This window comes from Methylibium sp. T29-B (assembly GCF_000576225.1).
GTDB lineage: Bacteria > Pseudomonadota > Gammaproteobacteria > Burkholderiales > Burkholderiaceae_C > Methylibium > Methylibium petroleiphilum.
This window is the reverse complement of sequence record NZ_AZSN01000015.1, coordinates 1-43,833: the sequence shown is the minus strand read 5'-3', so window position 1 is coordinate 43,833 and position 43,833 is coordinate 1. Positions and strand designations below refer to the sequence as shown.

At 67.5% G+C, this 43,833-nt stretch carries 33 protein-coding genes, 2 tRNA genes, 3 rRNA genes and 4 pseudogenes; 19 read left to right on the top strand and 23 right to left on the bottom strand.

Annotation, left to right across the window (positions count from 1 at the left end; translation table 11 throughout):
- The 3 genes from Y694_RS24680 to Y694_RS04515 form a co-directional block, all read left to right on the top strand.
- A partial coding sequence (locus Y694_RS24680; protein WP_051495562.1) for a hypothetical protein occupies positions 1 to 455 on the top strand: 455 nt, incomplete at its 5' end.
- 5 nt (positions 456 to 460) lie between these two features.
- Positions 461 to 2,080, top strand: a complete 1,620-nt coding sequence (locus Y694_RS04520) for a GMC family oxidoreductase (RefSeq protein WP_036230198.1) — start codon at positions 461 to 463, stop codon at positions 2,078 to 2,080.
- A 261-nt stretch (positions 2,081 to 2,341) separates the two neighbouring features.
- The gene (locus Y694_RS04515; protein ID WP_231497532.1) at positions 2,342 to 3,022 is read left to right on the top strand and encodes an alpha/beta fold hydrolase; all 681 of its coding nucleotides are present in this window, start codon (positions 2,342 to 2,344) and stop codon (positions 3,020 to 3,022) included.
- On the opposite strand, the gene Y694_RS04510 is transcribed toward Y694_RS04515, so the two are convergent.
- The 3 genes from Y694_RS04510 to hppD form a co-directional block, all read right to left on the bottom strand.
- The gene (locus Y694_RS04510; protein ID WP_036230195.1) at positions 2,941 to 3,804 is read right to left on the bottom strand and encodes a hypothetical protein; all 864 of its coding nucleotides are present in this window, start codon (positions 3,802 to 3,804) and stop codon (positions 2,941 to 2,943) included. The two genes, Y694_RS04515 and Y694_RS04510, sit on opposite strands and share 82 nt — an antisense overlap.
- A gap of 85 nt (positions 3,805 to 3,889) precedes the next feature.
- Positions 3,890 to 4,777 (bottom strand): phenylalanine 4-monooxygenase, encoded by an 888-nt coding sequence (phhA, locus tag Y694_RS04505; protein WP_036230193.1) that lies wholly within the window; start codon positions 4,775 to 4,777, stop codon positions 3,890 to 3,892.
- A 42-nt stretch (positions 4,778 to 4,819) separates the two neighbouring features.
- Positions 4,820 to 5,932, bottom strand: coding sequence for a 4-hydroxyphenylpyruvate dioxygenase (gene hppD / locus Y694_RS04500; protein ID WP_036230190.1), 1,113 nt, complete (start codon positions 5,930 to 5,932; stop codon positions 4,820 to 4,822).
- 121 nt (positions 5,933 to 6,053) lie between these two features.
- Here hppD and Y694_RS04495 point away from each other — a divergent pair, with 121 nt between their 5' ends.
- Entirely contained in the window at positions 6,054 to 6,536 is a 483-nt protein-coding gene (locus Y694_RS04495; protein ID WP_011827946.1) for an Lrp/AsnC family transcriptional regulator, read from the top strand.
- Positions 6,537 to 6,546: 10 nt separating this feature from the next.
- Here Y694_RS04495 and Y694_RS04490 read toward each other — a convergent pair whose 3' ends face one another.
- The 5 genes from Y694_RS04490 to Y694_RS24670 form a co-directional block, all read right to left on the bottom strand.
- Positions 6,547 to 8,235, bottom strand: a complete 1,689-nt coding sequence (locus Y694_RS04490) for an AMP-binding protein (RefSeq protein WP_036230188.1) — start codon at positions 8,233 to 8,235, stop codon at positions 6,547 to 6,549.
- Between the two features lie 13 nt (positions 8,236 to 8,248).
- The gene (locus tag Y694_RS04485) at positions 8,249 to 9,964 is read right to left on the bottom strand and encodes an AMP-binding protein (protein ID WP_036230187.1); all 1,716 of its coding nucleotides are present in this window, start codon (positions 9,962 to 9,964) and stop codon (positions 8,249 to 8,251) included.
- Between the two features lie 123 nt (positions 9,965 to 10,087).
- Positions 10,088 to 10,432: a cytochrome c gene (locus tag Y694_RS04480; protein WP_011827943.1), complete on the bottom strand. Its 345-nt coding sequence runs from the start codon at positions 10,430 to 10,432 to the stop codon at positions 10,088 to 10,090.
- Complete coding sequence (locus tag Y694_RS24675) at positions 10,432 to 11,196, bottom strand: PQQ-binding-like beta-propeller repeat protein (RefSeq protein ID WP_197028729.1); 765 nt, start codon at positions 11,194 to 11,196, stop codon at positions 10,432 to 10,434. The genes Y694_RS04480 and Y694_RS24675 overlap by 1 nt, the downstream gene beginning before the upstream one ends.
- Before the next feature lie 219 nt (positions 11,197 to 11,415).
- Positions 11,416 to 12,120, bottom strand: a complete 705-nt coding sequence (locus tag Y694_RS24670; protein WP_197028728.1) for a PQQ-binding-like beta-propeller repeat protein — start codon at positions 12,118 to 12,120, stop codon at positions 11,416 to 11,418.
- Between the two features lie 158 nt (positions 12,121 to 12,278).
- Between Y694_RS24670 and Y694_RS26640 the strand changes: the two genes are divergently transcribed.
- Positions 12,279 to 13,529, top strand: a complete 1,251-nt coding sequence (locus Y694_RS26640; protein WP_011827941.1) for a GAF domain-containing protein — start codon at positions 12,279 to 12,281, stop codon at positions 13,527 to 13,529.
- Between the two features lie 2 nt (positions 13,530 to 13,531).
- Here Y694_RS26640 and Y694_RS04465 read toward each other — a convergent pair whose 3' ends face one another.
- Positions 13,532 to 14,611 (bottom strand): substrate-binding domain-containing protein, encoded by a 1,080-nt coding sequence (locus Y694_RS04465; protein WP_036230185.1) that lies wholly within the window; start codon positions 14,609 to 14,611, stop codon positions 13,532 to 13,534.
- A gap of 123 nt (positions 14,612 to 14,734) precedes the next feature.
- Between Y694_RS04465 and Y694_RS04460 the strand changes: the two genes are divergently transcribed.
- From Y694_RS04460 to Y694_RS04440, 5 genes and pseudogenes are all read left to right on the top strand, one after another.
- Positions 14,735 to 16,456 carry an NADH-ubiquinone oxidoreductase-F iron-sulfur binding region domain-containing protein gene (locus tag Y694_RS04460; protein ID WP_036230182.1) on the top strand — a complete coding sequence of 574 codons (1,722 nt, stop codon included), beginning with the start codon at positions 14,735 to 14,737 and terminating at the stop codon, positions 16,454 to 16,456.
- On the top strand, positions 16,453 to 19,320 hold the full coding sequence (gene fdhF / locus Y694_RS04455; RefSeq protein ID WP_036230179.1) for a formate dehydrogenase subunit alpha: 2,868 nt from the start codon (positions 16,453 to 16,455) through the stop codon (positions 19,318 to 19,320). Before Y694_RS04460 ends, fdhF begins: the two co-directional genes overlap by 4 nt.
- A gap of 282 nt (positions 19,321 to 19,602) precedes the next feature.
- Positions 19,603 to 19,896, top strand: a complete 294-nt coding sequence (locus Y694_RS04450; RefSeq protein WP_155935783.1) for a hypothetical protein — start codon at positions 19,603 to 19,605, stop codon at positions 19,894 to 19,896.
- Positions 19,897 to 19,904: 8 nt separating this feature from the next.
- Positions 19,905 to 20,219 carry a hypothetical protein gene (locus Y694_RS04445; RefSeq protein WP_036230174.1) on the top strand — a complete coding sequence of 105 codons (315 nt, stop codon included), beginning with the start codon at positions 19,905 to 19,907 and terminating at the stop codon, positions 20,217 to 20,219.
- Between the two features lie 406 nt (positions 20,220 to 20,625).
- Positions 20,626 to 21,573 (top strand): annotated as a pseudogene (locus tag Y694_RS04440) (methyl-accepting chemotaxis protein); the annotation flags it as partial.
- Positions 21,574 to 21,663: 90 nt separating this feature from the next.
- Here Y694_RS04440 and Y694_RS04435 read toward each other — a convergent pair.
- A complete protein-coding gene (locus Y694_RS04435) occupies positions 21,664 to 22,509 on the bottom strand; it encodes a fumarylacetoacetate hydrolase family protein (protein WP_036230173.1) in 846 nt (281 codons plus the stop codon).
- Between the two features lie 73 nt (positions 22,510 to 22,582).
- On the opposite strand from Y694_RS04435, the gene Y694_RS04430 reads away from it, so the two are divergent.
- The 5 genes from Y694_RS04430 to Y694_RS04410 are packed head-to-tail and all read left to right on the top strand — an operon-like array spanning position 22,583 to position 26,759.
- Positions 22,583 to 23,920: a class I SAM-dependent methyltransferase gene (locus tag Y694_RS04430; RefSeq protein ID WP_081771195.1), complete on the top strand. Its 1,338-nt coding sequence runs from the start codon at positions 22,583 to 22,585 to the stop codon at positions 23,918 to 23,920.
- Positions 23,921 to 23,932: 12 nt separating this feature from the next.
- The gene (locus Y694_RS04425; protein WP_011827933.1) at positions 23,933 to 24,256 is read left to right on the top strand and encodes a DUF1840 domain-containing protein; all 324 of its coding nucleotides are present in this window, start codon (positions 23,933 to 23,935) and stop codon (positions 24,254 to 24,256) included.
- Between the two features lie 31 nt (positions 24,257 to 24,287).
- Complete coding sequence (locus Y694_RS04420; RefSeq protein WP_036230170.1) at positions 24,288 to 24,926, top strand: YbhB/YbcL family Raf kinase inhibitor-like protein; 639 nt, start codon at positions 24,288 to 24,290, stop codon at positions 24,924 to 24,926.
- A complete protein-coding gene (locus tag Y694_RS04415; RefSeq protein WP_036230164.1) occupies positions 24,926 to 25,627 on the top strand; it encodes a histidine phosphatase family protein in 702 nt (233 codons plus the stop codon). Before Y694_RS04420 ends, Y694_RS04415 begins: the two co-directional genes overlap by 1 nt.
- Before the next feature lie 13 nt (positions 25,628 to 25,640).
- Complete coding sequence (locus Y694_RS04410) at positions 25,641 to 26,759, top strand: DSD1 family PLP-dependent enzyme (protein ID WP_036230163.1); 1,119 nt, start codon at positions 25,641 to 25,643, stop codon at positions 26,757 to 26,759.
- A 22-nt stretch (positions 26,760 to 26,781) separates the two neighbouring features.
- Here the strand turns inward: Y694_RS04410 and Y694_RS04405 are convergent, their stop codons facing one another.
- The 8 genes and pseudogenes from Y694_RS04405 to ptsP all read right to left on the bottom strand — a co-directional run bounded on the left by Y694_RS04405 (position 26,782) and on the right by ptsP (position 36,659).
- On the bottom strand, positions 26,782 to 27,837 hold the full coding sequence (locus Y694_RS04405; protein ID WP_036230162.1) for a class I SAM-dependent methyltransferase: 1,056 nt from the start codon (positions 27,835 to 27,837) through the stop codon (positions 26,782 to 26,784).
- Between the two features lie 263 nt (positions 27,838 to 28,100).
- The gene (gene ruvB / locus Y694_RS04400) at positions 28,101 to 29,168 is read right to left on the bottom strand and encodes a Holliday junction branch migration DNA helicase RuvB (protein WP_011827928.1); all 1,068 of its coding nucleotides are present in this window, start codon (positions 29,166 to 29,168) and stop codon (positions 28,101 to 28,103) included.
- 135 nt (positions 29,169 to 29,303) lie between these two features.
- Positions 29,304 to 29,416: ribosomal RNA gene (gene rrf, locus Y694_RS04395) — 5S ribosomal RNA — on the bottom strand.
- A gap of 117 nt (positions 29,417 to 29,533) precedes the next feature.
- A 23S ribosomal RNA gene (locus Y694_RS04390) occupies positions 29,534 to 32,408 on the bottom strand.
- 255 nt (positions 32,409 to 32,663) lie between these two features.
- Positions 32,664 to 32,739 (bottom strand) — tRNA-Ala (locus Y694_RS04385).
- Between the two features lie 11 nt (positions 32,740 to 32,750).
- Positions 32,751 to 32,827, bottom strand: a tRNA-Ile gene (locus Y694_RS04380).
- A gap of 142 nt (positions 32,828 to 32,969) precedes the next feature.
- Positions 32,970 to 34,500: ribosomal RNA gene (locus Y694_RS04375) — 16S ribosomal RNA — on the bottom strand.
- Together the 16S, 23S and 5S rRNA genes with 2 tRNA genes alongside form the textbook arrangement of a ribosomal RNA operon.
- Before the next feature lie 381 nt (positions 34,501 to 34,881).
- Positions 34,882 to 36,659, bottom strand: a pseudogene (gene ptsP, locus Y694_RS04370) (phosphoenolpyruvate--protein phosphotransferase).
- A 161-nt stretch (positions 36,660 to 36,820) separates the two neighbouring features.
- On the opposite strand from ptsP, the gene Y694_RS04365 reads away from it, so the two are divergent.
- Positions 36,821 to 37,672, top strand: a complete 852-nt coding sequence (locus Y694_RS04365; protein ID WP_036230161.1) for a GNAT family N-acetyltransferase — start codon at positions 36,821 to 36,823, stop codon at positions 37,670 to 37,672.
- A 3-nt stretch (positions 37,673 to 37,675) separates the two neighbouring features.
- Here the strand turns inward: Y694_RS04365 and Y694_RS04360 are convergent, their stop codons facing one another.
- The 3 genes from Y694_RS04360 to Y694_RS04350 form a co-directional block, all read right to left on the bottom strand.
- Positions 37,676 to 37,945: an HPr family phosphocarrier protein gene (locus Y694_RS04360; protein ID WP_011827925.1), complete on the bottom strand. Its 270-nt coding sequence runs from the start codon at positions 37,943 to 37,945 to the stop codon at positions 37,676 to 37,678.
- Positions 37,914 to 38,384, bottom strand: coding sequence for a PTS sugar transporter subunit IIA (locus tag Y694_RS04355; RefSeq protein WP_011827924.1), 471 nt, complete (start codon positions 38,382 to 38,384; stop codon positions 37,914 to 37,916). Before Y694_RS04355 ends, Y694_RS04360 begins: the two co-directional genes overlap by 32 nt.
- A 118-nt stretch (positions 38,385 to 38,502) precedes the next feature.
- Entirely contained in the window at positions 38,503 to 39,033 is a 531-nt protein-coding gene (locus tag Y694_RS04350; protein ID WP_011827923.1) for a hypothetical protein, read from the bottom strand.
- A 45-nt stretch (positions 39,034 to 39,078) separates the two neighbouring features.
- On the opposite strand from Y694_RS04350, the pseudogene Y694_RS04345 reads away from it, so the two are divergent.
- A pseudogene (locus Y694_RS04345) lies at positions 39,079 to 40,343 on the top strand (CaiB/BaiF CoA transferase family protein).
- 133 nt (positions 40,344 to 40,476) lie between these two features.
- Positions 40,477 to 41,568 carry a hypothetical protein gene (locus tag Y694_RS04340; protein WP_148210867.1) on the top strand — a complete coding sequence of 364 codons (1,092 nt, stop codon included), beginning with the start codon at positions 40,477 to 40,479 and terminating at the stop codon, positions 41,566 to 41,568.
- A 10-nt stretch (positions 41,569 to 41,578) separates the two neighbouring features.
- Here the strand turns inward: Y694_RS04340 and Y694_RS04335 are convergent, their stop codons facing one another.
- Positions 41,579 to 42,265 carry a DUF4197 domain-containing protein gene (locus tag Y694_RS04335; RefSeq protein WP_036230160.1) on the bottom strand — a complete coding sequence of 229 codons (687 nt, stop codon included), beginning with the start codon at positions 42,263 to 42,265 and terminating at the stop codon, positions 41,579 to 41,581.
- An 11-nt stretch (positions 42,266 to 42,276) separates the two neighbouring features.
- On the opposite strand from Y694_RS04335, the gene Y694_RS04330 reads away from it, so the two are divergent.
- Positions 42,277 to 42,777, top strand: a complete 501-nt coding sequence (locus Y694_RS04330; RefSeq protein WP_011827919.1) for a TlpA disulfide reductase family protein — start codon at positions 42,277 to 42,279, stop codon at positions 42,775 to 42,777.
- A gap of 18 nt (positions 42,778 to 42,795) precedes the next feature.
- Here the strand turns inward: Y694_RS04330 and Y694_RS04325 are convergent.
- Positions 42,796 to 43,833 (bottom strand): annotated as a pseudogene (locus tag Y694_RS04325) (HPP family protein); the annotation flags it as partial.

Sequence of the window (43,833 nt, the reverse complement as noted above, 5' to 3'; positions counted from 1 at the left end):
TCGAGCGCCGCCGGCTCGGCTGGCAGGCTGCCTTCGAGCACGGCGCGCGCCACGGCGCGCCGTCGGGCCGCGCGGTGTTCCGCGCCGTGGCGCGCGCCGTGCTCGAAGGCAGCCTGCCAGCCGAGCCGGCGGCGCTCGACGCAGCACTGGAGCGCCATCTGCAGCGGCTGGACGAGACGATTGCCGGCTTTCCCACGGCGACCCAGGCGGAGATCGCGCAGTTGCTCGGCGTGCTGTCGGTGTCGGCCACGCGGCAGTGGCTGACCGGCCTGCGCAGCGACTGGGCCGACGCGAGCGTGAACGAACTCGAGGCCGCGCTGCGCCGCATGCGCACCACCGACCACGAGCTGCGCCAGCAGGCGTATCACGCGCTGCGCGACCTCACCAACGCGGCCTACTTCGCGCAGTCGGAGCACTGGTCGCTGCTGGGCTATCCCGGCCCGAGCGCGGTCTGAGCGGCATGGCCATCATCGACCCGTTCAAGGACGGACTCGGCCGCGGCTGGAAGGTGTTCGGCGGACGCCACGCGGGCGCGCAGCCGCTGCCGGAGCGGATCAGCTGCGACGTGGCGATCGTCGGGAGCGGCGCGGGCGCCGGCATCACGGCCGAACTGCTGACCCAGGCCGGCCTCGACGTGCTGCTGATCGAGGAAGGCCCGCTGAAGACCAGCAGTGACTTCCACCAGCTCGAGCGCGAGGCCTATCCGCAGCTCTACCAGGAGAGCGCCGGGCGCAAGACGGCCGACAAGGCGATCAACATCCTGCAGGGCCGCTGCGTCGGCGGATCGACCACGGTCAACTGGACCAGTTCCTTCCGCACGCCCGACGACACGCTGGCCTACTGGCAGCAGCACTTCGGCCTGAAGGACTACACGCCCGAGGCACTGGCGCCGTGGTTCGCGCAGGCCGAGCGGCGTCTCGGCATCGGCCCCTGGCTGGCGCCGCCGAACGAGAACAACGAACTGCTCAAGCGCGGCGCCGACCGGCTGGGCATCCGCGCCGCGACGATCCAGCGCAACGTGAAGGGCTGCTGGAACCTCGGCTCCTGCGGCCTGGGCTGCCCGACGAACGCGAAGCAGTCGATGCTGGTGACCACAATCCCCGCCGCGCTGGAGCGCGGCGCGCGGCTGCTGGTGGAAACGCGCGCGCAGGCCTTCGAGCACGACGGTTCGAAGGTCCGCTGGCTCGACTGCGTGCCGGTCGCGACCGACGGCAGCGCCGCGTCGGACCGCACGGTGCGCGTGAGCGCGAAGCACTACGTGGTGGCGGGCGGTGCGATCAACTCGCCCGGGTTGCTGCTGCGATCGAAGGCTCCCGATCCGCACAACCGCCTCGGGCACCGCAGCTTCCTGCATCCGGTGGTGGCGTCGGCGGCTGTCTTCGATCAGCGGGTCGAGGGCTGGGCCGGCGCGCCGCAGACGATCTACAGCGACCACTTCCTCGGCGTCGATCCGATCGACGGCCCCATCGGCTACAAGCTCGAGGCGCCACCGATCCACCCGACGGTGTTCGCGACGACGATGGCCGGCTTCGGGCTCGAGCAGACGCGGCAGCTCAAGCAGTTCCCGCACACGCATGCGCTGCTCGCGCTGCTGCGCGACGGCTTCCATCCGCAGTCGCCCGGCGGGCTCGTGCGGCTGCGCGACGATCGCACGCCGCTGCTCGACTACCCACTGACCGCGTTCGTGATGGACGGCGCGCGCCGCGCGCTGCTGAGCATGGCCGAGCTGCAGTTCGCAGCCGGTGCGCGCGAGGTGATCCCGACCCACGAGCTGGCGCGCAGCTACCGCAGCTGGGACGAGGCGAAGCGCGAGATCGCCGCCCTGCCGATGAAGCCGCAGCTCACGCGCGTGTTCAGCGCGCATGCCATGGGCGGCTGCGGCTTCGCCGGCGAGGCGAAGCTGGGCGTGGTGCAGCCGAACGGCCAGCACTGGCAGCTCGAGAACCTGTCGGTGCACGACGGCTCGCTGTTCCCCACCAGCGTGGGCGCGAACCCGCAGCTGTCGATCTACGGCATCGTCAACCGGCTCGCCAGCGGACTGACGCATCGCCTGACGGGCCGTACGGTTTCGCTGGCCTAGGACTCACCTGCCCATGCTCGCGCGCCTGCAGCGCCTCGTGATCCTGGCAGTGACGCTGGCCGCGCTGGGCTGGCTGGTAGGGTGGGCGTCGGAGGGGCGGCCGGTACTGGCCGTCGCCGGCGCGCTGGTGCTCGCCTTCGGATACGTCTTCATCCTCGCGGTCGAGTTCGTGCTGCTGGCCTGCCTGCACGGCCGCGACGAGACCCCGCGTGCCGGCCCGCTGCAGTTGCTGCGGGCCTGGCTGGGCGAGTGCGTGGTGGCATGGCAGGTGTTCGTGTGGCGCCAGCCTTCCACGCCGCGCGCTACCCCGACGTGCCGGGCCGGCCCGGCGTGCGCGGCGTGGTGTTCGTGCACGGCTACGTCTGCAATCGCGGCCTGTGGGGGCCGTGGCTTGCGCGCTGCACGGCCGAGCAACGACCGTACGTGGCCGTCGATCTGGAACCGGTGTTCAGCGACCTGGACATCTACGTGCCTCAGCTCGAGGCGGCGGTGGCGCGGCTCGAGAAGTCGACCGGCCTGCCGCCTCTGCTGGTGTGCCACAGCATGGGCGGGCTGGTGGCGCGCGCCTGGCTCGCGGCGACGCCCGGGGCCGCCACCCGCGTGCAGCATGTGATCACGATCGGCTCACCACACCGCGGCACCTGGCTGGCACGGCTGAGCCGCACGACGAACTCCCGCCACATGCGCCAGGCCAGCGAATGGATCACCGGGCTGGCCGCCCGCGAGCCGGCGCTGCACACCGGCCGCTTCACCTGCTTCTACAGCCACGCCGACAACATCGTGTTCCCGGCCTGCGCCGCCACCCTGCCAGGCGCCGACAACCGCCACCTGCCCGCCACGGCGCACGTGGCGATGGTGTTTCACCCGGAGGTGGTGAGCGAGGCGGCGCGCTGGCTTGCCGCCAGCTCCTCGTGCGTGGCCGGCGGCGCGTCGGGGCGCTGACGCAACACCCGCCAGGCGAGCCAGCCGATACAGCCCGCCAGCAGCAGGTGGTGCACGGCGTGGCCGCTGAACACCCCGCCGCTGGCCTGCCACACCCAGCCATCTGCGGCGTCGACGAACCTCGCCGCTGCGAACCACAGCAGCGCCACGATCCAGTCGCGTGGGCGCAGGCCGTCGCTGCGCAGCCCCCACACGCCGAGCGGCATCAGCAGCACCGGCAGCAACTCGAGCCACAGCAGCCAGCGCAAGTCAGGACCGTCGAGCCAGGCCGCGCTGGCTGCGCAGGCCAGACCGCCGAGCGGCCCGCTCGCGACGGCCGCCGCCAGCAGCCCGGGAGTGACCCAGCGAGGCCCCAGCCGTTCTGCAAGGTAGATCAGGGACAGCAGGACGCAAACACTGGCGGTGGCGACCTGCCTCAGCAGGAAGCCGACATCGCCCGGCGCAAGATGGTCCAGTGCGCCGACCACGGTGGTCAGCATGGCCGCGCCGAAGAACAGGCGCCACGCCAGGCGACGCGGGCCGCCAGCGCGGTGGCGGCGCAGGCCGACGGTGCCCGCCACGCTGGCCGCGAACAGGGGCAGCAGCGACAGCAGGTTCCAGCCCTGCACCAGACCGAGGACGGTGCGCGAGTCGGTGTTGCGGTCGGTCTGCGCCGGATAGCCGACCGGCCCCCAGGCGAGCAGGCCCATCAGGCTCGCGAACAGCATCGCCCCCAGCAAGGCCAGTGCGCAGCGGGTGGACAACTGGGGCGACATCGAGGGCAGCGGGGCAGTGGCGTTCACTGCCGACGAGTCTCGGTGCGCTCACCCTGTCACACATCGCTCTCGCGGGGGCCCCCGTTGGGGGAGGCCAGGCGGCGTGACGGCTTCAGCCGGCGGGCGTGAAGCAGCGCTCGCCGTCCAGCACGATGCCGGCCTCCACCAGCGGCTGCTGGCGCACTGCCGCATAGACCGGCGTGAAGTCCGGCGCGGTGGCGTCGAACAGCTGGCGGAAGCTGTCGATCACGAAGTAGCCGGCCTGGTAGCTGTCGATCTTGTAGAGCGTGCGCATCAGCCGCTGCAGATCGAAGGCAATGCGCTGCGGCTCGGGGGACAGGACCGCGTGGCGCAGCTCGCCGGCGCTCGACAGGATGCCGGCCCCGTAGGCGCGCAGGCCCTGCGGCGTGTCGATCAGCCCGAACTCCACCGTGTACCAGTACAGGCGCGCCAGCAGCTCGCAGGCGTCGAGCCGGCTGGCCTTGAGCCCGCCGGCGCCATAGGCCTGCATGTAGTCGGCGAACACCGGGTTGAACAGCAGGGGCACGTGGCCGAACAGGTCGTGGAAGACATCGGGCTCGACGACGTAGTCGAACTCCTCGGGGGTGCGGATCCAGTCGGTGACCGGGAACTTCCGTTGGGCGAGCAGCGCGAAGAAGGCCTCCTCGGGGATCAGGCCGGGCACGCCGACGATCTGCCAGCCGGTGGCCTTCGACAGCCGCGCGGAGATGTCGCTGAAGCGCGGGATGCGGTCGGGGGCACCGAGCTGCTCGACAGCGTCGATGAATGCCTGGCAGGCCAGGCGAGGCAGCTGCCGCAGCTGGCGGGCATAGAGACGGCGGTAGGTCTCGTGGTCGGCCTCGGTGTAGCGGGCCATGTCCTGCTCGCAGCTGTAGTCGGCCCGCGCGCGCGAGTAGTCGCCGCGCGGCGGCCGGTCGCCCTGCCCGTAGGTGACCGGTGCCACGCCCTTGTTCACGCCGTCATGGAAGTCGTTCTTCATGGCGGTGCGGATTCTCTGCCGGGCGGGGAGCAGCGTGGCGCGTCAGGCGCCCTGCGTCGCGGCCTCGCCGGCCAGCACGCCGCGGCGCATCTGGTCGAGCTCGATGCTCTCGAACAGGGCCTTGAAGTTGCCCTCGCCGAAGCCCTGATCGCCCTTGCGCTGGATGAACTCGAAGAAGATCGGTCCGAGCTGGTTCTCGCTGAAGATCTGCAGCAGCAGTTCGCCGGCCTTGCCATCGACCAGGATCCCGCGCGAACGCAGTGCCGCGAGGTCCTCGCCGTGACCGGGGATGCGCCGGTCGACCAACTCGTAGTAGGTGTCGGGCGTGTCGAGCAGCTTCACGCCCTGGACGCGCAGCGCGTCGACGGTGGCGTGCAGGTCGCCCGAGCCGAGCGCGACGTGCTGGATGCCCTCGCCGTGGTAGCGGTCCAGGTACTCCTGGATCTGCCCCGGGGTCTCGTTGCCCTCTTCGTTGATCGGGATGCGGATCTTGCCGCAGGGGCTGGTCATGGCCTTGCTCTTCACGCCGGTCACCTGGCCCTCGATGTCGAAGTAGCGGATCTCGCGGAAGTTGAACAGCCGCGCATAGAACTCGGCCCACTCGGCCATGCGGCCGCGGTGCACGTTGTGCGTCAGGTGGTCGACGACGGTGAGGCCGTGGCCGACGGGCGTGAGCGTAGCGCCGGGCAGCGGTTCGAAGTCGACGTCGAAGAAGCCGATGTTGCCGATGTCGCCGTCCTTCGCGCCGTTCTTGCCGCGCCAGCGGTCGACCAGGTAGATCAGCGAGTCGCCCACGCCCTTGATGGCAGGGATGTTCAGCTCGCCGGGACCGGCGTGGCCGGCATAGCCCCACGCGCCGAGCGCGACCGCCCGCTCGCTGGCGGCCTTGGCGTCCCGCACGCGGAACGCGATGGCGCAGATGCTCGGGCCGTGCAGACGCGCGAAGCGCTGCGCGAACGAGTCGGGCTCCGCATTGACGATGAAGTTGATCTCGCCTTGCCGGTACAGCGTGACCTGCTTGTGGCGGTGCTTGGCGATCGCGCGGAAGCCCATGCGCTCGAACAGCGCGCCCATCGCGGCGGGGTCCGGCGCGGCGTATTCGATGAACTCGAAGCCGTCGGTGCCCATCGGGTTGTCCCAAGGGGTGAATTGCATGCGCGGACCTCGCTGGCGTGGAGAAAGAACTGTCTCCACTGTATAGAGCATGCGGCGCAGGTTTACTGCAAACCACGCGCAAATGACCAACATCGCGCATGATTCCTGCACAATCAACCTTATGGAAGCCTCTATCGAGCTCGACATGATCGACCGACGCATCCTGCGCGTGCTGCAGGCCAACGGCCGCGCCACCTACGACCAGCTGGCCGCCGAGGTACAGCTGTCGGCCTCGGCCGCACTGCGGCGCGTGAAGCGGCTGGAGGAAGCGGGCGTGATCGCGGGCTATGCAGCGGTGGTGCCACCTGCGGGCGTGGGCCTGGGGCTCACGGCCTTCATCAGCGTGCGGCTCGAGAAGCACACCGAGACGCACAAGCGCAACCCGATGGACCTGTTCAAGGCCTCGGTGCAGGTGTGGCCCGAGGTGGTGGAATGCGTGGCGCTGACCGGCGAGACCGACTACCACCTGCGCGTGGTGGTGCAGGACATGGCGCACTACTCGCGCTTCATCATGGACACGCTGCTGAAGCACCCGAGCGTCGAGGACTGCAAGACGAGCTTCGTGATGGACCGCGTGAAGGCGACCAGCGCCACGCCGGTGTGAGACGCCGGCCTCAGGCAGTCTTCACGTCGACCAGGCCCAGCAGCTCCTTCATCTGCTCGCGCATCCTGAACTTCTGGATCTTGCCGGTCACCGTCATCGGGAAGGCGTCGACGAAGTGGATGTGGCGCGGCACCTTGTGGCGCGCGATCTCGCCGTCGCAGAACGCGCGCAGTTCGTCGGCGCCGAGCTGCTCGCCGGCCCGCACGATGACGCAGGCACACAGCTCCTCGCCGTACTTCGGGTCGGGCACGCCGATCACCTGCACGTCCTGCACCTTGGGGTGGCGGTAGAGGAATTCCTCGATCTCGCGCGGGTAGAGGTTCTCGCCGCCGCGGATGACCATGTCCTTCAGGCGGCCGACGATGTTGCAGTAGCCCTCGGCATCCAGCGTGGCGAGGTCGCCGGTGTGCATCCAGCCCGCCGCATCGATGGCCTCGCGGGTCTTCGCCGCGTCGTCCCAGTAGCCCAGCATGACCGAGTAGCCGCGCGTGCACAGCTCGCCGGGTTCGCCGCGCGGCACGATGCGGCCGGCCTCGTCGACGAGCTTCACCTCGCAATGCGGCTGGATGCGCCCGACGGTGGACACGCGCCGCTCCAGCGGGTCGTCGGTGGCGCTCTGGAAGCTGACGGGCGATGTTTCGGTCATGCCGTAGGCGATGGTGACCTCGGCCATGTGCATCTTGTCGACCACGCGGCGCATCACCTCGATCGGGCAGGGGCTGCCGGCCATGATGCCGGTGCGCAGGCTGCGCAGGTCGTGGCGCGCGAAGTCGGGGTGGTCGAGCTGGGCGATGAACATCGTCGGCACGCCGTACAGCACGGTGCAGCGTTCCTCGGCCACCGCCGCCAGCGTGGCCGCGGCATCGAAGCCCTCGGACGGGTAGACCATGGTCGCGCCGTGCGTGAGTGCCCCCAGGTTGCCCATCACCATGCCGAAGCAGTGGTACAGCGGCACCGGGATGCACAGCCGGTCGCCCGGCGCGAGGCGGATCGCCTCGCCGACGAAGTGGCCGTTGTTCAGGATGTTGTGGTGCGACAGCGTCGCGCCCTTGGGGTTGCCGGTGGTGCCCGAGGTGAACTGGATGTTGATCGGGTCGTCGAACTGCAGCGTCTCGCCGAGCCGGGCCAGGTCGACCCGGTCGTCGGCGCGCGGCGTGCGCAGCAAGGTGTCGAAGTTCAGCATGCCCGGCGTCGCCTCCGCGCCCAGACGGATCACGAACTCCAGGTCCGGCAGGCGTTTCGCGCGCAGCCGCCCTGGCGCGCATTGCGCGAGCTCGGGCGCCAGGTCGGCGAGCATCGCGAGGTAGTCGCTGCCCTTGAACGACGGCGCGGCGATCAGCGCGCGGCACCCCACCTTGGTGAGGGCGTATTCGAGCTCGCTGCGCCGGTAGGCCGGGTTGATGTTCACCAGCACCAGCCCGAGCTTGGCGGTGGCGAACTGCGTCAGCGTCCACTCGGCGTTGTTGGGTGACCAGATGCCGATGCGCTCGCCGGCCTTCAGGCCCAGGCGCATCAGGCCACAGGCCAGCGCGTCGACGCGCTGGCGCAGCTCGGCGTAACTGAGCCGCAGTTGCTGGTGCCGCACCACCAGCGCGTCGCGCTCGGCATGGCGCTCGCAGGCCGCGTCGAACCAGCGACCGATGGTCTCGCCGATCAGCGTCTGCGCCGAGGCGCCGTGCACGTAGCTCGCGTTGTCCATGCGCGCCTCCTGCTCAGGCCTCGGCCTTCAGTTGCGGGAAGTCCTCCTCGAAGAACTCGCCGGCCGCGCGCACGCCGGCCGCGCGCCGCTCGACCTCCTGTGCGCGCAGCTGCACGCGGCGGATCTTCCCGGAGATGGTCTTGGGCAGCTCGGTGACGAACTCGATGCGCCGCACGCGCTTGTAGGGTGCGAGCTGCTTGCGCGCGAAGCCGAGGATCGCCTCGGCCAGCGCACGGTCGGGCGTCTGGCCGGCGGTGAGGATCAGGTAGGCCTTGGGAACGGCCAGGCGCAGCGGGTCGGGGCTGGGCACCACCGCCACCTCGGCCACCGCCTCGTGCTCGATCAGCGCGCTCTCCAGCTCGAACGGGCTGATGCGGTAGTCGGAGGCCTTGAACACGTCGTCGGCGCGGCCGACGAAGGTGATGTAGCCCTCGGCATCGCGCGCCGCCACATCGCCGGTGTGGTAGTAGCCGTCGCGCATCGCGTCGGCGGTCTTCTCGGCGCTGTCCTGGTAGCCCACCATCAGCCCGAGCGGCCGCTCGGCCAGCACGATGCAGACCTCGCCCTCGTCGGCCTCCTTGCCGTCGGCGTCGATCAGCGCGATGCGGTAGCCCGGCAGCGGCCGGCCCATCGACCCGGGCTTGAGCGGCTGGCCCGGCGCATTGCCGATCTGCGCGGTGGTCTCGGTCTGGCCGTAGCCGTCGCGCACCGTCAGGTCCCAGGCGGCGCGCACCTGCTCGATGATCTCGGGGTTGAGCGGCTCGCCCGCGCCGATCAGCTCGCGCAGCGCGAGCCGGCCACGGTAGGCGCCCAGGTCTTCCTGCACCATCATGCGCCACACCGTGGGCGGCGCGCACAGGCTGGTGACGCGGCAGCGCTCGAGCACGGCCAGCAGCCCGCCCGCGTTGAAGCGGGCGGTGTTGTAGATGAACACGCAGGCGCCGGCATTCCACGGCGCGAAGAAGCAGCTCCACGCATGCTTGGCCCAGCCGGGCGAGGAGATGTTGAGGTGCACGTCGCCGGGCCGCAGGCCGATCCAGTACATCGTCGACAGGTGCCCCACCGGATAGCTCTGGTGGGTGTGCAGCACCAGCTTGGGCTTGGAGGTGGTGCCCGAGGTGAAGTACAGCAGCAGCGGGTCGCTGGCGCGCGTCGGTCCGTCGGGGGTGAAGGCGGACGGCGCGGCGGCGGCGTCCTCGAAGCGCTGCCAGCCGGGCTGGGCCTCGCCGAGGCTGATGCGCGTGTAGTCGCCCGGCAGCGGCGCGAACTTGTCGGTCTGCGCGCTGGCCGTCACCACGTGCCGCACGTCGCCGCGCTCCATGCGGTCGCGCAGATCCTCGGTGGTCAGCAGCGCCGTGGCCGGGATCAGCACCGCGCCCAGCTTCATCGCCGCCAGCATGGTCTCCCACAGCGCCAGCTCGTTGCCGAGCATCAGCAGCACGCGGTCGCCGCGCCGCACGCCCAGGGCGCGCAGGTGGTTGGCCACCTGGGCCGAGCGCTGCGACAGCTCGCGGAACGAGCGCTTCACCTCGCTGCCGTCCTCGCCGACGATCCACAGCGCCGGCGCATCGGCGCGTGCGGGGTCGCGCGCCATCGCGTCGAAGTGGTCCAGCGCCCAGTTGAACTCGCCGAGCGCCGGCCAGCGAAACTCTCGCGCCGCTGCGGCCTGGTCGTCGCGCAGGCGCAGCAGCAGGTCACGGGCTTGCAGGAAGGGGACGGCGGATGTCATGGCGAACTCCTGATCGGCGGACCGCATCGATGCTAGGGGCGGCCCCTGCAGGGCCGCCAGAGGGAGAAACCGAAGCGGGTCTACCCGGTCCGGCCGCGACACGGCCCCACCGCTTCGCCGCCTTCACGGCGGGCTGGCGGCAGCACTGACGAACAGCCACAGCGACGCCAGTTCGTCCGGCTGGAAGGTCGAGCCCCAGGCCGGCATGGCACGCAGCCCCTGCGTCACCGATCGTTCGAAGCGCTCGCGCTGTTCCTTCGGGAAGCTGCGCAGGTCGAAGCTGGCACCGTTGCTGACCATGTTCACGCCGTGACAGCGCGCGCAGTAGCTGGTGTAGAGCGAGCGCCCCAGCGCGGCGCTCGCGCCGCCTTCGGGCGCCTGCGCTCGGGCCACCGGCCCCGGCAGCAGAACGGCCGCCAGCAGCGCGGCGAACACGGCCGCACGGGCGCGGGTCATCGCGGCCGGCATCAGTCGATCAGCCTGAAGGTCCACACCGACGAGCCCGCCGGCACCTGCGCCAGCTTGGCATCACCGCCGAGGAAGCCGTACACGGTGGCGGCGCCGCTGGTCACGGTGACGTACTGCTGGCCCTTGAGTTCCCAGGTGATCGGCAGGCCGGAGATGCCCGAGCCGGTCTGGAACTGCCACAGCTTCGTGCCGGTGTCGGCGTCGAAGGCCATGAACTCGCCGGTCTGCGCGCCGGTGAACACCAGCCCGCCAGCGGTGGAGAGCACGCCGCTCCAGTACGGCGCGGCGGTCGGGCTCTCCCACAGCTTCCTGCCGGTGGTGGGATCCCAGGCGACCAGCGCGCCACGCATGCCTCCGTCCGGATCGACCCACCCCCCGAGTTCGAGCCCCAGGTACCAGGCCCCCTGGCGGTAGGCCGGGGTGCCGTACTTGACCTTCATGCCGAAGTTGAGCGTGTTCAGGTAGACGCGCTTCTTCAGCGGGTCGAAGCTCATCGGCATCCAGTTCTTCGCACCGAAGGCACTGGGCCAGGCCTCGATGAAGTCCTTGCTCTCGACATTGGACCGCACTGCCTTCGTCATCTCGGTGTCGATGGGGCGGCCGGTCTTCATGTCGATGCCGCTCGCCCAGTTGACCTTCTGCGCGAACTGCGTGGCCGATAGCAGCTTGCCGTTGCTGCGGTCGAGCACGTAGAAGTAGCCGTTGCGGTTGGCCTGCATCAGCACCTTGCGGGCGGCGCCGTTCACCGGCAGTTCGCCCAGCACCAGCTCGTTGGTGGCGTCGTAGTCGTAGGGGTCGCCGGGCGAGGTCTGATAGTGCCAGACGATCTTGCCGGTGGCCGGGTCGAGCGCGAGGATGGAGCAGATGTAGAGCGAATCCTTGCCGCGCCACGCCGGGTTCCACGGCCCGCCGTTGCCGGTGCCCCAGTAGACGAGGTTGAGCTCCGGGTCGTAGGTGCCGGTCAGCCAGGTGGGCGCACCGCCCTAGTCGTGGCGGTCGGCGTTCCAGGTCTCCGAGCCGGGCTCGCCGGGAGCGGGCACGGTCCAGGTGCGCCACTTCTTCTCGCCGGTCTTCAGGTCCCAGCCATCGAGGAAGCCACGCGTGCCGTACTCGCCGCCGGAGATGCCGGTGATCAGCACGCCGCCGGCGACCAGCGGCGCGTGGGTCATGCTGTAGCCCTGCTTGTAGTCGGCCGCCTTCTGCTTCCACAGCGTCTTCCCGCTGGCCATGTCGATGGCCAGCACGTGGGCATCGATGGTGGTGCGGTAGAGCACGCCATCGAGCGCGGCCATGCCGCGGCTCTGGATGCCGCAGCAGAGGTAGCCGTTCACGTCGGCCGGCAGGTCGATGGCGACCTTCCACTTCTGGCGACCGCTCTCGGCGTCGATCGCCACCGTGGCGTTGTGCGTCGACACGTACATCACGCCGCCGATCAGCAGCGGCTGCGTCGAGGCGTTCGCGGAGTTGTCGAGGCTAAGGTTCCAGGCCGGCACCAGGCGCTTGACGGTGGTCTTGTTGATCTTGGCCAGCGCCGAGTAGCGCTGCTGCCCCCAGCCCATGCCGTAGGTCGTCACGTCGCCGGGCGTCGTCGCGTCGCGCTTGAGGTCGTCGATCGTCTGCGCCAGCGCCAGGGGCGCCAGACATGCCAGGGCCACGCCGAGCACGGCCCTCGCGAAATCCCGCTTCATCCTTCGTCTCCCATTGCGACGGCCCGACGACATGCCGCAGCCTCAGAATGCAGGGCGAACGATAGGTTTTGCCTCCCAGGCAGCCCAATCAAGTAGTTTCCCTAGGCGTTTTTTGTTCCAGCCTGGTACAGATTCACGCACCCTCACGGAGTCCGTCCATGACCGCCAGAGTGCCCGCTGTTCGCCAACGACCCAGCCCCGAATCCCGTCTGCCGGCCGGCCCCTTCTTCGCCACCGCCGAGCAGCGCGTGGCCCTGGCACGCGAGCGCTTCTTCGAGGAGGGCGTGCGCCCCTCGGGGCTGGTGCCCGAACTGGTGATCCAGTCGTGGACACGTTGCGTCGGCGCGCGCCGCAGGCCGAACGAGCACGTGACCTTCTCGCCGATCACCAAGTCGCGCGTGGCGGGCGCGCTGGCGCGCAACCGCCAGCTGCTCGACGCGGCGAAGGACGATCTGTCGCAGCTCGACGCGGCCCTGGCCGGCACCGCCTGCAAGGCCCTGCTGACCAGCAACGACGGCGTGATCGTGCATGCGACGCCCACCGCCCTCGGCGAGGGTCGGCTGATGCCGATCATGGCGCGGGTCGGCAACGATCTCGCCGAGTCCAACGTCGGCACCGGCGCGCCCGGCGTGTCGGCGCGCACCGGCGAGGTCTGCGTGGTGAGCGGCGCCGAGCACTTCTTCAGCGGCTTCAACGTGATGTACTGCGCCGCCGCACCGATCCGCAACACGCACGGCGAGATCGCCGGCGTGCTCGATCTGTCGTCCGAGGAGGAGCAGTTCCGCTTCGACGCGGCGGCGATGGTGCGCCTCTATGCGACGACGATCGAGAACCGCCTGCTGCGCGCGCAGTCGCGCGAGCATCTGCTGCTTCGCTTCCAGTCGAGCCCGGGCCTGCTGCACACGCCCCTCGAGGGCCTGGCCGCGATCGACGGCAACGGCCGCGTGTGCTGGGTCAACGGCGCGGGCACCCGGCTGCTGGCGGGCGCGCACGCCGGCTCGCCGACGGTCGAACAGACCTTCGGCATCGACCTCGAGAGCCTGCTCTCGCTGGCCCACGGAGCCCGCGTGCAGTCGCACCGCGTTCCGGGCGGGCTGGGCATGTGGCTCGAGGCGCAGCCGCCCGAGAAGGACGGCCACCACGGGGCCACGGCATTGGCTTTCGCCAGCCCGGTGGCGACGCCCGCTTTCTCCGAGCCCGATAGCGCGACCGCAACCGCGACCGCGCCGGTCGGCGGCGACGCGCGCAGCGAGGGCGAGGCGCTGACGCTGGTGGACTCGCACCGCCGCATGATCGACAGCACCCTGCTCGAATGCGGCGGCAACGTGTCGCGCGCCGCGCGCCAGCTCGGCGTGTCGCGCGGCCTCATCTACCGGCGCCTGCGCGAGCGGCGCAGCAAAGACGCCTGACCCTAGCGGTCGAACGCCTCGGTCACGCTCAGCACCCGGCCGGTCTCGCCGGCCTCGTAGCCGACCAGCGACGACACCGACGAGCGGTAGACCGGCGACTGCATCAGGTCCAGCACGGTGCGCATGGCCGGCCGGTTCAGCGACGCGGTCGGCAGCGCGAAGAAATAGCGCTCGCGCACCAGCGGGATGAACGGCAGGCCGAAGCGCTGCGCCGCGGTCTGCACGCCGATGCCGACGTCGGCCATGCCGCTGGCGATGTAGGCGGCCACTGCCGCATGCGTGAATTCGGTGCTCTCGTAGCCGCTGATCTCGGCCGGCACCACGCCCGCCTGGTTCAGCAGCAACTCGGTGAGCATGCGCGTGCCCGAACCCTCGGGCCGGTTGACGAAGCGCACGCCGGGGCGCTGCAAGTCGGCCAGCGTGCGGATGCGCTTGGGGTTGCCCGGTGCGACGAACAGGCCCTGGGTACGCACCGCCAGGTGCACCAGGCTGTGGGTCTGCGGCTTGAGCCACTTCATGTAGCGCTTGACCGCCGGCGCCTCGAACTCGCCGATCGGCACGTGGAAGCCGGCCAGGTCGCACTCGCCGCGCGCCAACGCCGACACCGACTCGAAGCTGTTGCGGTAGCGCAGCTCGACCGACAGCGACGCGGCCTCGAGCTTCTCCACCAGCGCCGCCACCGCAAAGCCATGGCTGGCGTGCAGGCGCAGCGCCGCGGAGCCATCGGTGCGTTGCGGCAGCGTGCGGCCGAGCTCGTTCTCCAGCTCCGACGCCAGCGACGACAGCAGCGGTGACAGCCGCGCGGCAATGCGGCGATCGGCCCAGATCAGCTTCTCGGCCAGCGGCGTCAGCGTGGAGCCGCGGCCGCGGCCGGCGTTGACCAGCGGGTAGCCGAACAGGTCCTCGGCACGCTTCACCTGCCCCCAGGCGTGGCGGTAGGACAGGCCGACGCTGCGAGCCGCCTGCGCGATCGCGCCGGTCTCCTGGATCGCGGCCAGCAGGGTCAGCAGCGCGGTGGTGTCGACGAGGTGGTCGACGTCCTGGGCGACGCCCCAGTGAGGGGTGATCTGGATCCGCATGATTAGGCGGCCTTGTGCATATCAGAGTGAGGGGGGCCCGCTATCGTCCCGAGACGAGACAGCGCCCGGGCATATGCTCATTGAAACATAAGCGAACGGCGCCGATACCCAAGGAATTCCCGAGCTATGAATGCGCCCGTGATCCCGATCCAGGTCCTGCGCGACCCGGCCGTCAAACCGCGTCGGGCCTCGGGCGACCGCCCGGTCGACGCCCAGGCATTGAGCGCGGTCCAGGCCCTGCTGGCGGCCAGGCCGCAGACCCCGTTGCGGCGCGACCTGCTGATCGAGCACCTGCACACGCTGAACGATCATTTCGGTCAGCTGCGCACCGACCATCTGGCTGCTCTGGCTCAGTTACTGCGCCTTTCCCAGGCCGAAGTTTATGAAGTGGCGAGCTTTTATCACCACTTCGAAGTGGTCCAGGCGAAGGCCGACGGCAGCTATCCGGAGCCCGCGCCGCTGACCGTCCGCGTCTGCGACGGCATCGCCTGCGAGCTGGCCGGCGCCCGGGATCTGCTGACCCGGCTGCCCGCATTGCTGGGGACCGAGGTGCGCGTGATCGCCGCCCCGTGCATCGGCCGCTGCGAGCAAGCCCCGGCGGCCGTCGTGCACCAGTGCCCGGTGCCGAACGCGACACCCGAAGCCGTGCAGGCTGCAGTGACCGCCGGCCGAACGAAGCACGAACCCGCGCCGTACACCACGCTCGCGTCATATCACGACGCCGGCGGCTACCGCACGCTGCGGCAGTGCCTGAGCGGCGAACGGCCGCTGGAGACGGTGCTGTCGACGATGGAAGCTTCGGGTCTGCGCGGGCTCGGGGGGGCCGGCTTCCCGGCCGGGCGCAAGTGGCGCATCGTGCGCGGGCAGGCGGCGCCGCGCCTGATGGCGGTGAACATCGACGAAGGCGAGCCGGGCACCTTCAAGGACCGCCATTACCTCGAGCGCGATCCGCACCGCTTCCTCGAGGGCTTGCTGATCGCGGCCTGGGCGGTCGGCGTCGACGCCGTCTACATCTACCTGCGCGACGAGTACCACGGCTGCCGCACCCTGCTCGAGCGCGAGCTGGCGGCGCTGCGGGCCGACCCGCCGATGCGCGACATGCCGGCGATCGAGCTGCGCCGCGGCGCCGGCGCCTACATCTGCGGCGAGGAGTCCGCGATGATCGAGTCGATCGAAGGCAAGCGCGGCATGCCGCGCCTGAGACCGCCCTACGTGGCGCAGGTCGGCCTGTTCGGGCGCCCGACGCTGGAGCACAACTTCGAGACGCTGTACTGGGTGCGCGACATCCTCGAGAAGGGTGGCGACTGGTTCGCCGGCCACGGCCGCCACGAGCGCAAGGGGCTGCGCTCGTTCTCGGTGAGCGGCCGCGTGAAGAAGCCGGGCGTGCACCTCGCGCCGGCCGGCATCACGCTGCGCGAGCTGGTCGACGAGTACTGTGGCGGCATGCTGGACGGCCACCGGCTGCACGCCTACCTGCCGGGCGGCGCCTCGGGCGGCATCCTGCCCGAGCGCCTGGCCGACGTGCCGCTGGACTTCGACACGCTGCAGCCGCACGGCTGCTTCATCGGCTCGGCGGCGGTGGTGGTGTTGTCTGACCAGGACCGCGTGACGGACGTGGCGCGCAACCTGATGCGCTTCTTCGAGCACGAGAGCTGCGGGCAGTGCACGCCGTGCCGTTCGGGTACCGCCAAGGTCAACGAACTGATCGCCGGCGACCGCTGGGACCTGCCGCTGCTCGCCGAGCTGTCGCAGGTGATGCGCGATGCGTCCATCTGCGGCCTGGGTCAAGCGGCGCCGAACCCGGTGGACTGCGTGATCAAGTATTTTCCGGAAGAGCTGACGGCATGAACGCACCGCTGACTTCGAAGCTGCTCGCGCCACAGGCCGCGACGGTGGAGTTCTCGCTCGACGGCCGCACGGTCACCGCCGGCGCTGACGAGACGATCTGGACCGTCGCGAAGCGCGAGGGCACGACCATCCCCCACCTGTGCCACAAGGAGGGCCTGACGCCGGCCGGCAACTGCCGCGCCTGCGTGGTGGAGGTCGAAGGCGAACGGGCGCTGGCTGCCTCGTGCTGCCGCAACGTCGCCGCCGGCATGAAGGTGCAGACGCAGAGCCCGCGCGCCGCGTCGGCCCGCAAGATGGTGGTCGAGCTGCTGGTCAGCGACGCCGGTGCCACCACCGACACCTACACGAAGGCCTCGGAACTCAGCCAATGGGCCGAACAGCTGGCCGTGCCGCGCGGCCGCCTGCCGCAGCGCGACGCGCCGCATTACGCGGCGGCCGACCTTTCGCACCCGGCGATCGCGGTGAACCTGGACGCCTGCATCCAATGCACGCGCTGTCTGCGCGCCTGCCGCGACGAGCAAGGCAACGACGTGATCGGCCTGGCCTTCCGCGGCGCGCATGCGCAGATCACCTTCGATGCCGGTGCGACGCTCGGTGAGTCGAGCTGCGTGGCCTGCGGCGAATGCGTGCAGGCCTGCCCGACCGGCGCTCTGATGCCGGCCCGCGGCGCCGGGCTGCTGGAAGTGACGAAGCGTGTGGATTCGGTCTGCCCCTACTGCGGCGTAGGCTGCCAGCTCACCTGGAACGTCGGTCCGAACGCACAGGGCGAGGAGCGCATCCATTTCGTGACCGGCCGCGACGGCCCGGCCAACCACGGGCGGCTGTGCGTGAAGGGCCGCTATGGCTTCGACTACATCCACAACCCGCGCCGCCTGACCACGCCGCTGATCCGACGCGAAGGCGTGGCCAAGGACCCGGCCGACATCGAGCGCCTCAAGCAGGGCCAGTTGAAGCCGACGGACATCTTCCGCACGGCGACCTGGGACGAGGCGATGGAGCTCGCGGCCGGCGGCCTGGCCCGGCTGCGCGACGAGGCGCTGGCGGCCGGCCTGCGCGGCAACGACATCCCGCTCGCGGGCTTCGGCTCGGCCAAGGGCAGCAACGAGGAGGCCTACCTGTTCCAGAAGCTGGTGCGGCAGGGCTTCCGGACCAACAACGTCGATCACTGCACGCGGCTGTGCCATGCCAGCTCGGTGGCGGCGCTGCTGGAGGGCATCGGCTCGGGGGCGGTCAGCAACCCGGTGGAGGATGTCGCCCACGCCGACCTGATCTTCCTGATCGGCGCGAACCCGGCGGTGAACCACCCGGTCGCGGCGAGCTGGATCAAGAACGCGGTCGACCGCGGCGCCCGGCTGGTGATCTGCGATCCGCGTCACACCGCGCTGACGCGTCGCGCCACCTGGCACCTGCAGTTCCGTCCCGACACCGACGTCGCGCTGCTCAACGGGCTGCTGCACGTGATCGTCGCCGAGGGACTGGTCGATGAGGCCTTCGTCGCGGCGCGCGTCAACGGCTACGAGGCACTGAAGGCCTCGGTGGCCGAGGCGACGCCGGAGCGCATGAGCGAAATCTGCGGCATCGACGCGCAGACGATCCGCGACGTGGCCCGCGCCTATGCCACCAGCAAGGGCTCGATGATTCTCTGGGGCATGGGCGTGAGCCAGCATGTGCACGGCACCGACAACGCGCGCGGGCTGATCGCGTTGGCGATGCTGACTGGCCAGATCGGACGTGTCGGCACCGGCCTGCATCCGCTGCGCGGCCAGAACAACGTGCAGGGCGCCAGCGACGCCGGGCTGATCCCGATGATGCTGCCCAACTACCAGCGCGTCATCAACCCGACGGTGCGCCAGGCCTTCGAGCGCCTGTGGGCCACGCCCGAGCCACTGGATGCGACGCCCGGCCTGACCGTCGTCGAGATCATGCATGCGGCCAGCGAAGGCCGCATCCGCGGCATCTACGTCGAGGGCGAGAACCCGGCGATGTCGGACCCCGACCTCGGCCATGCCCGCCGGGCACTGGCAGGCCTGGAGCATCTGGTCGTCCAGGACATCTTCCTCACCGAGACCGCGATGCTGGCCGACGTGGTGCTGCCGGCCTCGGCCCATGCCGAGAAGTGGGGCAGCTACACGAACACCGACCGGCTGATCCAGATCGGCCGCCCCGCGCTCGATCCGCCCGAGCTCGCGATGCAGGATCTGTGGATCATCGAGCGCGTCGGCCGGCGCCTGGGCCTGGACTGGAACTACTGGCGCGACGAAGACGGCGGCGGCAAGCGCGCCTCGCAGGCGGCGGTGGCGCGCGTCTACGAGGAGATGCGCGTCAGCATGCCACCGCTGGCCGGCGTGCCCTGGAGCCGCCTGGTCAAGGCCGATGCGGTGATGACGCCCGCGGCGAGCGAGGACGACCCCGGCGCTGCGGTGGTCTTCATCGATCGCTTCCCGACGGTCGACGGCCGAGCGACCGTGGTACCGACCGTGTTCCGCCCCGGCGCCGAGCAGATCGACGCCGAGTACCCCTTCGTCCTGACCACCGGCCGCGTGCTCGAGCATTGGCACACCGGCGCGATGACACGGCACGCCAGCATGCTGGACGCCATCGCGCCCGAGGCGCTGGTGTCGCTGCATCCGGCAGATGCGCTGACGGTCGGCGTGCGCGACGGCCAGGCGGTGCTGATGTCGACGCGGCACGGTGCGGTGCAGGCGCGCGTGCGCGTCAGCACCGAGGTGCAGCCCGGGCAGGTGTTCCTGCCGTTCGCCTTCTGGGAGGCGGCGGCGAACAAGCTGACCGGCGACGCCCTGGACGACGTGGCGAAGATCCCCGGCTTCAAGGTCACGGCCGCCAAGCTCAGCGTGATCGCCTGAGCACGGCGCCGCGCCGGCGCGCGCGGCCCGCCGTCGGCGTGCGCCATCTTCCTACGCGCAGCGTCAGCCGCGTCCGACGGAACGCGCGCGCGCCGGGTGCGACATTGGACTCATCGTCGTCCACCCCCTCAGGCGCGTGCCATGTCCACCCCCTCAAGACAGTGCCCGGCGGCCCTGCCGCCCTCCGCGACGCCGGGGCCGAGGCGTACGATGATTTCCATGGACGGGTCGGCGCACGGAAAGTGTCTCGAACGCACCCGCCGAGTCGCTGTGGCAGTGCTGATGGCACCGCTCCTCGCAGCAGCCCAGGCGGAGGAAAGCCCGTGGCGCGCCGAGACGCCGGCGCCGATCGCCGAGCCGCCGGACGGAGAGCAGACCCTGGCCCTGTGGAACGACAGCCGTCGCCGCGACCAGATCCACTATTCCACCAGCGTCGAGATCCGGCAGGAGCCGGGACTCGATCGCCAGGCTTCGGGCACGCCTGAGCTCGGCAGCCGCGCCGAGACCTCGAGCATCGACTACCGCTGGTGGGCGTCGAGCGGCCGGGTGGCGCTGGGGCTGGGGTCGGCACCGTAACGCACAGCGTGATCGCGCCCGCGATCGGCAGCGAGCCGGAGCGGCTGACCGGGCAGACCGGCGGGCCGGCCGTCACCGTGGGCTGGCGGCTGCAGCTGTCGGACCAGTCCACGCTGTACGCCGACACCTCGGCGGCCCAGGGTCTGGGCCCGAACCCCGCCGCGGCCTACTACACCACCCGCGGCGGTGTGGAATGGAAGACGCGCAAGTCGCGACTTGGCTTCGACCGCGGCAGCGTGGCGATGCAGCTCGACTCCGGTTACCGGCTCTCGCTGCGCACTCGCCGCGGCGGCGTGGCGCTGGTGCTGCGCGGCAGCTTCTGAGCCGCGCGGGGTCTGCCCCGTGAAAACCCTGGCAAATCCGCCGCTGATCCCCGCTTCAGTCCGGGTCGCCCGGGTCGATATTCCCCGGAGACCCCAACGATGCCGGCTTGCCGTGTGCACACCGGCCCGGGACCGGGATTCGTGATGAAACGAACCCGACGTAGCGGAGACCTTCACGATGAACTTGCTGAACTACCGACTGACCACCCGCATCGCCGCAGGCTTCACCATCATGGTGGTGCTGACGCTGGTGCTCGGGGCCCTCAGCGTCTAGAACGTGCGCTCGGCCACCGGCGAGGCCCATGCCCTGCTCGCCGCCGTGAACGATCCGGCCGTATCGACCAAGTTGGGCGACCTGGAGAAGAACGCACAGCGCACGCTGTGGACGATCGCCGGCCTGGTGCTGGCGACCGCGGTGTTCGGCGCCTGGCTGGGCTGGGCGATCCGCCAGAGCGTGCGGGGGCCCGTCGAAGACGTGGTGGCGTCGGTGTCGCGCATCGCCGCCGGCGACCTGGCGACGAAGATCTCGTCCAGCGGCCGCGACGAGATCGCCTGGCTGAACCACGAACTCAACCAGATGCGCAAGAAGCTGCTGAGCACAATCGCCCAGGTGCGGGAATCGGCCGAGCAGGTGTCCGTGGCCTCGAACGAGATCGCCTCGGGCAACACCGACCTGAGCACCCGCACCGAGACCCAGGCGAGCGGCCTGCAGCAGACCGCCAGCTCGATGGAGCAGCTCACGTCGACCGTGCGTCAGAACGCCGACAACGCGCAGCAGGCCAACCAGCTGGTGGTCAGCGCCAGCGACGTGGCCAGCCGCGGCGGCGAGGTGATGACGCAGGTGGTCTCGACCATGAACGACATCAACAGCAGCGCCCGCAAGATCGCCGACATCATCGGCGTGATCGACGGCATTGCCTTCCAGACCAACATCCTGGCGCTCAACGCGGCGGTGGAAGCCGCTCGCGCCGGCGAGCAAGGGCGCGGCTTTGCTGTGGTGGCCGGTGAGGTGCGCAACCTGGCGCAGCGCAGCGCCGCTGCTGCCAAGGAAATCAAGACGTTGATCGGCGACTCGGTCGACAAGGTGGAAACCGGCACGCGGCTGGTCGATCAGGCCGGCTCGACGATGGACGAGATCCTCGCCAGCGTGCGCCAGGTCACGCACATCATGAGCGAGATCAGCGTCGCCAGCCGCGAGCAGAGCGCAGGCATCGAGCAGGTGAACCGCTCGATCGAGCAGATGGACAGCTCGACCCAGCAGAACGCCGCGCTGGTGGAACAGGCCGCCGCCGCATCGCATTCGCTGCGCGATCAGTCGCACAAGCTGACCGAAGCGGTGAAGGTGTTCAAGCTGGCGGCCTGAGTCCGGCTTCAACTTCTCGAACGAGGGCGCCTGCGGGCGCCCTTTTTCACGTCGGGTGCGGCGTCGCCCGGATCGCCCTGCTCACCCGGGGACGACCACCTGGCGCTGTGCGCCCAGGCCCTCGATGCCCAGGCTCACCACGTCGCCGACCTTCAGGAACTGTGGCACCGGCTTCATGCCCAGGCCCACCCCGGGCGGCGTGCCGGTGGCGATCACGTCGCCGGGCAGCAGCGTCATGCATTCGCTGACATAGCTGATGATCCGCGCCACGCTGAACACCATCGTCGCGGTGTTGCCGCGCTGGCGCGACGCGCCGTTGACGTCCAGCCACATCGACAGCACCTGCGGGTCGGGGACCTCGTCGCGCGTCACGAGCCAGGGGCCGATCGGACCGAAGCTGTCGAAGCCCTTGCCTTTGTCCCAGGTGCCACCGCGCTCGGCCTGCCAGTGGCGCTCGCTTACGTCGTTCACCACGCAGTAGCCGGCCACGTGGTCCAGCGCCTGGGCCTCGGACACGCGCTTGGCGGTCTTTCCGATCACGACGCCCAGCTCGACCTCCCAGTCGGTCTTCAGGGATCCGGGCGGCAGCTCGATGGGGTCGTTGGGGCCGGTGATGCAGGTGGTCGCCTTCATGAAGACGATCGGCTCGGTCGGCACCCGCATGCCGGACTCGGCAGCATGGTCGCTGTAGTTCAGGCCGATCGCGACCAGCTTGCTGATGCCGGTGAACGGCACACCCAGGCGCGGCATGCCGCGCACGCGCGGCAGGCTCTCGGGTTTGATCCGGCGCAAGCGCTGCAGGCCCGCCAGGCCGAGACTCGGCAGGTCGAGGTGCGGCGTCACGCCGGACAGGTCGCGCAGCACGCCGTCGGCATCCACCAGGCCCGGCTTCTCGCGCCCCGGCATACCGTAACGAATCAGTTTCATTGGCAAGGGTGATGCGGCACCGCCGCATTCTGGGTAAATTTGCGTCGAGCATAGCGTCAGGAGTTCATCACCAATGAGCACGCTGAAGCCGATGACCACGCCGTCGATCGATGGCAACGCCACCGCACCGCGATCCGGGGCCCCGGCGCGCTGGATCGCCGCCGTGTCCGCGCGCCTGCAGTCTCTGCCGGTGCGGACACGCCTCGAGCTGCCGGGGGGCATTGCGGTGGGGGCCGAGCACGCTTCGGTCGTGCTGCGACTGCTGGACGCGCGCTTGCTGCCGCTGCTGGCGCTCGGTCAGGTCGGCCGGCTGGCCGAGGCTTACGTCGAAGGCCAGTTGCAGATCGACGGCACGATGCGCGACCTTGCGGAGGTGGCAGCGGCCCTGGTGCCTGGCGACCCGACGCGACTGGACGATGCCGCCGGTCCGGCCCGCTGGTGGTCACGGCTGCGGCGCAGCAGCCGCTCGCTGTCCCGGCACCAGCCGCGGCGCGACCGCGAGCAGATCGAGTTCCACTACGACGTCTCGAACGACTTCTACGCGCTGTGGCTGGACCCACGGCGCGTGTACTCCTGCGCCTACTGGCCCGACGGCGTGAACACCCTCGCGGCGGCGCAGGAAGCCAAGCTGGAGCTGCTGTGCCGCAAGCTGATGCTCCGGCCCGGCGAGCGGCTGCTCGACGTCGGCGCCGGCTGGGGCGCCTTGCTGTTGTGGGCGGCCGAGCACCATGGCGTGCGGGCGCACGGCATCACGCTATCGACGCAGCAGCATGCCTACGCGACGCGGCTGATCGCCGAGCGCGGCCTCGCCGACCGCGTGAGCATCGCGCTGTGCGACTACCGCGACGTGCCCGAGCACGGCACGGACGGCGGGCCCTACGACAAGATCGCTTCGATCGGCATGTTCGAGCACGTCGGCCGGGCCCAGTTGCTGCCCTACTTCCGCAAGCTCCGGCGACTGCTGAAGCCCGGCGGCTTGCTGATGAACCACGGCATCACCGCCGGCGGGCTGCACAACGAGCAGCTCGGCGCGGGCATCGGCGATTTCGTCGAGCGCTACATCTTCCCGGGCGGCGAACTGGTGCACGTTTCGCACGTGATGGCGGCGATGGCCGAGGCCGGGCTGGAGACGCTCGACGTCGAGAACCTGCGCCCCCACTACGCCCGCACGCTGTGGGCCTGGAGCGATGCCCTGGAGGCCCGGCTCGACGCGGCGCGTGCGCTGACCAGCGAGCGCGTGGTGCACGCCTACCGGCTCTATCTGGCGGGCAGCGCGATGGGCTTCGAGCGCGGCTGGATGTCGCTGAACCAGTTGCTGGCCAGCCGTCCCGATGGGAAGGTCGGGGCGACGCCGGTGCGCGGGGCACAATCGGTCTACCCATTCCAGCGCGACCACCTGTATCGATCCTGAAAGGTCGAAACCATGCTGTACAAGTTCAAGTCCAAGGCGGCCGGCGACGTGATCATGACCGGCCCGATCGGCGATGCCGTGCTGCGCACGATGGGCAAGGAGCCCGGCGCGAAAGGCATCGTGCTGCCGGCCGACATGCCCGGGGCGATTGCCGCGCTCGAGTCCGCGGTGCTTGCCGAGGAGCAGGCGCGCCAGCAGGCCGAGGCCGACGCGCGCGCCGACGGCAAGACGCTGCCACCACGCGAGGGCGTGAGCCTGCGCCAGCGGGCCTGGCCGCTGGTGGAGATGATGAAACGCGCGCACGCCGCCGACGAAGAGATCGTCTGGGGCGTCTGACCCACGACGGCCACGCACGACAGGACCGCCGATGAAGTTGACGAGCAGCAGCTGGGCCGACGGCGCCCTCATTCCGCAGCAGTACGCGGCCGGCCGGCCCGACGCCACGAGCATCGTGAGCTTCTCGGACAACGTCTCGCCGCAGTTCGCCTGGAGCGGCGTGCCGCCCGGCACGAAGAGCCTGGCGCTGATCTGCCATGACCCCGACGTGCCGAGCCGCGGCGACGACGTGAACCAGCCCGACCGGGAAGTCCCGGCCGACCTGCCGCGGGTCGATTTCTTCCACTGGGTGCTGGTCGACCTGCCGCCGTCGCTGGGCGCGCTGGCGGAGGGCGAGTTCAGCCGCGGCTTCACGGTGCGTGGCAAGCCCGGCCCGGCCACACTGCACGGCGCCCGCCACGGACTCAACGACTACACCGGCTGGTTCGCCGGCAACGCTGACATGAGCGGGAGCTACCACGGCTACGACGGCCCGTTCCCGCCCTTCAACGACGCGCTGCGGCATCGCTACATCTTCACGCTGTATGCGCTCGATGTCGCACGGCTCGCAGTCGAAGGCAGCTTCACCGGCGCGCAAGCGCGGGCTGCGATGCGCGGCCATGTGCTGGCCGAGGCGTCCTTCAGCGGCGGCTACAGCCTCAACGCACGTCTGAACGCGAGCGGCACCTGATGCCGCAGTCGCAACTCACCCGCATCGTCGCGGTACGCCACGGCGAGACCGCGTGGAACGTCGACACGCGCATCCAGGGCCAGCTCGACATCGGCCTGAACGACAAGGGCCGCTGGCAGGCCGGGCGCGTGGCGCAGGCCCTCAGCGGCGAAGGCCTCGACGTGGTCTATGCCAGCGACCTGGCGCGCGCCCATGACACCGCACTCGCCATCGGCGCGGCCGCCGGGCTCGCGGTGCGGACCGACCGCGGACTGCGCGAACGAGCCTTCGGTCGGTTCGAGGGCCAGACCTGGGCGGACATCGAGACCCACTGGCCCGCCGAGAGCGCGCGCTGGCGGGCGCGCGATGTCGACTTCGGCCCGGAAGGTGGCGAGACCTTGCGTGCCTTCTACGCGCGCGTGATCGCTACCGCCGAGCGGCTGGCAAGCCGCCATCCGAGCCAGGTGATCGCACTGGTGGCGCACGGCGGCGTGATGGACTGTCTGTATCGCGCCGCAGCGCGCGTTGGCCTCGACGCGCCGCGCACCTGGCAGCTCGGCAACACCGCGGTCAACCGGCTGCTGTACACGCCCGAGGGCTTTACGCTGGTCGGCTGGAGCGACACCTCGCACCTCGATGGTCTGCAGCACGATGAGTTCAGCGACGGCGCCCGCGATAGCCAACCTGCCGCCGCGGGCGACAAGGTCGGCCACGCGGCCTGAGTCGACTCGCCCGATGCGTCCTGCTCCCGCCCGGGTCGGTGATCCCGTTGACGCGATCGACAGCCCCGCGCTGGTGGTGGAAATCGACGCCTTCGAGCGAAATCTCGCCGCCATGGACGCCTTTGCCCGCTCGCACGGCGTGCGGCTGCGGCCCCACGCCAAGACCCACAAGTGTTCGGCGATCGCGCTGCATCAGGTCGCCCGCGGCGCGGTCGGCGTGTGCGTGCAGAAGGTCGGCGAGGCCCTGGCGCTGGCCGCCGGCGGGGTGCGCGATGTGTTCGTCAGCAACGAGGTGATCGCACCCACCAAGCTGGCGCGGCTGGCGGCGCTGCCGTCCGACGTCCAGCTGGCTATCGCGGTCGACAGCGTGGTCGGCATCGAGCGCCTGGCTGCGGCGATCCAAGCGAGCGGCCGGCAGATCGACGTCTACGTCGAGATCGACGCCGGCCAGGGCCGCTGCGGCGTGCTAGCCGCCGAGGCCGGTGCGCTGGCGCGTCAGGTCGTCGCGCACGATGGCCTGCGCTTCGCCGGCTTGCAGGCCTATCACGGCGGTGCGCAGCACCTGCGCAGCGTCGCCGAGCGGGAAACGGCGATCCGCCATGCCGTCGCGATGGCCACCGCCGCACGCGCCGCGGTCACGTCCCTCGGCATCGATTGCCCGCTGGTCACGGGCGCCGGCAGCGGCAGCTTCCTGCTCGAGGCCGCCAGCGGTGTCTACGGCGAGATCCAACCGGGCAGCTATGCGTTCATGGACGCCGATTACGCGCGCAATGCACCGTTGCCCGGGTCCCCGCGCTTCGAGCATGCCGTGTTCGTCAGGAGCCAGGTGATCGCCCGCCATGCGGCGCATGCGGTGGTCGACGCCGGCCACAAGTCGCACGCGATCGATTCCGGCCTGCCGACAGTGTGGGGCCGAAACTTCGAGTTCAGGAATGGTGGTGATGAGCACGGCCTGCTGCACCCGCGCGGCGACGAGCCGCTGCCGGCGATCGGCGACACCGTGTGGCTGGTGCCAGGCCATTGCGACCCGACCGTCAACCTGCATGAGCACCTCGTCGCCGTGCGCGGTGGCCTCGACCGAGGGGTTGTCGAGGCGGTGTGGCCGATCGATGCGCGCGGTCGGCTCGACTGAGGCACGCCGTCGACCCTGGCGGCTAGGGCCGCGCCTCGAACACCAGGTTGAACGGCGTTTCGGTCGCGCGCCGGAACTGCCGGAAGCCGCCGTCGTTGACGACCGTGCGCAGGCGTTGCTCGCCGGCCTGGGCGCCGAGCGCCAGGCCCACCTCCTGTGAACGCGAGGCGGGCGTGCAGATCATCGTCGAGGCCGAATAGAAGATGCGGCCGACCGGGTTGAGGTTGTCCTGCAGCGCATCGTGGGCGAACGGCTCCACGATCATCCAGCAGCCGCCGGGCTTCAGCGCCGCCCTGACGTGACGCGAGGCGCCGACCGGATCACCCATGTCGTGCAGGCAATCGAAGAAGGCCACGAGATCGTAGTCGCCACCGGGGAAGTCCTTGGCCGAGGCCACCTCGAAGCTCACCCGGTCGGCGACGCCCGCCTCGGCCGCCACCTGTCGCGCCCAGTCGATCGACGGTGCGTGGTAATCGAAGCCGACGAAGCGGCTCTCCGGATAGGCTTGTGCCATCAGGATCGTGGAGGCGCCGTGGCCGCAGCCCACATCAGCCACCCGCGCGCCGGACTTGAGGCAGGACTCCACCCCATCGAGGGCGGGGATCCAGTTCTTTACGAGGTTGGCCGCATAGCCCGGCCTAAAGAAGCGCTCGGTGCCCTGGAACAGCAAGGGGTCGTGCTGGTGCCAGCCGAAGCCCAGTCCGGTGCGGAACACGCCAGCCAGCTTGGGCACGGCCTTCAGTGCACCAAGCGCCACCTGGAAAGCCCCCGGCACGAAGGCCGGGCTGCCCTCGGTGGCCAGCGCGAACACCTGCTCTTCGGTCATGTGGAACTGCCGGGTGTCGGCGTCGTATTCGACATAGCCGGCCGCCGCCTGAGCGCTCAGCCATTCGCGCACATAGCGCTCGTCGGTCTGGGTTCGGCTCGCCAGGTCGGCCGGGCTCGTCGGCCCGTCGGCCAGCGCCTTGTACAGACCGAGCTGGTCGCCGAGCACCACCGTACCGGCATGCAGGGCGGCGCCGATGTCGACCACGAAGCGACCCATGAAGGCATTGAGCTTGTCCATGTCGATAGCCATGACGGACTCCTTGGTCTGGAAAGTGGCAGTGTCCGGGAGGCTCCCGGAGCGCACGAAAGAGGCATCACCTTCCTCATCGTAGCGACTGGATTCCAGATCCCCAGCGGTGTTTGCGAGCGCTGGCACGGTGCTTTGCGCCGACGACGTCCAAGCGGTCGATCGCCTGTTCATGGACATTGGCCACTTCGTCGGCAGACGAGGCGCAAGGTCTCGTTGGGGAAGGACCGCCCCTGACGGATATCGCGGGTCGGTAGAGCCTGTTGTTATGCGTCGAACAACTCGCTGCCGGAGGTCGTCGGCGGCAACACGCCAAGATGGCGGTACGCCGCCGCCGTTGCGATGCGACCGCGCGGCGTGCGCTGAAGGTAGCCTTGCTGGATCAGATAGGGTTCGATCACGTCCTCGATGGTGCCGGACTCCTCACCGATCGCCGCCGCGACATTGTCGAGGCCGACCGGTCCACCATCGAAGCGATGAATCACCGCCTCGAGCAGCTTGCGGTCCATCACATCGAAGCCCTGGGGATCGACGTCGAGCATGGCGAGCGCCTTGTCGGCGATCGCGGCATCGATGCGGCCGTCGCCCTTTACCTGTGCGTAGTCGCGCACTCGTCGAAGCAGGCGATTGGCGATGCGTGGCGTTCCTCGTGAGCGCTTGGCGATCTCCAGCCCGCCCGCCGTATCGGTCGGCACTTGCAACAGCCCCGCGGAGCGGGTGACGATGCGGGCCAACTCCTCGACCGAATAGAACTCCAGGCGCGCCACGATGCCGAAGCGATCGCGCAATGGATTCGTCAGCATTCCGGCTCGGGTCGTCGCGCCGATCAGCGTGAAGGGCTGCAACTCGAGCTTGATCGAACGGGCGGCCGGCCCCTCGCCGATCATGATGTCGATCTGATAGTCCTCCAGTGCAGGGTAGAGGATCTCCTCCACCACCGGGGACAGACGGTGGATCTCGTCGATGAACAAGACATCGTTGCGCTCGAGATTGGTCAGGATTGCCGCCAGGTCCTTGGGCTTCTCGAGCACCGGGCCCGAGGTTTGACGCAGATTGACGCCGAGTTCGGCCGCGATGATGTGCGAGAGCGTGGTCTTCCCTAGGCCAGGAGGGCCAAACAGAAGGACGTGGTCAAGCGCCTCAGACCGCTTGCGAGCGGCACCAATGAAGATCTCCAACTGCTCACGGGCCTTGGCCTGACCCACGTAGTCGGCCAGACCCTTCGGACGGAGCGCCCGCTCGATCGCCTCCTCATTGGGTGACGCCGGTGCTGTACTGACCACGCGACGTGCGGCTGGCGAGGACGAAGCGAAATCGTCAGTCTGGATGCTCATGCTGCAATTGTGCGGGACACGCCATGCCAGTGCGACGCCTCATCGAAAACAGCGCAGAGGAATCTTGACGATTCATATCGACGCCCAAAAGCAAAAACGCCCAACCATGGTGGTTGGGCGTTCTGCTTAATATTAGCCTGACAATGTCCTACTTTCACACGGGAACCCGCACTATCATCGGCGCTGAGGCGTTTCACTGTCCTGTTCGGGATGGGAAGGAGTGGGACCACCTCGCTATGGTCATCAGGCTTAACCGGACACCGCGCTGCTCACAGAGCAACACAGCCAATTCGTAGAGTCTTATCAGATTTTGATTGCGCTATCACGGCATAACAGTCGACAACTCAAATCGTCGTCAAAATTATAGGGTCAAGCCTCACGAGCAATTAGTACCGGTTAGCTTAACGCATTACTGCGCTTCCACACCCGGCCTATCAACGTCCTGGTCTCGAACGACTCTTCAGGGGGCTCAAGGCCCCGGCAGATCTCATCTTGAAACGAGTTTCCCGCTTAGATGCTTTCAGCGGTTATCTCTTCCGCACTTAGCTACTCGGCAATGCCACTGGCGTGACAACCGATACACCAGAGGTGCGTCCACTCCGGTCCTCTCGTACTAGGAGCAGGCTTCCTCAAATCTGCAGCGCCCACGGAAGATAGGGACCAAACTGTCTCACGACGTTTTAAACCCAGCTCACGTACCTCTTTAAATGGCGAACAGCCATACCCTTGGGACCGGCTACAGCCCCAGGATGAGATGAGCCGACATCGAGGTGCCAAACACCGCCGTCGATATGAACTCTTGGGCGGTATCAGCCTGTTATCCCCAGAGTACCTTTTATCCGTTGAGCGATGGCCCTTCCATACAGAACCACCGGATCACTTAGTCCTACTTTCGTACCTGCTCGACTTGTCAGTCTCGCAGTCAAGCACGCTTATGCCTATGCACTATCAGCACGATTTCCGACCGTGCCTAGCGTACCTTCGAACTCCTCCGTTACGCTTTGGGAGGAGACCGCCCCAGTCAAACTGCCCACCATGCACTGTCCCCAACCCGGATAACGGGCCAAGGTTAGAACCTCAAACACACCAGGGTGGTATTTCAACGTTGGCTCCACGACACCTAGCGGCACCGCTTCAAAGCCTCCCACCTATCCTACACAGATCTGTTCAAAGTCCAATACAAAGCTACAGTAAAGGTTCATGGGGTCTTTCCGTCTTTCCGCGGGGAGATTGCATCATCACAAACATTTCAACTTCGCTGAGTCTCTGGAGGAGACAGTGTGGCCATCGTTACGCCATTCGTGCAGGTCGGAACTTACCCGACAAGGAATTTCGCTACCTTAGGACCGTTATAGTTACGGCCGCCGTTTACTGGGACTTCAATCAAGAGCTTGCACCCCATCATTTAATCTTCCAGCACCGGGCAGGCGTCACACCCTATACGTCGACTTTCGTCTTTGCAGAGTGCTGTGTTTTTAATAAACAGTCGCAGCCACCGATTCTCTGCGGCCTCATTGGGCTCCCCCTGTACGGGATCACCTACTAAAGGCACACCTTCTTCCGAAGTTACGGTGTCAATTTGCCGAGTTCCTTCTCCAGAGTTCTCTCAAGCGCCTTAGAATACTCATCTCGCGCACCAGTGTCGGTTTGCGGTACGGTCGTGTGTAGCTGGAGCTTAGTGGCTTTTCCTGGAAGCAGGGTATCACTCACTTCAGCGGCAAGCCGCCTCGTTATCACGCCTCATCTAAGATCTCCGGATTTGCCTAGAGACCACGACTACACGCTTGAACCGGGACATCCAACACCCGGCTGAGCTAACCTTCTCCGTCCCCACATCGCACTACACATCGGTACAGGAATATTGACCTGTTTCCCATCAGCTACGCATCTCTGCCTCGCCTTAGGGGCCGACTCACTCTACGTCGATGAACGTTGCGTAGAAAACCTTGCGCTTTCGGCGAGGGGGCTTTTCACCCCCTTTAACGCTACTCATGTCAGCATTCGCACTTCCGATACCTCCAGCAGGCTTCACAACCCACCTTCACAGGCTTACGGAACGCTCTCCTACCACGTACGCTTACGCGCACATCCGCAGCTTCGGTTACTGGCTTAGCCCCGTTACATCTTCCGCGCAGGACGACTCGATCAGTGAGCTATTACGCTTTCTTTAAATGATGGCTGCTTCTAAGCCAACATCCTGACTGTTTTAGCCTTCCCACTTCGTTTCCCACTTAGCCAATATTAGGGACCTTAGCTGGCGGTCTGGGTTGTTTCCCTCTTGTGTCCGGACGTTAGCACCCGGTGCACTGTCTCCCAAGCTGTACTCATCGGTATTCGGAGTTTGCAATGGTTTGGTAAGTCGCCATGACCCCCTAGCCATAACAGTGCTCTACCCCCGATGGTAATACTTGAGGCACTACCTAAATAGTTTTCGGAGAGAACCAGCTATTTCCAAGTTTGTTTAGCCTTTCACCCCTATCCACAGCTCATCCGCTAGTTTTGCAACACTAGTCGGTTCGGACCTCCAGTGCGTGTTACCGCACCTTCATCCTGGCCATGGATAGATCACTTGGTTTCGGGTCTACACCCAGCGACTGAACGCCCTATTCGGACTCGATTTCTCTACGCCTTCCCTATTCGGTTAAGCTTGCCACTGAATGTAAGTCGCTGACCCATTATACAAAAGGTACGCAGTCACCCTTGCGGGCTCCTACTTTTTGTATGCATGCGGTTTCAGGATCTATTTCACTCCCCTCCCGGGGTTCTTTTCGCCTTTCCCTCACGGTACTAGTTCACTATCGGTCGATTACGAGTATTTAGCCTTGGAGGATGGTCCCCCCATCTTCAGACAGGATTTCTCGTGTCCCGCCCTACTTGTCGCACGCCCAGTTCCACAGCCGAATTTTTTCATACGGGGCTATCACCCGCTATGGCCAGCCTTTCCAGACTGTTCTGATAATTCGACTGCTAAAACGTGCAGGCTGGTCCGATTTCGCTCGCCACTACTTTCGGAATCTCGGTTGATGTCTATTCCTCGAGCTACTGAGATGTTTCAGTTCACCCGGTTCGCCTCGCATGACTATGTATTCATCATGCGATACCTTGCGGGTGGGTTTCCCCATTCGGAAATCTCCGGATCAAAGCTAATTTGCCAGCTCCCCGAAGCTTATCGCAGGCTATCACGTCCTTCATCGCCTGTAATCGCCAAGGCATCCACCACATGCACTTAGTCACTTGACCCTATAACTTTGACGCCTCGCTGAAGAAGCATCGTCAAGGACTGATTTGAGTATTTGCGTTATGCCGTTTCTTCAAATTCTTGCGAATTGAAGTTTGTTGACGCAATCAAAAATGTTGCCGACGGCACGGTCCGCCATGAAGCGGTTTCCGCCGACAACTCTGATTTGACTCTACGAATTGTTAAAGAACGACAGACGATCTGACGATCGCATGCGTCAGGGGCCGTAAGCCACTGACGCTTGGGATCGAATTTGATGGTGGAGGTGAACGGGATCGAACCGATGACCCCCTGCTTGCAAAGCAGGTGCTCTCCCAGCTGAGCTACACCCCCACGGAATGGATTGGTGGGTCTGGTTGGATTCGAACCAACGACCCCCGCCTTATCAAGACGGTGCTCTAACCAACTGAGCTACAGACCCATGCATTCACGAAACGCTGCGGTCCGCTCATCACGTCAACCAGGCGTTGGCCTTGCGGTTACGTCAAGCCGGTCACGTTTCAATTTCTGTCGCCAAAGACAGCCGATAAGTGTGGACGCAAGAAATTGAGTGCTATTTCCAGAAAGGAGGTGATCCAGCCGCACCTTCCGATACGGCTACCTTGTTACGACTTCACCCCAGTCACGAACCCTGCCGTGGTAATCGCCCTCCTTGCGGTTAGGCTAACTACTTCTGGCAGAACCCGCTCCCATGGTGTGACGGGCGGTGTGTACAAGACCCGGGAACGTATTCACCGCGGCAAGCTGATCCGCGATTACTAGCGATTCCGACTTCACGCAGTCGAGTTGCAGACTGCGATCCGGACTACGACCGGTTTTCTGGGATTGGCTCCCCCTCGCGGGTTGGCAGCCCTCTGTACCGGCCATTGTATGACGTGTGTAGCCCTACCCATAAGGGCCATGATGACCTGACGTCATCCCCACCTTCCTCCGGTTTGTCACCGGCAGTCTCATTAGAGTGCCCTTACGTAGCAACTAATGACAAGGGTTGCGCTCGTTGCGGGACTTAACCCAACATCTCACGACACGAGCTGACGACGGCCATGCAGCACCTGTGTTCTAGTTCTCTTTCGAGCACGAAACCATCTCTGGTAACTTCTAGACATGTCAAGGGTAGGTAAGGTTTTTCGCGTTGCATCGAATTAAACCACATCATCCACCGCTTGTGCGGGTCCCCGTCAATTCCTTTGAGTTTCAACCTTGCGGCCGTACTCCCCAGGCGGTCAACTTCACGCGTTAGCTTCGTTACTGAACAGCAAGCCGTCCAACAACCAGTTGACATCGTTTAGGGCGTGGACTACCAGGGTATCTAATCCTGTTTGCTCCCCACGCTTTCGTGCATGAGCGTCAGTGCAGGCCCAGGGGATTGCCTTCGCCATCGGTGTTCCTCCGCATATCTACGCATTTCACTGCTACACGCGGAATTCCATCCCCCTCTGCCGCACTCCAGCCTTGCAGTCACAAATGCAGTTCCCAGGTTGAGCCCGGGGATTTCACATCTGTCTTGCAAAGCCGCCTGCGCACGCTTTACGCCCAGTAATTCCGATTAACGCTTGCACCCTACGTATTACCGCGGCTGCTGGCACGTAGTTAGCCGGTGCTTATTCTTCAGGTACCGTCATTAGTTCGGGGTATTAGCCCAAACCGTTTCTTCCCTGACAAAAGCGGTTTACAACCCGAAGGCCTTCTTCCCGCACGCGGCATGGCTGGATCAGGCTTGCGCCCATTGTCCAAAATTCCCCACTGCTGCCTCCCGTAGGAGTCTGGGCCGTGTCTCAGTCCCAGTGTGGCTGGTCGTCCTCTCAGACCAGCTACGGATCGTAGCCTTGGTAGGCTTTTACCCCACCAACTAGCTAATCCGACATCGGCCGCTCCAATAGCGCGAGGTCTTGCGATCCCCCGCTTTCACCCGTAGGTCGTATGCGGTATTAATCCGGCTTTCGCCGGGCTATCCCCCACAACTGGGCACGTTCCGATGTATTACTCACCCGTTCGCCACTCGCCACCAGGATTGCTCCCGTGCTGCCGTTCGACTTGCATGTGTAAGGCATGCCGCCAGCGTTCAATCTGAGCCAGGATCAAACTCTTCAGTTCGATCTTGATAAATTACTCAAAGAATTGAAGTGAACTTCACTTGCATGAAAATTCAATTCAGTGAGCGTTTAAGGTCCTTGAGACCTCGAATCTTGCGATTACTCACAAGACTCTTGGCACTCGCCTTCAAACGCCCACGCTTATCGGCTGTCATTTGTTAAAGAGCGTCGCCTTTCGGCGTTGCTGACTTGTTGCCAGCAGAGAAGCGAGATTATGACTTGATTTTAAAACCTTGTCAACCGCTCAGCTTTTCTTATTTTCTCTTGCTTTTCACACCTTCTCTGCCGTTTCCGGCGAGGCGCTGTGTTCAGCGAAGACAGCTACTGTAGCACGAAGTTTTTCCGCCGCGCAAGGTCGTCGACGAAATTGTTGATGCAGTCTTCAAGGCCGCGGGGGCGTCGCCGCCACGCCCCCGCCGTTCCGCAGCGGCGTGAACGTCGGAGCGTCGCTCCTGGCCCCCAACAGCAGATCGCTCAGCCGCCGCGTGTCCGTGCGCAGGATCTGCTGCTTGATCGCAGCGATCTGCGACGGGTGCATGGAAAAGCTGCGCAGGCCCATGGCCAGCAGGACAGAAGTGAAGCTCGGGTCACCGGCCATCTCTCCGCACACGCTGACCGCCCTGCCGCGCGCTCTTGCTGCGCGAATGGTTCTGGCGACGAGCTCCAGCACGGCGGGGTGCCAGGGATCGTACAGGTGGGCGACGGCCTCATCGGCTCGGTCGATGGCCAGCGTGTACTGGATCAGATCATTGGTGCCGAGCGACACGAAATCGAAGGCATCGAGAAAGCGATCGATCATCAACGCCGCGGCGGGCACTTCGATCATCGCGCCCACCTGGACATCGCCGAACGCGCGCCCTGATTCCGTCAACTGCTGCTTCGCGCGCGCCAGCGCATCGAAAGTGCCGCGAATCTCGGACTCGTGCGCGAGCATCGGCACCAGCAAACGCACCTGACCATGCGCACTGGCGCGCAGGATGGCGCGCAGCTGCTGGCGGAACATGCTGGGCTCGGACAGGCTCCAGCGGATCGCGCGCAAGCCGAGCGCGGGTTGAGCGCATGCTCGTGCCGCAGTTCGTGGGCCGACATCCGGTCGAGCGGCTTGTCGGCGCCAATATCGACCGTCCGGATCGTCACCGGCAGACCTTTCATCGCATCGACCACTGCGCAGTACGCCTGGTACTGCTCATCCTCGCCGGGCAGGTCGTCGGTCCGGTTCATGAAGAGGAACTCGCTACGAAACAGCCCGACGCCGACCGCCCCGGCCTCCAGTGCCGCGGCCGCGTCGCCAGGGAGCTCGATATTGGCAAACAGCTCGACCCGCTCACCGTCCAGCGTGACGGCGGGTGTATGCCGCAGGCGCGTAAGCCGCACACGCTCCAGTTCGCTCTGCCGCTGGCGAAAGCGGTATTCCTCCAGCACGATCGACGACGGATCGACAATCACGACTCCGGCGTCACCGTCGATCACCACCCAGTCATCCTGCCGGATGATGCGGCTGGCCTCACGGGCCCCCACCACCGCCGGAATGTCGAGGCTGCGGGCGACGATGGCCGTGTGCGAGGTCTTGCCGCCGACGTCGGTGACAAAACCGGTGAAGACGCTGCGCTTGAATTGCAGCATGTCGGCCGGCGCGATGTCGTTGGCCACCAGCACCAGCGGGTCCTCGCCGGCGAAGTCGCGCGGGTTGACTCCGATCGACGGCGGTACGGCGCTGCTGTCGTGCATCAGCACACGCAACAAGCGCTCGACCACCTGTTCAAGGTCGGCCTTGCGCTCACGCAGGTAATCATTTTCCATGTCGTCGAAATGCCGCGCCAGCACTTCCAGCTGGGCCGACAGCGCCCATTCCGCGTTGTAGTGCCGCTCGTGCACCCATTGCGACGTGGCGCCGGTCAGCGCCTCGTCGTGCAGCAGCATCAGGTGCACGTCGAGCAGCGCGGACAGTTCCGCGGGCGCGTCCTCTGGCAGGTCGCGCTGGAGGCCGCCGAGCTCGGCCGCCACCGCGTCGCGCGCCTGCAGCAGCCGCGCGATCTCGCGCTCGACCTGCGCCGGCTCGATGAAGTAGTGGGCCACGTCCACGCGACTGGACGCGACCAGCACGGCGCGGCCAATGGCCACGCCGCGCGAGACCGGAATTCCGAACATCTGCAGGCTCATGAATCGATCGTAGCAGCGGCCCGTCCAGCTGCCGGCAGGGGTTACCACGGCGCACATCGACCCGGACCCTGTGCGCGTGTCATCGGCGCGTCATCGGAGCTACATCGCGTCGTCACGCGGCTGACTCAAGCTCGTCGCCATTGCCGAACAAGGAGCGAAACATGAGGGACTTGCCGCTGCCGACACTGCCGCTGCAGGAGATTCCGAGCCTGGAGCTGCGCGCGCCTCGGAGGTCACTTCGACGACCCGACAGCGAGGCCCTCCCCTCAGCCAGCCAGCGTGGACTGGACGTGGTTTGGGCGCGCGATGAGAGCGAGGTTCGCGAAGCGCAGCGTCTGAGGTACCAGATCTTCGTCGAGGAGATGGGGGCCCGCCTGTCACCGCCCGTTGGTACGCCGCCGGGACTGGACATCGACGTCTATGACACCTTCTGCGAGCACCTGCTGGTGCGCACGGTCGGCACCCGCAGTGAACCGGGCCGGGTGATCGGTACCTACCGCGTCCTGACGCCGGCGGCCGCGCAGCGCATCGGCGGGCTGTACAGCGAAACGGAGTTCGACCTCACGCGCCTGCGCCCACTGCGTAGCAAGATGGTCGAGCTGGGCCGCTCCTGCGTGCATGCCGACCACCGTTCGGGTGGCGCCATCCTCGCACTATGGGGCGCGCTGGCCGAGTTCATGGTCCGCAACGAGCTCGACACGATGATCGGCTGCGCCAGCGTCAGCATGCGCGATGGCGGCCATGTGGCGGCCAGCCTGTGGGAGCAGCTGCGCCATACCCACCTGGCACCGATCGAATGGCAGGTGCGCCCGCGACTGCCGCTGCCCGTGGACGAACTCGATCGGCGGCTCGCCGTCGAACCGCCGCCGTTGATCAAGGGCTATCTGCGCTGCGGCGCCAAGGTGCTGGGGGCACCCGCGTGGGACCCCGACTTCAACACCGCCGACCTGCCGATGCTGATGCGCATCGACGACCTGCCGCTCAAGTACCGCCGACACTTCCTCGGCAGCTGAAGCCTACTCACCCTCGCCGAACTTGTCGTTGATCAGCAGCAGCAGGGCGTCCATCGCCTCGCGCTCCTGGTCGCCGGAGGTCTCGACCTCGATCTCGGTGCCGATGCCGGCCGCCAGCATCATGACGCCCATGATGCTCTTGGCATTGACGCGCCGCTGTCCGCGACTGAGGAAGACTTCGCAAGGGTAGCTACCCGCCAGCTTCGTGAGCTTGGCCGAGGCCCGCGCGTGCAGGCCGAGCTTATTGCTGATGCTGATGCGCGTTGAAATCATCGCCGGGTCGGGCTCCCACGTTCTGTGCTTGGTTCTGCGGTCGGGCCGGCGCCACCTGCAGCACACCCTGCGTCGCGCCGGCCAGCGCGCGCGCCACGAGCATGTCAAGCGGCTGGTCCACATAGTTCATCGTGCGCCACAGCATAGGCACGTTGGCGCCGGTGACGATCTTGACGCGCACGCCATCGGCCAGCCGCTGGGCCACGTTGCACGGCGTCGCGCCGAACACATCGGTCAGGATCAGTGCCTCGCGCCTCCCCGGCACCGACAGCGAGCGCTCGAGCAGGATGCGCGCCTGCGCCTCGATCTCCTCCGGCGTCAGCTGCGGCGTCACGTCGAGCGCCTCGACCACCGACAGCGCCTCCGGAAAAGCATGTCCCGCCGCGGCCTTGAGCGCCGAAGCCAGTGGAGCGTGCGCAATGATGAACAGTCCGGCCATGTCGGGAGATTATGGGTTCAGGCCCGGACCGGCACGACAGCATCGGACAGAGTCTGGCAAGCCGCGTTTGTACATCGTGCGCAGCCACCCTGCCCCGGATCGGACCTTTCGGACCCTGTCACTTCTGAAGTTTCAGACCGTCGAAGAAAGTCTCGAGCTCCTGCGCCGACGGCTTCCCGCCCAAAGCGGCGGCATGGAACACACGCGTGCCGTGCGCGAACAGCAGCGATTGATCGGTCAGCGACGTGCCGTCCGGGAGCTTGCCGGCAAGGCTGAACCGAACCGCCTGCGCCTGCGGCGTCATGCCACCGACCTGTGCCGCCTTCACCGCCGTCTCGGTTCCGTCGAGATTGAGCCGTCGCGCCGCACGCAACTCCGCCAGCGCCGGGCCGACGAGCGCCGGGTCAGCCAGGTCGGCGGTGCTCAGGCCCCAGGTCGTTCCATCCGCGGTGCAGCCCAGAACCCGCATCTGGACCGGGCGCCCAACCAGGACCAGCTGACGGGTCCGCTGCTCCGGCTTGCAAGGCATCAACATCATCAAGCCGGCCTCGTCCGGTCGCACCTCGCGCCAGTCGAGCGAAGGCGCGCAGGCCGCCGCCAGAGCGGAGAGACCCGCCACCCAGGCACACACGACGGGTCGCAACGACATCGCCGCATTATCCGGATGCCGCGCGCACCGCATCAGAATCGCGGCATGGCCCTCGCTCCCACCCCTCTCTCACTGGCCGGCCTGCGCGTGCTGGACCTGTCGCGCGTGCTGGCCGGGCCCTGGTGCACGCAGCTGCTCGGCGACCTGGGCGCCGACGTGGTGAAGGTCGAGCGGCCCGGTAGCGGCGACGACACGCGCGGTTGGGGCCCGCCCTTCCTGCACGACCGACACGGCGCCGAAAGCAGCGAATCGGCCTATTTCCTGGGCGCGAACCGCAACAAGCGCTCGATCGCGATAGACCTCGCACACCCTGACGGCCAGGCGCTGGTGCGCGCCCTGGTACTGCAGGCCGATGTGCTGGTCGAGAACTACAAGGTCGGCGACATGGCGCGCTACGGCCTCGACTTCGTGACGCTGCACGCCCTGAACCCGCAGCTGGTCTACTGCTCGATCACCGGCTACGGCCAGACCGGCCCCTATCACGAGCGTGCCGGCTACGACTACGCGGTGCAAGGGCTGGGCGGCCTGATGAGCCTGACCGGCGAACGGGACGACCTGCCCGGCGGTGGCCCGCAAAGGTGGGCGTGGCGGTCGCCGACCTGTTCACCGGCCTGTATGCCAGCGTCGGCATCCTCGCGGCCCTGCGGCACCGCGACGCCGAGGGCTTCCGTCGCGGCGAGGGCCAGCACATCGATATGGCGCTGCTCGACACGCAGGTGGCGATGCTGGCCAACCTGGGCGCCAACTACCTCGTGAGCGGTCAGGTGCCAGGACGCGCCGGCAACGCGCACCAGAACATCGTGCCCTATCAGGTGTTCGAGGTCGCCGATGGCCACGTGATCCTGGCGATCGGCAACGATGCGCAGTTCACCCGCTTCTGCGAGGTCGCCGGGCGGCCCGAGCTGGCCGCCGATCCGCGCTTCGCGACCAACGCCGACCGGGTGCGCCATCGCGCCGCGCTGGTGCCGGTGCTCGCCGCGCTGATGCGACAGCGTCGGCGCGACGACTGGCTGGCGGCCCTGGAGGCGGCGAAGCTGCCCTGCGGACCGATCAACGCGCTCGACCAGGTGTTCGCCGACCCCCAGGTGCTGGCACGCGGCATGGTCGAGCCGGTCGACCACCCGCTGACCGACACGCTGCGACTGGTCGCCAGCCCACTCAAGCTGTCGGCCACGCCGGCGCAGACGCGCCGGCCGCCGCCCCTGCTCGACCAGCACGGCGACGACGTGCTGGTCGACTGGCTGGGCTGGGACGCGGCCGCCATCGCCGCGGCGCGCGAGCGCGGCGCGCTTGGCCCGCCACGCCCCTGAGTCAGGGGGGCAGCACGCATGAACGTCACAAAGTGCTGGGCTGCGTGAAGAAACGCTCGGACAATCGACAGCAGGAAGTGTCGGGCTTCCCGGCCGCGTGCTTCCGAGCATGGCCGCACACAACAGAACGAACATGACCGCTCGCCCCTCGCTCACCCGCGCCACCACCGAAGCCGAGCCCCTGGAGGCCTGGCGCGAGATCGTCGCGCAGATCGGGCGGGACGTGGCCGGGCCGCTGACGACGGCGCTCGAGCGCGTGATCCAGCTCACCACCACCGGCAAGATCGACCGCGAAGGCCTGCGGGTGCTGCGCGCCGAGATCGAACGCGCACGCCGCGTCGGCATGGTCGGCCAGCAGCTGTCGCGGTTCGCCTCGAAGCGGCTGCGCCAGTCCCACGAGCGGCTCGACCTCGCCCAGACGCTGCAGGCGGTGCTCACGCACCGCGCACGCGAGGTCAACGCCCGCGGCATCCAGGTACGGCAGAGCACGCGCGCCATCGAGGTGCTGGTCGATCCGGCGCTGTTGTTCAGCCTGCTCAACGCGGTGCTCGACTGGGCGGCCGAGGGCGCCCGCACGAGCATCGATTTCCGCGTCGACCAGAAGGACTGGCCGCCACACGGCCGGGTGTCCTGCAGTTTTGCCCTCGAGCCGACCGACGGCGCCACGCTCGAGTCGCTGAACTGGCATCTGGTGGGACAGATCGCTCAGTCGATGGGCCTGGCGCTGCACTGCGACACCGACGAGACCCACGTGACACTGGCGCTGGAGTTCCCGCGCACCGTCAGCGACCCCGTCGAAGGCATGAGCGCCGTCGAGCTCGATCATGGCGATGCATCGACGCTGAATTCCAAGCCACTGGCGGGCAACCAGGTGCTGGTGGTGTCGGCCCGCCGTGAAATGCGGCTGCTGGTGCGCGAGGCCATCGCCAACATGGGGCTGGTGATCGACTTTGTCGGGTCGGTCGACGAGGCGGTCGACTTTTGTCGCGAAGGCTGGCCGCATGCCATCGTGTTCGAGGCCGTGCTGCGCGGCGAGCGCCTCGACCAGCTGGCCGAGGAGATCCGCGCCGAGCTGCCCGGCTTCTCCTTCATCGAGATCGCCGAGGAGGGCAACGCCTTCGAGATCTCGGGCTTCAACGGCATGAACCACGCGCGGGTGGGCCGGGACGGTCTGCACCAGTCGCTGCCGTCCGCGCTGGTGTTCGAGCTCTCGAAGCAGTACTGAGGGTGCGCGCCTACAGCGCGCCGAACACCTTCTTCAGGATCGCGCTCCCGGTGCCCACCGGGTCCTGCCGGATCTTCTTCTCCTCCTCGCCGATCATCAGGTAGAGGCCGTCGAGCGCCTTGCCGGTCACGTACTGCTGCACGTTGGCGTCCTCCTTCTTCACCAGACCGAAGCCCGACGCCTTGGCGGCCACCGCGTTGTACTTGTTGGCGAGGTCGACCTTCTCGGTCTGCCGCGTGACGATCGGCAGGAACTTCTCACCGAGCGGCATGCGCGTCTTCTCGGCGAAGAAGTTCGTCACCGAGGTGTCGCCGCCGGTGAGTATCTTCTTGGCGTCATCGACCGACATCTGCTTGACGGCATTGCTGAGCAGTTGCTTGGACTCCGGCACGGCGGCCTCCGCGGCGCGGTTCATGGCGGTCACCAGTTCGTCGACCTTCTTGCCCTGGCCCAGGCTCTTCATCAGTTTGGCGGCGCTGTCCAGGCCCGACGGCAGCGGGATGCGAACTTTCGGATTGCCGAGGAATCCATCGGTCTTGCCGAGCAGGCTCACGGCCACTTCGGCCCCGCGCTCCAGCGCCGCCTTCAAGCCGGCGCTGGCATCGGCGTCACTGAGGGATAGCGCCCGCGCCTGCGCGGCGCAGATCCACAACGCCATGCCGGCGACGAGCTGCCCCGTAAACTCACGACGATCCATCGGACACCTCCATGAAATTGATGCGCTATGTTGCGGCCGCGGCCGCCGTCCTGGCAATCGGCATCGCCGCCACGCTGGCACTGACCGGCAAGCAGGCTGTCCCGGACGTGGCCTACACACTGCTCGACGGCTCGCAGCATCGCAGCGAACAGTGGCGCGGCAAGGTGGTGCTGGTGAACTTCTGGGCCACGAGCTGCGTGACCTGCGTGAAGGAGATGCCGGATCTTGCCGCCACCCACGAGAAGTTCAAGGCCCGCGGCTACGAAACGCTGGCCGTGGCGATGAGCTATGACCCGCCGGCCTACGTGGTCAACTTCACCGAGACCCGCAAACTGCCCTTCAGTGTGGCGATCGATCATGACGGCGCCATCGCCCGCGGCTTCGGTGACGTCCAGCTGACGCCCACCAGTGTGCTCATCAACAAGCGCGGCGAGATCGTCAAGCGCTACGTCGGCGAGCCCGATTTCGCCGAACTGCACCGCCTGCTCGACAAGCTGCTCGCCGAGGCCTGAGTCGGCGCCGCGGCGCCTTCAGCCCACACGCGACAGGGCCGACACCACGTCGGACTGCGTCAGCATGCCGACGAGTCGCGCCTCCGGCCCGACGATCGGAATGTGGTGGTGCCCTCCCTGCGCGAACAGTGGCACCAGCTCGGCCACCGGGCGGTCCTCGCTGGCGACGCGCACCTGGCGCGTCATGATCTGCCCCACCACCTCCGGCTTGTCGCTGTGCGTGGCCGGCGTACGGCGGATGAAGCTGCGCAGACGCGCCGACCAGCCTCGTGGACATCCAGGTCGGCATGGCGCAGGAAATCCGCCAGCGTCACGATGCCGACCACACGCCGCGCCCGGTCGACCACCGGCAGCGCCTTGATGCGGTGCTCGCGCAGCAGCGCCCAGGCGTCCTGCAGCTCGGTGCCGAATGACACCGTCACGACCTCGCGCGTCATGATGTCGGCGCAGAGCGTCGCACCGAAACGCCGACGGTAGGCCTCGCCCTCGGCCGCATGCAGCAGCGCGACCAGGTCGTCGCGGCTCACATCGATCACCTGGCCATAGCGCTCCAGCACCGCGTCGAGGTCGGCGTCGCTGAAGCGGTGGGTCTCGTCGCCGCCCGGCCCGGGCGGCGTCGCCAGCTGGGCGTGCGGATAGGGGCGTCGCGTCGCGCTGTTGTAGGCGGCGCCGGCCAGCACGAGCAGCACGGAATTGACGCAGGCCGGGAACCACGCAAAACCGAACGAGCCGATGCCGGCCAACGCCGTCAGCAGCGCCATCGCCCCGCCCGGCGGGTGCAGGCAGCGCAGCGCGAACATCGCGGCGATCGCCAGCCCCACCGCGATTGCGCCGGCCCACGCCGGGTCCGGGATCAGATGCGCGCAGGCGATGCCGATCAGCGCCGAGGCGGTGTTGCCGCCCACCACTGACCAAGGCTGGGCAAGCGGGCTGGCCGGTACCGCGAACACCAGCACCGCGCTGGCGCCGAGGGGTGCCACCAGCCAGGGCACGTCGGCGCCGGGCCATTGCGCAGCGACCCAGCGGCTCAGCAGGCCGGTCAGCAGCAGCCCCAGC

Coding starts and splice junctions, on each gene's coding strand:
- Y694_RS04520 (WP_036230198.1), top strand. CDS start 461: ATGGCCATCATCGACCCGTTCAAGGACGGACTCGGCCGCGGCTGGAAG.
- Y694_RS04515 (WP_231497532.1), top strand. CDS start 2,342: ATGGCAGGTGTTCGTGTGGCGCCAGCCTTCCACGCCGCGCGCTACCCC.
- phhA (WP_036230193.1), bottom strand. CDS start 4,777: ATGAAGAACGACTTCCATGACGGCGTGAACAAGGGCGTGGCACCGGTC.
- hppD (WP_036230190.1), bottom strand. CDS start 5,932: ATGCAATTCACCCCTTGGGACAACCCGATGGGCACCGACGGCTTCGAG.
- Y694_RS04495 (WP_011827946.1), top strand. CDS start 6,054: ATGGAAGCCTCTATCGAGCTCGACATGATCGACCGACGCATCCTGCGC.
- Y694_RS04490 (WP_036230188.1), bottom strand. CDS start 8,235: ATGGACAACGCGAGCTACGTGCACGGCGCCTCGGCGCAGACGCTGATC.
- Y694_RS04485 (WP_036230187.1), bottom strand. CDS start 9,964: ATGACATCCGCCGTCCCCTTCCTGCAAGCCCGTGACCTGCTGCTGCGC.
- Y694_RS04480 (WP_011827943.1), bottom strand. CDS start 10,432: ATGCCGGCCGCGATGACCCGCGCCCGTGCGGCCGTGTTCGCCGCGCTG.
- Y694_RS24670 (WP_197028728.1), bottom strand. CDS start 12,120: ATGAAGCGGGATTTCGCGAGGGCCGTGCTCGGCGTGGCCCTGGCATGT.
- Y694_RS26640 (WP_011827941.1), top strand. CDS start 12,279: ATGACCGCCAGAGTGCCCGCTGTTCGCCAACGACCCAGCCCCGAATCC.
- Y694_RS04460 (WP_036230182.1), top strand. CDS start 14,735: ATGAATGCGCCCGTGATCCCGATCCAGGTCCTGCGCGACCCGGCCGTC.
- fdhF (WP_036230179.1), top strand. CDS start 16,453: ATGAACGCACCGCTGACTTCGAAGCTGCTCGCGCCACAGGCCGCGACG.
- Y694_RS04450 (WP_155935783.1), top strand. CDS start 19,603: ATGGCACCGCTCCTCGCAGCAGCCCAGGCGGAGGAAAGCCCGTGGCGC.
- Y694_RS04435 (WP_036230173.1), bottom strand. CDS start 22,509: ATGAAACTGATTCGTTACGGTATGCCGGGGCGCGAGAAGCCGGGCCTG.
- Y694_RS04430 (WP_081771195.1), top strand. CDS start 22,583: ATGAGCACGCTGAAGCCGATGACCACGCCGTCGATCGATGGCAACGCC.
- Y694_RS04425 (WP_011827933.1), top strand. CDS start 23,933: ATGCTGTACAAGTTCAAGTCCAAGGCGGCCGGCGACGTGATCATGACC.
- Y694_RS04420 (WP_036230170.1), top strand. CDS start 24,288: ATGAAGTTGACGAGCAGCAGCTGGGCCGACGGCGCCCTCATTCCGCAG.
- Y694_RS04415 (WP_036230164.1), top strand. CDS start 24,926: ATGCCGCAGTCGCAACTCACCCGCATCGTCGCGGTACGCCACGGCGAG.
- Y694_RS04410 (WP_036230163.1), top strand. CDS start 25,641: ATGCGTCCTGCTCCCGCCCGGGTCGGTGATCCCGTTGACGCGATCGAC.
- Y694_RS04405 (WP_036230162.1), bottom strand. CDS start 27,837: ATGGCTATCGACATGGACAAGCTCAATGCCTTCATGGGTCGCTTCGTG.
- ruvB (WP_011827928.1), bottom strand. CDS start 29,168: ATGAGCATCCAGACTGACGATTTCGCTTCGTCCTCGCCAGCCGCACGT.
- Y694_RS04365 (WP_036230161.1), top strand. CDS start 36,821: ATGAGGGACTTGCCGCTGCCGACACTGCCGCTGCAGGAGATTCCGAGC.
- Y694_RS04360 (WP_011827925.1), bottom strand. CDS start 37,945: ATGATTTCAACGCGCATCAGCATCAGCAATAAGCTCGGCCTGCACGCG.
- Y694_RS04355 (WP_011827924.1), bottom strand. CDS start 38,384: ATGGCCGGACTGTTCATCATTGCGCACGCTCCACTGGCTTCGGCGCTC.
- Y694_RS04350 (WP_011827923.1), bottom strand. CDS start 39,033: ATGTCGTTGCGACCCGTCGTGTGTGCCTGGGTGGCGGGTCTCTCCGCT.
- Y694_RS04340 (WP_148210867.1), top strand. CDS start 40,477: ATGACCGCTCGCCCCTCGCTCACCCGCGCCACCACCGAAGCCGAGCCC.
- Y694_RS04335 (WP_036230160.1), bottom strand. CDS start 42,265: ATGGATCGTCGTGAGTTTACGGGGCAGCTCGTCGCCGGCATGGCGTTG.
- Y694_RS04330 (WP_011827919.1), top strand. CDS start 42,277: ATGAAATTGATGCGCTATGTTGCGGCCGCGGCCGCCGTCCTGGCAATC.